The organism is Priestia megaterium, assembly GCF_009497655.1.
Lineage (GTDB): Bacteria > Bacillota > Bacilli > Bacillales > Bacillaceae_H > Priestia > Priestia zanthoxyli.
This window is the reverse complement of the sequence record NZ_CP023317.1, coordinates 1,971,032-2,028,702: the sequence shown is the minus strand read 5'-3', so window position 1 is coordinate 2,028,702 and position 57,671 is coordinate 1,971,032. Positions and strand designations below refer to the sequence as shown.

Sequence of the window (57,671 nt, the reverse complement as noted above, 5' to 3'; positions counted from 1 at the left end):
GTTTGGATGTGCTCTTTCCCAGCTTGGGAACGTGTTTGTGCTAAAGCGAGAATGCACTAAAGCAAACGCTGAAGTAAAGTCTTCATCTTGTAGGTCAAGATAAAAAGCATCCACTTGTTCAGGTGTTAACAACCCTTTGTACACAATTGTTCTGCTTGAAAGACTTGTAAAATAAAAACGGTTTTGACGTGCCTGCGCCCAATTTTCCGCTTGCTTACGAATAACATATAGCTTGCGCTCAAACGCTAAGTCATCTTGAATACTGTCATTTGCCCCAATAAATACTTGTCGTACGTATGGACAGCTTTCTTTTGCAACTTTTCCGATTTTTCCGACATTTACAGGCACAGTTCTCCAACCTAATAACGTTTGTCCCTCTTCTTCAATTAATTTATTAATATAAGCTTCAATTTCTCGACGCTCGTCTTCATTATTTGAGAAAAAGATCATTCCAACTCCATAACGACCGTTTTCTGGCAAGTTCAGTTCAACGCATGTCTTTTTAAAGAACGCGTGTGGAATTTGTACCATTAATCCAGCTCCATCTCCTGTTAGCGGATCACTTCCCTGTCCGCCTCGATGGTCAAGCTGGCAAAGCATGTTTAGTCCTTTTTTAACGATATCATGTGACGCTACGCCTTTCAATTGAGCGTATAGTCCGATTCCACATGCATCGTGCTCAAATTCAGGACGGTAGAGACCTTGAGCTTTTGGCATTTGATTGTATGTCATCTTCTTCTCCCCCGTTCGTTTTCTTTATCTTTTTAAGATCACCTGTTTACATTGTAAGTTTTCAAATCAATATAAACAATATATAATTTAGATAAAACTAATCTAATTTTGATATATATAGATGGAGGGTGCTTATGGAACTGCGTCAATTACGCTATTTTATGGAAGTTGCAAAAAGAGAACACGTATCTGAGGCCGCAGAATATCTGCATGTAGCTCAATCAGCAATCAGCCGTCAAATCGCGAACCTGGAATCTGAGCTAGGTGTTAGTTTATTCAAACGTGAAGGAAGAAATGTCAAGTTAACAGCAATAGGAAAAGTCTTTCTTGAGCATACGGAGACGGCTATGAAAGCTATTGACTATGCGAAAGAACAAATTGATGAATACTTGGATCCCGAAAGAGGAACGATTAAAATCGGATTTCCAACAAGCCTTGCTAGTCATCTTCTTCCTACTATTATATCAGCCTTTAAAGAAGAACACCCAAATGTTGCTTTTCATCTTAGACAAGGTTCGTACAAATTTTTAATTGAATCGGTTAAAAAAAGAGATATCAATATCGCTTTTTTAGGCCCTGTACCTGTAGAAGATCAGAGTATTGAAGGGCATATTCTATTCACTGAAAATCTTTTAGCCCTTGTTCCTTCTCATCACCCGCTCGCTGAACGGGATAACATTCGGCTGCGGGATTTAAGAAATGAAGATTTTGTGCTATTTCCAAAAGGATTCATTTTACATAAAATGGCCTTTGACGCTTGCAAACAAGCAGGATTCATGCCCAATATTTCATCTGAAGGAGAAGATTTAGATGCGATTAAAGGTCTTGTATCCGCAGGAATTGGCGTGACGCTTCTTCCTGAAAGTACAGTGTCTGAAACGACTCCTCGTTTTACGACTAAACTTCCTATTCATACGCCGCAGCTTCAGCGGACAGTCGGAATGATTATTCCTAGAAATCGTGATTTAGCACCTTCTGATAAAATTTTTTATAAGTTTGTCAAAACCTTTTTTGAACGTTTGGAACAGTATAAATAAGAGAGGCCCCCTGCCTCTCCTATTCTTTGCTTTATACACTATTCCTCAGCTGATCAATTGTATAAATAGATCTTCTCTCCCCTAAAGCTAACAGGCATTGACGCTTACCGGACTCTTTCTTATACTGAAGTAACTGACTAAAAAGAAACAAGGTGACTGCTATGGATTTTAAAATTAATTTTTTATCATTTTACGTAATACAAGTAGAAGGAAAAGAAGAACAGGCCTCTAAACAATATAAGCATTTTCAAACGCTTGATACGGAAGAATATGAAGAAAGTTCCATTAAAGATTTTTTAGACGGTGAATTTAAAAAAATTGTAAAGCGCAAAGTAGAGCGACACCCCAAAGCAGAACAAGTGCCTACAAAGCTCGGGTATTTTATAGTTGAACCGGGACACGCTCTCGACTCAAACCCTAATTATAATTTATTTCACCGCACTCGTTTTGCCACAACCAAAGAAGAATTTGAAGAAAACAGCGAACAGTTTATCAATGCATACCTTGATACTGCAGCCGTTCGAGGAGGAGCATTTTTAGTGGTATCTGCTGTTCCAAGAAAATATTTTGATCATGCTTTTGTGTTTATTTTAAAATGTGACTTCGAACCAAAAGTGGCTTCAATTTCAGATGAATCAACCCTTATTCGTCACGTAGAAATGGCGATTACTACTAAAAACATGAAATCCATTCAATACCCATACATGCCTGAAGAAGGCATGGTGGAAGAAAGCGAACTCGTTATCCACCAAGCGTCTCACGCCCGTTATTTTGAAGACTTTTTGAAATTCATTGATTACAACGAGCCCATGCCTGAGATTATGAAAACACAAGTGATGGATATGGTGCGTGAACACGTCAGCGAAACGCTTGAAGCAGAAAGCGTAGAGCTTGAACAGTTTGAATCAGACATGGAACTGTGGGCAACAAGCGAAAAGCGTGAGCTTCAAGAACGTTTGGATACCCATCAAGTCATGGAAGCCGCTGCTCATATCGTCGAGCATACGCCTGATGCCGAGCTAAAAATGAAGCTTGGCGAAACCGAGATTAAAGGACTGTTAGCTGATTTTGGGGAGAATATTCACTTAGCGAAAGTGAACGGACGCTACGTGGCGTTAATTGAAGCGGAATCGATTCTGTTTGAAAAAGGCGCGTCTCCGATTGAGTTTCATAAGCCTGGTGATTTGCACGGGATTATTGAGAAGATTAACAGTAAGAAATGGGAAGAATAAATAAAAGGAAGAGAGCTGTGTATCTGCTCTCTTCCTTTTATTTAACTGAACTAGTAGCTCTATTTATCCACCTTAATTCTCTACTAATTGACTCACCGCAACATTTTGTTCATTTTCCGGCTGACCTAGCGGATAAATTCTTGCCGTATCATTTTCTTCGCTTACATGTTGAATATAAACGGCCGTATCGTTATACGTAACGTTAGCCATAACGGGTGAATCAGCAATTTGTTTTGCTCGCTGCTTGTCCACGTTTCTTCCCCCCTCTATGCTGATATACATATAAGGTTTGCTTAAAGAATGGATGATATTCGCCGTTTATAATCGTTCTAGCGCTTTTTAGCGGTGCGGTAGCCAAGGTAAAAGATGAAAGAAGTATAGATAATAAATGCAGCTCCAGCTAGCAAGATCATTTTGTGATGATGCCAAAGGTCTACGTATGTTTTGATGAAGACCCCTTTTGTAAGTAAAATATATTGATACACAATAAAACCAACCGCCAAAGCAAGAAACAGCACGCGAAACAAACGAATGAAATCAATGTTAGATAAAATGGAAGCAGCTTTTACCCAGGGCGATGTAGGAGGCGGAGCTTTTTTGGTGCTGCGGCTCTTCGGCTTTTGTTTCTTTGCAGGCGGAGCTTTTGATTCTTCTATTTTAGGTGCTGGTTTTTGTTTCCCTTGAGCCATCGGTCACTTTCCCTCTTTCTTAAATAAAGTGTCTAAAAAAGAAGCTTTTCTATTTTGCATATTCAAGAAAGGGTTTGCTATCTCCTTTTTCCTCTTAAAAATACTTTCCTTTTTTAAAATACAGAATGTCTTTAGGTATGTGCCTATAGCATTTTTCTTATCTTCGCATACGTTATATCGTGTTTGATTTGAAGTTACTATTTAAAAGGAGCGGTGCCCTAATGAACCCTTATTATTTCAACCCTGGATATATTCCTCAGCAAGTTGATTACTCAGTTCAACAATACTATCCCCCTTACGTACCACAGCATGAAGAATACGATGAAAGACAGCAGCTTCAAAATCTTGGAGGATTTGAACGAAGAATTCGTGCTCTTGAGAGACAAAATGAGGAGCAAGTCAGAGAAATTACTCGTTTAAATCGAATTGTGGAGCGACATACTGACCGTATAAACAGATTAAATCAGCGCTTACGCAATGTAGAAAGAAGACTTAACATTCCATTTACAGCAAGCCAGGACGGATTTTAAACTTACCTTAAGCATTCCCGTTTCTTTTGAGCGAGAATGCTTTTTACATATCTTCCGTCGTTTTTGATAGCACGAAGGATATTTGATTAAACTTTACATAAAATAAAATTCGACTATAAAAAAGAAAAGGAGAAAATCACATGAAATCCCCTGTTGTTATTTGTCCTAACTGTCATTCTCAAAAAGAGCTCGCTACCGTTTTAACTGCTCAGTCCAATCAAAACGTTATCTATATATGCTCAGCTTGCGGCTATAAGCTGACAAACATTAAAACAAGCAAAGGATAACCAGTATCTCTCCCCTCACTTAGTACCTATACTTAATACGTTCTTCTGTCCACATACAAAAATTAACGTTTACGTAAATGTTATTAATTTTGTATACTGATAGTATTATGGGAAAGGGAGTTGAAGAAGTTGAAGTTTAAAATGAAGGAACGCGGGCAGCTGCATTTGAGTCCGGAAGGAAAACAATTGATTTTAGACTTATACGAATCAAATATGATGGAATCTGTAAATGAAGCTTTGGATGCTGAAACAAGAAGCTTTCACAGCGGAAAAGCCGACGGGATACAGGCTATTCTACTTCTTTTAGGGGTACAGCTAGAAGAAAACTCTTCACAATCATAAATAAATTCCCTATAAAACACATAAAAGCAGACGCACTCTTCTGGTGAATGCGCCTGCTTTTTATGATTCTTCCTGCTCGAATTTTACAATTGCAGCCTTAGCACGATCTCTCAGTGACAGAAGGTCAGACTCTACTTTTAAGATGTTTTTCTTTTTCTGTTCAATCAGCTTGAGCTGCTCTTCTACCGTATGTAACACTTGCTCTAACTTTTCTTTTTGTTGACTTGTTCCTTTCACTTGCCTATAATCCATCTTTTGTATTTCAAGAGTATCACTTAAAGCAAGAAATTCCTGTAATTCTTGAAGTGAAAAACCCATGACTTCTTTGGCATTCGTAATTTTCTTTAAGAATTCTACGTGTTCTTCCGTGTACAGACGAAATCCACCTTCACTTCTTGGAGGTGCTGGCATCAGTCCAATTTGTTCATAATAACGAATCGTACGTTTTGTTAAACCGCTTTGCTTCGCTACATCATCTATTTTTAGTTCACTCATTTTTAAATCCCCTTTAATCAATTAACAATGTCAACTTTTCGTACTTTTTACTATTATACACTAACGCTAGATATCTCAAAACAAATCTGAACAGCTGTGCACTTATTTAAAAATAAATAAGCAATTTCTTCACCCTTTTTTAGAGTAAAAAAATTGCTTATACAGTATATGCTGGGTTCTTTTCTCTAAAACCTTATCATAAATGCCGTTTCTGTTAATTTACGATTTAGCATACAAATTAATAAATTTGTTTTTGAGACTTCTTATTTCTATCGACTAAATGTTTATTAACTTGTATGTAGCCTTCTCTTTCTGTACTAGCCCCGCCTGCGCTGAGTACACCGATAGCCACGCATGCTATCCAACCTAGTTTCATTATAACAGAAAGCGCTTACATAATAAAGTGTTATGCTTTAATTTCTAAAAAGTTATAAATAAAATCAGCAGGTCTTTTTCTAGCCCCTGCTGATTTGTTAAATAGAACGAGCGACGATACACCTTTATGAAATAGTAAATAAGTCGTCTTAATAAGCTACTTTATAAATCAAAAACCGTTCATATGGATTTTTACGATTCAACTCTGGCAGCATTACCTCTTCTTTTAAAATGAAAGAAGGGTGTTTTTCGAGATGATGAAGATAATCCTCTGAGCTATAATACAAAATTAAATCAATCTCGCGCTTATTCTCTTCCCACGAAAGCAAAATATTGTTCACTACTTGGATAAAAATTTGAACTGAAAAAGGATTAAAAAAATAAAAGCAGTTGTCTAGTGGGTGAATCTTATATTCCTGGGCTAAACAACACTGAAAATAAATATGACTTTTTCGGCCCTTGGCTTTTTTTAAATAGCGCCTCTGATTATCTATGGCCTGCTCATAGAAGTGCTCATTCATTTCTATCCCTACAGCGGTGGCATTACATAGGTAGTTCACATAAAAATTCAGCCTTCCTTTCCCACACCCGAAGTCGACAATTCTATCGCTGCTTGTTAGCTCATACTGACTGAAAAGTGCTTCTAATGCACTATAAGGCGTGGGTTCATAACGATGGTAATGAAATGAATCATTAAATCCCTTTTGTTCTCCCGTTGTTTTTATATTTAATAAAGCGTCATAATATTGTTCATTCATGGCCAATCTCCTGTTTATAGTTGTCGAAAAAGAGAAAGAAGGACAGATGTCCTTCTTTCTCTTTTTACTCACTCTACTTTTACGCGCATTTCTGATATTTTAAGACCAATCTCTTCGATTAACTGCACAGCTTCCGCTCGTTTTTGATCATCTAATGTGCTGATTTCTGGTATGTCTATGCTTTTTAAATATCGATAAGAGGCTTTAAGTCGTTCTAGGGTATCTTCTTGGTCAAACTTTTTCATGATTATCTCCTCCAGTTTATGTAGTTACTATATGTATACCACAAACATGTCCGTAATAAATCTAACCTGTTTAATAAATACTAAACGTATCTGATTTATCTAAGAGGAAATGCACTTCTAATAGCTGATATATACTCAAAAAATTCCTGGGTTTTCGAATTTTTACGTTCATTTCTCGTGTTAGTTGAAAAAAAAGCTTCTCTTTGCGCTTTACTTATCTCAATTTGCACACCCATCCGCCTAGCTGTTTTATTGGTTATATTTCTAGGGCTGGTACCGGAAACAGGATCTTGATCTGATAAAATTTCTGTACTAAAGCCTTTAGAAACAAGCGCTTCATGTACTTTGGACCTTAACGCTTTGTCAGCACCGCCGATTTTAGTATGCTTTTCACTTTTGTCGTTGTATCCATGAAAAGATACTGCATAGTCTTCTTTTGATATAATCGTTAACGCATGAGGTTCATCAAAATGAGTGGATGTGATATGAAGATCGGCATTTCCTGATTTCTTTAACCCTTCAAATATATAGTACGAGTATTCGTTGCCCGCTAGGCCAACAGCAAGTTCGGATGTTCCAGTTTCAATACCTCCGCCGTGTATCGCGAGCATAATAATGTTAGAAGGTCTGATTTCAAATTGAATTTTGTAGTCTTGGTTGTATACTTCATAAGAGGCAAGTTCAGAGAAGCTAGCATATTTATCTGGCATCATATATCCTCCTTGTGAATAAGACATAGTAAATAAACTTATTAGTTCTTTCTTTAATGTACCACATCTTTTCTTTCATCACATACTATGTGATTGCAATTACCAATAAATATGGTACGATTAAGTTCGAGTTTCTTGCTCGTTAAAAGTTCACCAGATAGTCAAAATTTTCGTTTTTAAGCATTCCATTTTTATCTTATAATAAAGGATGTACTTATTTTCAGTCGGAAATTCGACATTTTTCTTTGTTTTTTAAAAAAGTTCAAGGAATGTTAACAAATTTTACGAGCAACCTTGATGTAATTACGATATTTTTTTGTTAAAATAGTTTAGTTGATTAATAAAGATTAGGTTTATTCATGTAAGAATAAGCTCAAAAAGGAGAATTGCTGTGAAAAATACCGAAGTTATCACAAAGGAATCACTTCCTATCAATCAGTATTTTTCCCGGGAAGTAATCAGTGCTATTATAAAAACTGGGATTATTAAATCGAACTCACTAGGAATGGTTGCTGGGCTTTGTCTCGCAATTGCTGTTAATGACTTAAGCTTTGTGACACAAATTCCTATCATTATTTTGGCTTTAATTGGGACATCCTTTGTCGTAGGAGGAGCTGGGGCAGTTAATAACTTCTATGACCGTGATATCGATGCAATCATGAAACGTACAAAAGACAGACCGACGGTAACAGGAGCGGTCAACCCTAAATTTGCTCTATGGTTAGGACTGGCTTTATTTGTTATTGGTGTAGGTATTTTATTTTTAGTTTCTAACATGGCCGCCATTATGGGTATTTTAGGATTTTTCTTTTATGTAGTGCCTTATACTATGCTTACAAAACGTACAACCATTTATAATACCGAAGTCGGAAGTATTTCTGGAGCTATGCCTCCAATCATTGGCTGGGCCGCTATTTCACCAGACTTATTTCATCCGGTAGCAATTGGATTGTTTGTATTTATGTTTTTATGGCAGCCTCCTCACTTCTACGCTATTGCGATTAGAAGACTTGAGGAATATAAAGCCGCAGGTGTACCAATGCTTCCTGTAGTAAAAGGTATCCGTCGTTCCAAAGTCCAAACGCTTGTATACCTAGTTATTTTACTAGCGGCATCGTTCTTATTTTTATCGTTTAGTAAAATTATCGCATTTACAATGTTCGGTTTAACACTCGTGTGGATGCTTCTTGGAATTGTTGGATTTAAAAAATTAGAAGATACAAAATGGGCTACTTTAATGTTTGTGTTCTCATTGAACCATCTTACGATTATTTTTGCCCTTATGATTATACTGTCATTTTTTAAATAATAAATGCTCAAAAGCAGGTAGCTATCAGCTACCTGCTTTTATATTAGATACATCTTTTGCTTTAAGCGAAATCATTCCTCCGTATCTCGCCGAAACTGCTCCACCTAACGCGTTGGCAAACATTGTGTACTGCTTACATGACTCCTCACTTTCAGGCAAACCTTTTTCATGAATACACCAGAGAATTCCTGCCATAAATGCATCACCCGCTCCTGTTGTATCTATCGCCTGCACTTTTTTTGCACTCACATGAAGCATTTGATTTGCAGTAACGGCTACTGCGCCCTTTTCTCCTTGAGTGACCCATACGAACGGAATATGATACGCTCTCAGTTTTTCTAGGCTTTCTGCCAGATCTGTTGAATTCATCAAAAATAGGAGCTCATCTTGAGAGATTTTCAAAATATCTGTTTCGTACAAAAACGATGTTACAATATTTCTACATGCTGCTTCACTTTCCCATCTTTTCATTCGAATATTCGGATCAAAAGCTACCAGCATAAGATATTTTTTTGCGAGCCTCACAGCTTCTCTTGTAGTTTCCTGGGAAATCGGATGAAACAAAGTGCCTGATCCAAAATAAAAAATCGCTGCCTTCTCAAATAGAGCTTCCTGCAGCTCATATTTATACACTTGCTCATGAGGGGTAGAATCTATGTAGGAATGAAAGTAACGATCTCCTTCTTTACTTTTATGTACATACACTTCACAAACTTTTTTCGTCACCGAAGTTACACAGCCGCTTTGGTTTACTCCTTCAATTAAAAGCTTCTTTCTTACAAAATCACTTGTTTCATCACTCCCTAACTTGCAGATATAAGATGCTTTTGCTCCTAACTTCTGAACTCCAACTGCTACATTAACGGTTGTGCCTCCTAAAAAAGGGTCAAAGTCAGTGTTAGATTCATTTTTGGCGATAAAATCAATAAATGCCTCACCGTATGAAATAATTCCTTTTTTCACGTTAATCCCCACCTTCTTCCTTCTGTCTCGCAACGCATTTGACGCATACACACGCTTTCCCTCTGCTTTCCAAAGGAATTTGTTTAAACAAATCAGGAGTAAAAACTTTCTGCATGCACCAACACTTTTCTATTTCTCTGCCTTGTACAGAAGCACAGTTATTTTTCTCTTCACAGATAGGACATCTGCTATCATCGCCTGAAAATGCCATAAATTCCTCTCCTTTTTTCTATGCAGTTGTATAAGTTATCTTTATTAGTATACAAGAGGCAGTTAAAATGCGCTTTCTGCTTTTTGATATTTTCGTTTTCAACTTCTTCTATTCTTGATACTATACATATAAAGGAAATAACATATTGAGAAAGGAGCCTTTATGACGATACATTTATTTCACCAAAAACCCCTTGCTACATGGATGCGTGAATATCCTTTATTAACACCTTTAATCAATAAACAGGAAATACTTTGGATAAATCCTTATTTAAAACCTGCTCAAGAAGCACTTTCGTCTCTTTCTTTACATACCAAAGATATAAAAGATGCAAAAGAGCGACTTTCTCGCTTTTCTTCTTTTCTTCAAATCGCTTTTCCGGAGCTAAAAGCATCAAAAGGAATCATTGAATCACCTCTTCAAGAAATTGCATACATGAAAGACTATTTAAATCAACAAATGAATAACGAGCTGCAAGGAAAATTATTGATGAAATGCGATCACGATCTTCCTATATCAGGTTCTATTAAAGCAAGAGGCGGCATTTATGAAGTATTAAAATTTGCTGAAAGTCTTGCTATCAAAGAAGGGCTGCTTACCGAAGAAGACAGCTATGCTCTTCTAGCTGAAGAACGATGTAAAAAGTTATTTTCTTCTTATTCTATTGCAGTAGGATCTACCGGTAATTTAGGTTTAAGCATTGGTATTATAAGCGCCGCTCTCGGCTTTAACGTCACCGTCCATATGTCAGCCGATGCGAAGAAATGGAAAAAAGATTTGCTTCGTTCGAAAGGCGTAACCGTTATTGAATATCAGTCTGACTACGGAAAAGCCGTGGAAGAAGGACGAAAGCAAGCCGAAGCAGACCCCGCCTGTCATTTTATTGACGATGAGCAGTCTAGAGATTTATTTCTTGGTTATTCCGTCGCTGCCTTACGCTTGGAAAAGCAGCTAGCCGAGCTGCAAATTCAAGTAGACGCTGAACATCCTTTATTTGTCTATTTACCTTGCGGAGTAGGGGGAGGTCCTGGCGGTATTACGTTTGGATTAAAAGCAATATACGGTGATCATGTTCACTGCTTTTTTGCTGAACCTACTCACTCTCCTTGCATGCTGCTCGGATTAATGACCGAGCTACATGATGGCATTTCCGTTACCGATATTGGACTTGATAACATAACAGCTGCCGATGGACTAGCTGTAGGAAGGCCATCTAGCTTTGTAGGCGAAACGATAAAATCGCTTATTAGCGGAATTTATACTGTAGAAGATGATCAGCTTTTCCGATTTATTTATGAGCTAGCCAATCGTGAAAATATGTATATAGAACCTTCAGCAGCGGCTGGTTTACAAGGGCCTCTTCACCTGATGGAAAGCGGGTCTTCCTATATACAAGCGCAAGCACTAGAAAACGATATGTCAAAAGCTACTCACCTTGTATGGTCAACTGGAGGCAGTATGGTGCCCGCTGACGTGATGAATAGCTATTACGAGCAAGGAAAAAATTTAATGAATAGATAACGTCAAAAGGCATGAAGAACAATGATGTTCTTCATGCCTTTTTAGAAGAAGTAGCTTGCAGAAAGATAGGATGCCAAATTTCAAATGGAAAATATCCCGATTTATAGCTGCCGCTTGTACCCATAGTTGAAATTTTTATTTTCCTGTATCCTTTTTTCCATAAAAAGGTGCCTGCAAACACCTCAATTTGCTCCACTTTCTTCCTTCTAATAATCGTTGTTTTTCGTGTTAAAAACTGTGAGCGAATAGCGACAAATACCTCGTTCATCATTAAGCCGCCTTGGCGATAGCCCAACCAGTGAATAAGTACATATGCAAGGCATAGCACAGCAATAACCCACACGAACATTGATTTCCAAAAGCTGATGCCAATCCCTGCCGCTACAAATAACAAGAGCGGTAATAGTAATGGGTACCATGCATATTGAATAGCTGTATTTCTTGGACACTTTATATATTCGTAGTGCGGGACATATACGTTCATTAACGATGAAATCTCTTTTTGCTGAATAAACGGGTGTAAATAGACCTTTTCTTTTAAATCAGAGGTTACGACATTTAACGAAACGGAAGACCATCCAAATAAGCGTCGAACCAACCCTTCCTCTATCGTAACAGCCTGTATTTTATGAAAAGGAATCGTAAGGGATTTCTTATTTAATAGTCCGTATTTAATATGTAGATAATGATCGTAGCGTTCCACTGTAAAACCGCCAAATCGTATCACATATAAAACGATAGACAACAAATAAGCAAGCACCACAATTGCAGCGACTAATACAAATAAACCAAGCATCGATTGATGAATCACTTCTTCGTAAGCTGTCTTCACCCAGCGGTTGATATACGTATCAATATACTGATAGAGAAAACCAAGAGCAGCAAATATATAGCCAAAATTCCCGGAAAACGCAGCAGCTAACGCCAGCTGTTTCACCGACACTTTCATCATACGTTCAGGACTTTTTTCTGTTATTTCCGGCTGACTCCCTGACAGCTTTAACGTATCTTTAAGATGGTGCGCTTCTTTTAGTGAAATACCAGATAAATCAATTTCAGCATCCGTACCGCTGCTGGCCGTGTCAATACGAAGCCGGGCTAAGCGAAGAATTCTAAAGACAAACGGCTGATCTAACTGAATCGATTGAATGCGATTTCGTTGAATAAATCGTTTTTCTTTTTTAAAAATCCCTTTATACAGACGCACTTCCGTTTCCGTTACTTCATAACGAAATTCCCTCCAGGTAAAAAAAGCAAATAAAGCGACTACGCCTCCCGCTAATAGCGTTGCCCACCAATATGTAAACAACAGGTGCCGATTGACGATAAATACAAACACAAAAGGCAGGATATTATTTTTTATATGTTCAATAAATGCTATTGCAATATATAGCGGATGCAGCCGCTTACTCATCTTCATCATCTACCTCTGCTAGTCTAGCAATATACTCTCGCAGTGCTTCAGCATCTCTTTGTACGAGTGCAGGAATTTCGACGCTTCCAGCTGCTGTGATGATTTTAACAGATGCCAAGTCAAATTTTCGAAAAATCGGCCCTGTCAACGTTTCAACGTGCTGTACTTTCACAAGGGGAATTTTCGTATGATACCAGATGAAGAGCCCTCTTTGCACATCAATTTGAGTATCTGTTACTTCATATGAATATACATTCATATATACATTTGGAGCTATAATTGTATATATGATAAAGCTCACGACTAATAGTCCAGCTGATATCCATCCAATAATTGACCACCAATCAAAAAAATGAACGAGTAGAAAATAACCCGCTGTTGCCAGAAGCCACAGGCTATGCGTAAAAATGGATTGCCAGCGCATCGCTTTTTTAGCCTCGAGGGGCAATTTGCCCTTTAAATGTTCAAACTCCATAAAAACTCCTTTCTCTACCTTTTTTACTATTTCTATTACTATATTACGTTAAAAAAGGAAAAAAGTTTCATCGTTTACTATTTTCTTATTATTTTTTGATAAAAAACAAACAAGGCTGCCTATTTCGAGGCAGCCTTGTTTGTTATCGATAAACGCCGTCTTTCTCTCCGTGTGCAACAGCCGCTCTTTCAACTGCTTCAGATACTGCTTCGTGTACAGCTAGATTAAGAGGGTGAGGAACTAAATCGCCTGGACGCGTTGAATTTGCAATGGCTTCAGCTGCAGCTACAAGCATCGTATGCGTAATATCACGCACTCCCGCATTTAATACTCCTCTGAAAATACCTGGGAATCCAAGCACATTATTCACTGACCTTCCGTCAGTAGCATAAATAGCTCCTGCTTCAAGAGCATCTTCAGGTTCAATTTCTGGTTTTGGATTAGAAAGTGCTAAAATGATTTGCCCTTTTCGAATCCATTCTTTCTGTATTAAGCCAGGTACACCTGTTGTCGCAATAACAATATCACAGTTCTCCATAAGCTCTTCTAATGAATCCGCTACTTTTCCACCGTAGCTGACCAAGCGCTCATTCGCTTCAGGAGACTTATCAGCTCCTATCACCTGTTTGACACCGTAAGCCATGAACATTCTGCAAGTAGCGATACCAGCAGCTCCTAAACCAATCTGCCCTACTTTTGCTTCTTTCAAATTCACACCTGTGCTGCGACAAGCTGAGATAGCTGCTGCTAGCGTCACAACTGCTGTTCCGTGTTGATCATCATGCATAACTGGAATATCTAGCTCTTCTTTTAAACGTTCTTCAATTTCAAAGCAGTGAGGCGACCCTATATCTTCTAGTAAAATACCGCCAAATCCTGGTGAAATATTTTTAACCGTTTGAATGATTTCTTCCGGCTCATTTACATTCAACAAAATAGGGATAGCGTTTACACTGGCAAGCTGATCAAATAACGCAGCTTTTCCTTCCATAACAGGCATTCCTGCAACTGGACCAATATTCCCTAGTCCTAGTATAGCGGTACCATCCGTTACAATCGCAACCGTGTTTCCAATGCTCGTATAAATTTTAGCTTTGTCGGGCTGTTCTTGAATAGCACGGCAAACGTTTGCTACACCTGGTGTATATACTCTTCTTAAGTCAGCGATCGACTCAATTTTCATTTTGCTTTTCATTTGAATTTTACCGCCTTCATGCGCATGAAGAACTTCATCTGATACTGTATGTAAAGTAATGCCTTCTAAACTGCGAACCGCTTCAAGCAATTCCTCAAGCTGGTCTTCACTTTCTACTTGAACCGTAATACTTCTCATCGTGTAGTTATGTCCTACTTTAACGGTTTCAACCTCGCCAATGTCTCCTCCAACATTTCCAATGGCTGTTGCTACTCTTCCTAAGTTTCCTGGTACAGTCGGTGTTTGTACCATTAATGTGCGTATTAAATTATTCATCATATCCCCATATCCCCCTTGTCCTAATCCTGCAAGTACGTATACTTACTAATGAAGCGTTTAAAACGGTCCAATCTCCCATAAGTTCATATTATCTACTTATCTTACAAGTAGATCTATGCGTACTCTCTTTTTCATCAAAAGAAAAGAAATAGATAACGCTTTCAAACAGATGTTTCGCTTTGATTATAAGCAAAGTTTTTAGAATAATCAAGCGATGACATTGTGAAAATTCATAAATTATTAAGAAGGATTTTGTTGTTCATAAACAGAAAAGACTTATATAGAGAAGAAACAAAGGAGTGAAGAAATTGAAATCAATTTGTGTGTTTGCAGGATCAAGCGCAGGAATAAAAACAGAATATAAAGAGGCCGCCGTCTCGCTAGGACGCTACATGGCCCAAGAAAACTACCGGCTGATTTACGGAGGCTCACGAATGGGCCTGATGGGAGAAGTCGCAAATGAAATGCTTGAACATGGGGGCGAAGTCATTGGTATTATGCCCCGCGGTTTGTTTAGCGGTGAAATTGTTCATACCGCGCTGACAGAACTCATCGAAGTAGAGAGCATGCACGAGCGAAAAGCAACTATGCACGAGTTAGCAGATGCTTATATTGCCCTTCCTGGAGGTTTCGGGACATTTGAAGAGCTGTTTGAAGCTCTTTGCTGGGCTCAAATTGGCATACATAAAAAACCAGTGGGGTTATTAAATGTAAACGGCTACTACAACCCCCTTATGCAAATGGTTCAGCATGCAGTAGATGAAGGATTTTCTACGGATTCTGCTATTCGTCTCATCAATATTTCTGATACTCCCGAACAGCTTATCTCTTCAATGGACACCTATACGTCTCCTTCAGAGGACCAAAAATGGAAGACTGAACGCTAAAAAGCAAGCGCATCATTTGCGCTCGCTTTTCAGGCGTTGTCAAAAGTAATTTCATATTTTTTTACCCCAAAAACAAAAGGGCTATCTATTGGCTTTAAAGACTGATTCTGAACTTTGGAAAATTCCCCTTTTTCTAGTAATTTAGCAAAGGCAATTTTCCCTTCCATTCTTGCTAACGGTGCTCCTAAGCAAAAATGGATGCCAAAACCAAAGCTTACGTGAGGATTCGTTTTACGACGCACGACAAAAGTGTTAGACCGTTCAAACTTAGCTGAATCTCTATTTGCACTTGCTGCCCAGCTAATTACCTGCTGCCCTTTTTTAATTTTACACTCTCCAAGTTCTACATCTTCAGCGGCTATGCGTCCAATCGCTTGAATAGGAGGATAATAGCGGAGCGTTTCTTCCACGAGATTCGGAACTAGGGATATGTCTTGACGAACTTCATTCTGTATGTCTACGTCTTCTGTCATATACCGGACTCCGTTCGTAATTAAGTTTGTTGTTGTTTCATTGCCTGCTACTAGCAATAGAATACAAAACCCTAGTACTTCCTCTTCTGTTAAATGTTCGCCGTCAATTTCTGCTTCTAAAAGCAGCGAAATCAGATCTTCTTGTTTCTTTCTCTGACGCTCAGCGATAATTTCTTTAAAATACCCTTGTAAAAAAAGCACCCCTTCATTACGCTTTTGCATCATTTTCGCAAAAGCTTCGTCTGAATTATTTTCAGCACCGCTCACTAAGTCATCGGAGTACTTTTTAAACAGTGCTCGATCTTGTATAGGTACTCCTAGCAGCTCAGCTATTACAATAATCGGCAGTGGTCCAGCAAAATCTTCTACTATATCAAACTTTTTTTTGCTGCTTACTTCATCTAATAAATAATCTGCAATCTCTTCAATATGACCCTCCAAGTGCTGAATAGCTCTTGGTGTAAAAGCTTTATTCACTAAGTTTCGTAATTTTGTGTGTTTTGGAGGATCCATCATTAAGATACTTTCTTGGCGTTCTTCCATTGCTCGTTTGGATGAAAAAAGCGACGGGTTTTTTAAAATATACTTTACTGTTTCATAATCAAATACATCCCAGCAGTTTCGGCTTTCATCGTAACGAATAGGTGCTTCTTGACGCAGACTGTTATAAATATCAAATGGGTAAAGCTGCTGTTCAACGGATTTAATTTCTTGCATAGGAATTAAGTTAGCATAACGATTTTCTCTTTTCACTGCTTTTGGATTCATCTCGTCTTCCTTCTTTCGTTTAAAAGTGACCTCATTAAGTTTTTTGACCTTCTACAGATGAAAGAATTTTTTTCCATCTTTATATCTTTTGATCAGACTATCACAAGGTTTTTTCACTTTCAACGGACATAATCAGAAAATTTTGTCAATTATACAGAAGACTTATTTTATTTAAGGTCTAAATCAGTGATTCTTTTCCATTTTTTTAGTTCTTTTATCTTGTTTCATAATAATCACATAGATGGTTACACTACAAATAAGTACGCAAGAAAGTAGGGATCTCATGTGATAGATGCCCTTATGTGGGGTGGTGTCTCAGGCTCAGCTGTATTAATTGGAGCTATTATAGCTATTTTTGTACCTTTAAAAAAACAGTTGACTGCTTATATTATGGCTTTTGGCACGGGCGTTTTGTTAGGAGCTGCTGCTTACGAGCTCATTCAAGATTCGGTAAAAGAAGCGGGAATTATTGCTTCTTCTTTAGGCTTCTTAACAGGCGCAGCACTTTTTACTCTTCTTGATATGTCTTTAGCTAAAAAAGGTGCTCACAAAAGAAAACGTTCAAACCACCTTGTCCCAGCTAGCTCAGGACTAGCCATTTTTATTGGTACCATTATGGATGCTATACCTGAATCACTAATGATTGGCGCAAGTTTGATTGAACAGCACCACGTTAGCTGGCTGCTTGTTGTTTCTATTTTTATCAGCAATATACCGGAAGGAATCTCCGGGACAAGCGGACTACTAAAAAGCCAATATAAGCGAAAGAAAATTTTTTCATTATGGCTTTCGGTCTTCTTTATATCAGCTCTTTGCTCTTGGATTGGATATCTATTTCTTCAAGACGCTACCCCAAACATGATGGGCTTTATTGCCTCATTTGCCGGTGGTGGAATTGTGGCCATGGTTGCTTCTACGATGTTGCCGGAAGCTTTTGAAGAAGGTGGTCCTGTTATTGGTTTTATTGCTTCATTAGGGTTATTAACTTCTATTATTTTGGATTATCTGTCTTTTTAATGAATAAATTTATATTTTGTATGAAACAAAAAGTGTAGGTCTTTCGTCTTTACAAGTAGATATAAACAAAAGGAGTTACCATTATGAAAAAAATAGATGCTTCTCTTACACTTTGTATAGTGCTCACTTGCCTATCAGGGTGTGCCTATGCACCTCATAATAATCTGTCTGCTGAAAGAGTCTCTGCTTCTTCTATTCATCATACTTCTTCTTTAAAACGTGATACTTCAATAGAAGAAATAACAAATAAACTTCCAGGACACGTTTATTTAAAAGGTATAACTTTTCAAAATGCGCAAAAACCTTACTACTTAGCAATTAACTACGCTGCAACAGATAATCAGCATGCGTTTGAAAAAAGCTGGACGTCTGTTAAAACTAAACGTACACTTTTACATAACGCAACCATTTTACTTTCTGCCGTACAAAATGTTGACAGCGTTCACTTTACTATTAACACGACTGTTCCTCAGACAATCACGATTACTCGAAAAGAGTTAACCGACTTCTACGGAACAGATCTGCGCAATTATAAGGACGGGACTCAAGCATGGAAAGCAAAATACGAAGGGCAGCAAGAAAAAATCGAGGAATTTTATGATGCACATCCAATTACGGAAATGCAGTAAAAGCGGCCCATTGCCGCTTTTTAAAGTTGTTTTTTCATAAACACCTGCTCAAGTTTGATTCCTTCATCTGTATATAAATCTTGAAAACCAAATGATTTTAACATTTTCACGAGTAAGCTATTTCCTTTTTCAGGTACATTATGTGTATTGTAAGCAATTGGTCCATACATATTAAAAATGGTTGCTAATAAAAAGGCCAGAACGTCCTCTGAATTTGAGATATGTTCCTTAACGCTTCCTTGATAAAAAGTAACGGAATTCACGATGCCTATGGAAGAAAAATTCTTTTGAAATAATAGATAGCCAACTTCTTCGTTTCTTTCATTCAACGCAATAAACGATTCTCCATCACAAATACAGTCAAATTGATTTTTCCACGGAACGTCGTATGTATAAAAGGGTAGGTTCTGAATATCTTTTGCAAGCCTTCGCTTTAACGAATACGCAAGCTGATTCTTCTTTTTAAGTAAAGAAGCGGGAAAACTACCTCTATGCTTTAGAAAGAAAAGCGTATCTACAATTTCATATCCATATTTCTCATAAAGGTGAATGGCTTTTTTATTGACTGTAAATGCTTCCAGACTGGCTTCCACTACTCCTTGCTGCTGATATTTCTCAAGTGTAGCTTTTAGTAAGGCTTCACCAATTCCCATTTTTCGGTAAAGGAATGCTACACTTGTACCTCCATTCCAAGCATGTTTCTTTCCTTTGACTCTTTTTATTCCATTTAACATAATTCCAGCTGGTGTGTCATTATAAAAAGCTACAAAAGAATGCTCGACAGATAAACGATCCACACCAAACCTACAAATGAATTGATCTAGTGACATCTCAACCGGAATGTAATAATCTTCAAAACCCTTATTAAATGCTTCTAGCGCATCAGAAAAAGAACACTGACTTAAAGGCTTAATTATAATCACAGGACATTCCTTCCTTTTTTAAAAAGATAATAAGCTAAAAAACCATTATAAGGAAAAATCATCAATAACATTCTGAATTTTTGTGGTTTTAAAAAGGAAAGGAAGAAACAAACCCTTTATACACCCTGTCTCTTCCTTTCTTTTAACACTCTATTCTATTGTTTTTTAATCTCTACATCCGAAGCTTTCACAAACGCATAGCGGTGATTAAAATAAATTTGATAATATTCATCTTTTCCCACAATCATTTTGTGATCGTTTGGATTTGTTGTAAAAGTGGGTGCATAGTAATAGTCACTCCTTACTTTTTCTACCCCTACGTACACCTGATCCGGAGAGATTGTATACTGAAGTGGGACCATGTCTTTAACCGGGATATCAGAAGGATAGGCTGAAGCTTCCGGGAAAGCTCCTCCGTACACTTGAATGCCTTCTTTTCCTGCTTTTGGCGTTAATAATATGCCCGTACCTTTACTCGTATTTTTATTATGCGGATTGTAAAACCAGGCTTTTTGTCCTCCGTACCAAATCGCTGTCCATTCTCCTTTTGTCTCAGCCACTGCGTACGTTTGGCCCGTTACAGCTTTGCTTCCCCAGTCTAACGTTTGTTTCGTTCCTGGCCCTGAAGCTGCAGGCTCATTCAGTAGCGGTGAATCATTGCTCGGAGCTTGATGCAAATACACAAAGTTGGCCGGCTGCTTTGGTGCATCTGATACCTCTGGCTGATTGTTTTCAAAGACGGGATTAATTGTAACGGCTAGTTTGCTTGTATGCTGGCGCTCGACTGGGCTTCCTACTAAATCCATATAGTGCCCCCAATCCCAAAACGGCCCGGGATCCGAATGCATACCTGATTGAGCCTTAGGAGACAAACCCGGTACCTCGTCATGACCGATAATATGAGCTCGGTCTAATGGAATATGATATTCTTTGGCAAGGTGGCGTACGAGTCTTGCTGAAGAACGGTACATTTCTTCTGTAAACCACGTGGATCCTTCAAGGGCGAACCCTTCATGTTCGATTCCAATACTGTGCGTATTAAAATACCAGTTTCCTGCATGCCATGCTACATCTTTGTTATGGATCATCTGTGCAATGTGGCCATCACTTGAACGTATGACATAGTTTGCAGCTGCTCTATTAGGGTTAGCAAACAAATCAATGGTTCCGTCATAACTTACTTCTGTATCGTGAATAACAATATAGCGAACATCTGATTTTTGACGATTTGCAATATCATAGTTTCCGTAATCTGAAGGACTTTCGCTGAATTTCCCGTAAAAAGCAGGAATATATTCACATTTTAAAGATGCCGGACAATCCGCTTTATTCGTATTGGAATTTTCAGCACGAGGAATCGACATACCTATATGTTGAGGAGAAATTTTAAGATGCTGTCCATCTGATGTTGTACGCTCTGCCCCTTTTTCCAGCGTTTCATATACATCATCGGCAAATACTTGAGCGTTTTCTTTATCTTGAGAAGAACTGTAAGCGGCGACTGCGTCGTACCATTTCTGATCAGTAGACGGTACGTTTCCATTTTTGTCCTTTGCAATAAAAGCTAGTACAGCAGCGCCACCACGAATATTTTGCACAGGGTCATTTTTTAATCTTTCTTTATCTGATTTAAGCAGCTTAGCAGCTAAGGAGAGCGTTTGCTGTTTGTCATATGCTGGCTTTGAAGGCGCAGCTCCATTTCCTTTTCCATCTTCTAAAGAAGGGATGTCTGTTAAATGCATCAGGCCGTATCCCCCGGCTGCGCTGGGTTTTCCATTATGACTTTCCCAGCGCGACTTGTTGTAGGAAATTGCTTTTAAAAGCGAAGCTGGCACACCAAATTCTTTAGATGCTTGTGCAAATGCTAGCTCCAAAGAGTCCGACTGATTCTCTGCAGCCTGAGCGACTAGAGGCGCTTGTAGCATATGAATAGGCGTATAACCTGTACATATCACCCCAGCCGCAAGCATGGCTGCCCCTATCTTGTTTAGTTTAAATCGTTTTTTTAGTTTCAAACGTATTCCTCCCCCGTAAAGTATGTAAATGAGGTAAATAAAGACATAATATGACTTTACCTCGTTCTCAACCATTTCGTCTTCTTTCTTTCTATTCCCTTGAGACAATAGTCTAGAAGATTCGACAGAGTTACTAGGAGGAAAGATGTGGTAGGAGGAAAAAATGATAAAAACCATCCCTCTTCTTTAAAGCTGCGCTTTCAAAAATGGTGAGTACAAAGGCGGTATATTCATCCCTTTGGCTGCCTTTTTAATAAAGCAGCAATATTGTAGATAATGACATTACTTCTATAATTCAACTATTACTAAACCAAATTTCTTAATTTACCAGTTTTTTAACAGACTGTACGTTCGACATTTTAGTAACTTTTCACCATAGTTAACCATGGAAAAGGTTGCTATTATTAAAGACAAGAGAATGTTTACATATGATTGAACGCAGCAAGAACTGCTCTTGAAAGGAGATACCTTATGAGAGGACACAGCATTCCAGCAATTAAGTTGAATGAAGAAGAAAAAGAAAAATTAGAGGAACTTATTGAACACTATAATTTAAAACGAACGTCTCTCATTCGAAAATTTATTATGGATGGAAAAGTTAAGCCGCCTTTAATCGGCAAAGAAGCAGGTGTGGAACTATTAGTTAACCTGCGAAAAATTGAGTCTGAGCTAAGCCGGCTAAGCAATAATATGCATCAAATCGCAAAGTATTTACATAAACCAAAAGATAAGCAAAATCATTCACAGAACCTTGAACAAATCCTGTTAGAAATGATGAAAAAACAAAAACATGTGCAAGAAGATGTAGAAACTATTTCAGAGCAGCTTAGCGATCATTTATACGTTAAATAGAGAAAAAACGCTCTTTTCATTTTAGAAAAGAGCGTTTTTTATAAAGAAGTAGGGATTTAAATACTTTTTTTCATGCCGCACTTTGCGCATGTACGGATAAAAATAAAGTCTTTTACTAAGCTTTTAAATTTCACATGTCCACAGTTATCGCATCTGCCTGCAACTTTATCCGGAAACTCCTCATATACATATACTTTTGTTAAATCAATCGCTTCTTGTTGCTCTTCCATTTCCATCACACCTTTATACATCTTTACGATTCAGCTCTTTATATTCTATCAAAAATAAGTAAAATTACTAGGGTGAAAGCTTCAAAAAAACAAGCAGGTTTCTTCACGATGTTTTTATCCGTTCAGCTTTGTACCACCATTTTTCTCTATCTAAAAATGCTTTTACATTCAATATTTTTTTATCGTGAAGTGTAAAGATGGCTACCGCAGCTCCTTCTTCAGAAAAGGTTACCGCTGTTTCTAACTTTTCTTTCGTCACAAACACTTTTAATGTTTCCATATTCTCTTTTGTTAATTCCGCAGTTGTGATAGTTTCTCCTTCAATGATTGTATCTTTTTTTTCAATAAAATGTTCTCCATCAATTATCCAGGCTGCATGCGTTTCACTATAAACTTGAAAGAGGGTATTCTTTTTTAAATAACCTGTTCTCTCTGACATATTGATATACTTATACGTCTCCTTATCCTCGGTTGTTTTTATCCATAAAGGTTTATATAAAAAAGTAGGCTTTAGAAACCCTTCCTCGTCAGGATCTCCCACAGAATTTGTAGATTTAGGCTCTAAGTTTAAAAACTGCGCAATCCCTTTTGCATATGCCACCCCCATATCTTTTAGAAATTGAGGATTTTTTAAGAGCTTTGCATCGTGTTCTGTATCAATAAACCCAATTTCAGTTAATACAGACGGCATATATGAACGCCTTAACACACTATAATTAGCTAATTTCCTGCCTCGGTTAGAGTGATTGTATTTAGCGAGAACAAATTTCACATGATCGTGAATATCGTTTCGTAACACAATGGTTTGGTTATTTATATTTTTGCTATAAATAAAATCTTCATATCCCGTTTCGCCACCTGAATTTATATGAATAGATAAGTATATATCAGCCCCCCACACATTGGCTTTGTTGACCCGTTCATTTAATGACAAAAACACATCGGTTGTACGCGTTGTGCAAAGAGAAAATCCTTGATAGTGAGTAGAAAGAAAAGAGATGATGTACTGTTGAACAGCTAACACTACGTCTTTTTCATATAACCCGCTGGCTACAGCTCCTAGATCTGCCCCTCCGTGACCTGCATCTAAATAAATTTTTTTCATATAACCTGTCTCCTCCTTATTCCTAGCATATGCATAAATAAGCGAAGACGTTTGTTATACAAAACTACTTTTATGTATAAAGCTTTTTGCTATGGCTCATTTAGAAGTCTTTACAACTGATTTACCATAGCTGGTAACATCAAAATATGTATTTGATCCATCGTCTTCATTGATCACAACATCTAAGTCATGAAAATAACGATGAAGTTCTTTTAACAGTGCTTGATCTTTCGTCTGCTCTAGCTGTCCAGCGAGCTTTTCCATATGCTGAAAGTCTTTCTTTAAAACAGAATCTTTTACTTCAATGGTGCCAATCGTATTTTTAATGGCTGCTGCTTCTTCTTGTACAGCAGGCCAGTCTGGGTGTTCAATGGCACTCCACCCCGTCAAATCATTTAGTACGTCATGATGTTCAGCTATAAAATCTTTTGCCTGCTGATCGCTGCTTTCCAGCTTATCAACTTTTTGTTGATTCACCTTAATGGCACTTGCCTTTATACTTTGCTGTGATAAAAAAGGAATTTTTCCGTTTTGGTACAATATCCATCCTGTCGCTCCTCCTCCGACTAAAAGAACGGATAAAGATATCGAAATGATCATACGCTTCTTCTTACTTTTATGTCTTTTTTCCATTTGACTCCTTTCCGGGTATTCAAAACCCTTTAGGCCTTATGAACTGAAACGAATAACCTACAAAAATAATTTTACCATATTTTTAATATTAAAAATATTAAAAAAAGAGACTCCTTCGAGTCTCTTTTAATCCACTTCAGTTAACTTTCACCTGTGTGTAACGATTTTTAGGAACATTCAATTGCAAGTTACTTCTTAAAGTACTCCCTTCGTATTCTGTACGATACAGGCCTCTTTCTTGCAGTATCGGTACGACGTGTTCAACAAAGTCATCTAAGCCATGCGGAACGCTTGAATGAATAATAAAGCCGTCAGCTCCTTTTTCTTCAAACCACTGTTGCATCAAATTAGCGATATGCTCTGGCGTCCCAATAAATTGTGTTTTAGGTGTAGCAATTCGCAGCGCCACTTCTCGCAGTGTCCACTTATGTTTTTTAGCGTTTTCTTTGATTTTATCAGTTGTACTGCGGAAACTATTACTTCCGATATCCCCTAAATCAGGAAACGCCTCATCTAATGGAAACTGTGAAAAATCAAAATGATCGAAAAAACGTCCTAAATAGTTGAGCGCATGTTCAATTGTTACCAATTGAGCAAGTTCTTCATATTTTCTTTCGGCTTCTTCGGTTGTACTGCCAATGATAGGACCTATTCCCGGGAAAATTAAAAGTTCGTTTTCATTGCGTCCTTGCGCTACGGCTCTTGATTTTACATCTTGGTAAAAAGCTTTCGCTTCTTCTAAATTATCTTGTCCCGTAAACACTGCGTCAGCCGTTTTCGCTGCTAAATCTTTTCCGCTTTCAGAGGAGCCTGCTTGAAACACTACGGGCTGCCCCTGAGCTGAGCGGCCAATGTTTAACGGACCTTCTACAGAAAAAAATTCCCCTTTGTGGTGCAAGCGATGCAGCTTTTTCTCTTCAAAAAATTGTCCGGTTTCTTTATTTCGAATAAATGCATCATCTTCCCAAGAATCCCATAATCCCTTCGTTACCTCTAGAAACTCTTCAGCTATTCTATAACGTTTATCATGAGTGGGGTGCTCTTTTCCATAGTTAAGCGCAGATCCTTCCAATGGAGATGTTACAACATTCCACCCTGCTCGGCCGCTGCTAATATGATCAAGTGAAGCAAATTGTCTAGCCACCGTAAACGGCTCGCTATACGAAGTCGATAGAGTGCCAACTAAACCAATATGAGAAGTGACAGAAGCAAGTGCTGATAGAATAGTGAGAGGTTCAAAACGATTCAAAAAATGCGGAAGCGATTTTTCATTAATATATAACCCATCGGCAATGAACACTAAATCAAATTTTCCTTCTTCCGCTTTTTGAGCCTGCTGCTTGTAAAAACCGAAATTAACGCTGGCATCTGACAAAATTTCAGGGTGTCTCCATGCCCCCATGTTTCCTCCCACTCCATGAATAATAGCCCCTATCTTTAATTGTCTTTGATGTGTCATATTACCATTCTCCTTTTTCATATCCATTCATAAATTCTCGTAATTGATTGGTCAAACCACCTGCTCCAAAGCGAAGGACTCCTTCTTTTTCGGTCTTTCTTTCATTTCCTTCCTGTGCAAATTGCAAAAAAGCAATAACGTGAACTCTTCTAGGGTGAATATTTTCAATTCCTGCGTCATAAAACCATTGATCAATTGTATTGTAAATCCCTTTATTGACTCTGAATTGACTGTGGCACCAATTAAAAAACTGTAGATCAGGAAGATTTAAATACCGCGCTTGCCCTAGCTTGGAAGCTGTATGTTCACTAGATACATAGCCCATATGTTGAAATCTTTGCTTAACTTGCAGCGTATCCGCTTTAATTTGATGCTTTAAAAACTCAATAGAAGGGAACTTTTTCTCTCCTCGCACCCGAAAGATCACGTCGCATTGAACTGTCTCTCCATAAATAACGTCGTTAAAATCCAAAATATGAACCTCAAATGTTTTAGATAGTTCCGATCCAAATGTCGGCTTAACGCCTACATTCATAACTCCTATATGATCAAGTCCCCGCAGATGAACGAGGACACCATACACGCCATTTTTTAATTCCTCATGCTGAGTATCTATATTAGCTGTTGGAAAACCCAAATGTCTTCCTTTCTGCCGTCCAGGTACAACCAGGCCTTTTATAATAAGTTTTTTGCTTGTTTTAGCTTTTAATGCTCCTCTATTCACTACGTTCACCCTTCTTCCCTTAAGTCTAGTTAAAAATAAAAGGTTCTTTGCACAATGCGTGACATTGTGCAAAGAACCTCTAGTGATCTAGTCGGTTTGTTTAATTTGATGATTTTATCATATACTTATTATTCCTATGAGTCAAGTGGGTTTTAAATTAAAATATTAGATTGTTTTTTCATAAACATAAGAGTAAGGCGAATGCGTTGGGTTAATACGCTTGAAAAATTGCTTTGTTCGATCTTCTTTTGGGTTTAAAAATATTTCTTCAGGATGACCTTGTTCGACAATCTTTCCTCCGTCCATAAACACCACGTGATTAGAGACTTCACGGGCAAAACTCATTTCGTGCGTAACAATAATCATCGTAATTCCTTCTTCAGCAATTTTACGAATAACAGACAGTACTTCACCCACCAGTTCAGGGTCCAAAGCAGACGTTGGCTCATCAAATAAAATGACTTCAGGATTTAAAGCAAGCGCTCTAGCGATACCCACTCGCTGCTGTTGACCTCCTGATAACTGACTTGGATACGCATTTGCTTTTTCAGCAAGCCCAACTTTTTCAAGGACGTCTAAACTTCGTTGTTTTGCTTCTTCCTTTGGCAGCTTTTGAACAATAACTAGCCCCTCCATAATATTTTCAATAACGGTTTTGTGTTTAAACAAATTGTATTGCTGAAAAACCATCGTTGTTTTTTGGCGAAGAGTTAAAATATCTTTGCGGTTTGGCTTTTGGCACTGCACCGTAAATTGATCGATCGAAACTTCTCCTTCATCTGCTTTTTCTAAGAAATTAATGCAGCGTAAAAACGTAGTCTTTCCAGAGCCACTCGGCCCTAAAATGGTCACAACGTCCCCTTTTTTAACAACTAAATCAATACCGTCCAATACTGTATGTTGACCAAATGTTTTTTTAATATTTGTTAATGTAATCATACAACCCCTCCTCGATTATAAACCGTTAATTTTCGTTCAAGCAGCGCTGTTATTCCTTCTATTAACATCGTCAGCATCCAATAAATAAGGGCAGCAGCAATATAGGCTTCTAAAAACTTAAGATTATTTGAAGCTACGATATTAGCTGCACCGTTTAACTCTTTTTGTGAGACGATGAATGCGATAGAAGACGTATGCAAAAAGCCAATGAAGATATTGCATAAATTTGGTAAAGATAAAGCAAACGCCTGAGGGAAAACAATTCGTTTCATCGATTGAAAACGATTCATTCCAATGGAATACGCAGCCTCAATTTGTCCTTTTTCTACCGCTAACAAACCAGAGCGAATGATCTCTGACATATAAGCTCCCGCTGTAAAAGACAAAGCGATTAATACAAATACGACAATAGGAATGCTGTTTGCATTGAAGCCCCACCCATAGTAGCTTGATAGTTTATTAATCAATAGCGGGAACCCTAGATAAATAACCATAATATGAAGAATGGCAGGCGTTCCTCGAAAAAATGATACGTATACGTTGGCAATAGGCGTTATTATTTTTACTGAATTAATTCTCACAGCCGCAACAGCAATACCAATAAGCAATCCGCCTAGTAATGGACAGATGGTAATAAGGAGTGTTAAAGGTAATGCCTTCAAAATTTCTACAAATGCTGTCCATATAAACGGTACGTCAATAATCATGTTTACACCTCTTTTAGTAAGCTCGTTTTATACATGAACAGGCTGATCGTGTTTTTGCAGCTTCTGTTCGGATTTCATAAAAAATTTCTCTAATATAATGGCTACAAAATAATAAATAATGGCAAGTGCAATATATACTTCAACTGCATGAGCCGTTGCTGCGATAATGGTATCTCCTCTTCCCATCATATCCATGACACCAATGGTAAAGGCTAAAGACGTATCTTTTAAGGAACCAATCACAAGGTTTCCAAAGTTAGGAAATGCTACAACGAGAGCTTGCGGCAGCACAATTCGAGTGAACGTTTGTTTTCCGGTCATTCCTACACTATACGCTGCTTCAGTTTGCCCTTTATCTACACTATTAATGGCACCGCGCATCATTTCAGAAAAAGACGCCGCCGTGCTCAGTGAATATGTGATAATCACAAATACGAGCGGAGCCATTCTAGAAACGTCAATATGAATCAATTGTAAGAGGGCAGGTACCCCGTAAAAAACTAAAAATAATTGAATTAAAATAGGCGTCCCCCTCATAAAAGAAATATAAACTGCTGCTAATTGACTTAACACCGGTACTTTATAAATACGAGGCAGGGCAATAAACAATCCCAAGGTACTGCCAATCAAAAGTGAAGCAACCAAAATCCAAATTGTAATATGCAAATAAGATAATAATTGAGGAATAGAGGTGAAAATCAGCTCTATATCAAATGCTTTTCCCATCTTTTTCTCTCCTTTGTTTCCCTCTACAGGTAGCGAAAGGACCCAAGTTCAAGGCTTGGGTCACAGTAAGTGATTTAGTTATTTCCAGCTGCTTTTGTATAATCTTCTCCTAGCCATTTTTTGCTTAATTTTGTCAATGTTCCGTCTTCTTTTATTTCTTTTAGCGCTTTATCAACATCTTTTTGTAAACCTGTTTCATTTTTTCGAAGCATAAAATATACTTTTGAATTTGAAATAGCAGGTCCCACAACTTTTTGCTCTGCGTCCGCTTGCTTATTGACAAAGTCAACTGCAAACGGCGTACTAATTGTAGCGTCCGCACGTCCTGTTTTTAGCTGCGTTTTTGTATCATCAGATCCTTGACCTGAATAAACGATATCAATTTTATTTCCATGTTCTTTGTTGTACTTATCGATTAAGTTAGCAGAGTTACTCGTTGCTCCTACAATTACCTTTTTACCGCTCAAATCTTTAATTGATTTAATTGACGTATTTTTTTCATTTACAACTACATGTAGCGGAAAGATATTATAAGGTTCTTTATTAAACAGGAACTTTTGTTTTCTTTCTTCATTCACTTCCATCTGATGGGCGACTAAATCAATTTTGTTGGATTCCAAGCTCAAAAGTAAATTAGAAAAATCCATCGTTTTGAATTCAAACTTATAGTTTGGAAGACGTTTGTCTATTTCTTTAACAAGCTCTACGTCATACCCCGTTAGATTTCCTTTATTGTCAAGAAAGCAAATGTTGGGAAATTGCGTACCCGTTCCTACAATAATTTTTTGCACTTTGTCTTTGCTTGCGTTAGCTGCTGTTTCTTTATTGGGTGTTCCGCAAGCGGCTAATAATAAAAGAAGTGATAAAAAGATAGCTGTCAGCTGTAGTTTTTTCATGTGTTTGGTCCCTCACTATGTCTCAAAATAATTTATTGTTTTAACGAGTTAATAAAATGGATGTTGCAGCTATTTAACGATTGGTGAATAGTCTTCAATCAACTTTTCTATTTGTTCATAATCTTTTTCAATAACTCCTTTAAACTGCCCCTTATCTCCAATTTCAACGACCGGTACATGACGAATACCGTATTTAATTTCAAGTAGATCTCGCAAATAATCTTTTCCTTCTACATCGATACTTTCATATTGATGGCCTTTTTCATGAAAATATGCTTTTAGTTCTTCGCAATGATGACAACCTTTTCGATTCCATAATAAAATTTTTACTGACATGGTTTCTCCTCTTTTCTTTTAAATGATTAATTAGCTTGTTGTAACTCCTTGTGTTTTTCTAACTCATATCTTTCGGGATGTAAGATCTTCCTTAAGAATACGCCTTTTCCTTCTTCTCCTTGATCGACTTCAAAAAAGCGTTCATACCCTTTTCTTTCATACATAGGAATCAGCCATGGGTGTCGATCAGAAGTAGCTAATGTAACAGCAGGAGCCCCCAGTTGATTTCGAATAACCGTTTCTTCAACCCACGTTAAGAGTTTAGAACCTACTCCTTTCTTTTTAAGCAAAGGATCTACCGCAAACCACCATAAGAAAGGCCAGTTCGTTATTTCTTTATACGTTCTTGCTGTAATCGTAGCTACGATTTTTTCATCACTTTCCAGCACGTAGCAGCGGCTGTTTTGAATGTTTTCTTTTACAAGTTGAATCGTTGCCGTCGCAGCAGGAAATTTAATTCCTAGCTTTCGAATCGGCTCATATGCTCGAAGCGTTAAATCCAACAGTTCTTCAGCATCTTCTACGGTAGCTAATCGAAATAATTCACTCATTTTCTTCACCTCATTTTATAAATGTTTGAAGGGATAGATTACCTTTGTAAATCAGCTCATCCACCGCTTCCTTTAAACGACTTTTGGCATTCGCATTGTTAATACCTGTAAAAGAGACGTATTCATGCAGTAGAAAAAGACTGCTGAGCCAGTAAGGTCTACCTAAAAAAGACGCTAAAAGTTTTAAATCATACTTAGCTTTTAGTAAAGAATTCACATTTTCACCAATAAGAATTGGCAGAAGTATTTTTTTATAAAATAAATCTTCTGGCAATATTTTTGTTAGCCGTTCAAAAGATTCTACGTATGTTTCATTTACTCCCGATAACAGAACGACAATGCTTTTAGCTTGGTTCATTTTTGAAATAAATGCCTTTACTTCTTTCTGCGCTTCCTGCTTCAAAGCGTGTACATCATGATACGAGATAGCTTCGGCGTGCACTCCTTTTGAGGTTAAGCAAGCTTCTAGCTCATCTTTCACTGAGGCTATTTGTTGATAATTATGAGAGCTTCCGTTATATAAAATACATACATCGCTCACCTTTTCCCCCTCCTTTTTACAGCAAAAAGGCTCCTAGAGTTTCCTCAGGAGCCTTTGGTAGACCAATCAGCTTTAACTGTTTCTTTGATAAAACCGGAGAATGAAGTGAAGTGTCTTTGAAACATACTCACTCAATTCTTATTTATCCAAGTTGTTTTATCGGCTTTTCTATTTGATGATTCAACTATATAGCCTCAAAATGGCAAAGTCAACTTATTTTTCAAAAAATATTTTTCTTTAAAAAAACTCTTTTCATCTGGAAAGTCCTTTGCTAAAATTAATCCCAATTATTCTTACCTTTTTTATCAACTTTAAGGAGTGTTTTCAGTGAAATTAAGTATTTTAGATCAAAGCCCGCGTTATGAAGGTGAGCGTGCTGAAGATGCATTTCAGCATACCATTCAATTAGCTCAGCTAGCAGAAGAACTTGGCTACCACCGTTTTTGGGTAGCGGAGCATCATGACTCTGAACATGTTGTAGGATCATCACCCGAAGTGTTAATTTCTCACCTGCTCGCCAAAACACATCATATCCGTATCGGCTCAGGCGGTGTTATGCTTCAACACTACAGCCCTTATAAAGTAGCAGAAAATTTTAACGTTTTAGCCTCATTATCTCCAAATCGCATCGATCTTGGAATCGGCAGAGCACCAGGAGGACTACCTCATTCTACTCAAGCCTTGCAACAAAACTCTCAGCCCACTAAGTCCTTAACAGACAAACTGATAGAACTTAAACAATACCTAAACGATACGCTGCCGGAAGATCACCCTCTTTACGGTTTAAAAGCCTATCCAAGGCCCCAAAAAGCAGCAGATATGTTTTTACTGGGAGCAAGTGCTTCAAGCGCAGAGCTAGCGGCATCTCTAAATCTTCCTTATGTATTTGCTCAATTCATTAATGGTGATCAAAAAGTGCTAGAAGAAGCGATTTCCGTCTATAATCAGCACGTTTCATCCCATGCACGCTCGCTTTTCGTTGCCCTTTCCGTCATCGTAGCGGATACCGTAGAAGAAGCAAAAGCATTAGCATCCAGCACAAAAATATTTAAAGTATACTTACAAAATGGGAAATCCGCTACAATAGGCTCCAAAGAAAAAGCGGAAGAATTTGGTCAGCAGTCTAAAGAAAGCTATCGAATTGAAGAAAAAGAAGCAAACGTCATATACGGTACAAAAGAAACCGTTCGTCAAAAGCTCCAAGCTTTGAAACAGGCATTTTCTATTGATGAATTTATTATTCTTACTGCTCTTCAAGATTTTGAACAAAAAAAGCGGTCTTATACGCTCTTAAAAGAAGCTTTCAGTGAAGGAGATGCTCAGAAAACGAATCAAACTCTAGCAGCTTACTAATCAAGAGGCTGAAATAAAAGAATTTTAGTCGAAGTAAAATACGAAGTAATAATCAAAATGATTGATTATTACTTCGTATTTTTTCGTTGTCATGGTAAACGTAGCTTTCATGTGTTTAATTGCTTTTAGCTATTGATTGGGCTGTTTTAGCTATGTCTCAAGTTCTTTGTTTCATCTACTTACGAGGCGTTCAAACAAAGTATACGCATGCTTCTTTTTTTCAAAAAATCATTAAATTGAATCAAACGTTTTTTTATAGTACCATATGAAGATATGAGTCTAGTAGAAGAAGGGAATTTAAAATTATGCCTTACAAAATGATTGTTTTAGATTTGGATGATACACTATTATGCGATGATCACACTATTTCTCCGCGCACAAAAGAAGCATTAATGAAGGCGCAAGAATCGGGAGTAAAAGTTGTACTTGCTTCTGGCCGACCAACTTACGGAATGGTTCACATCGCCAAAGAACTGGAGTTAGAAAAGTACGGAAGCTTTATTTTATCGTTTAACGGGGCGAAAATTATTAATTGCTTAACAAATGAAGAGCTATTTAGCAGCACATTATCTCCGAGAACCGTTGCACGTCTCGACGATATTAGCCGCGAAGAAGGAGTTTTAATTCATACGTACGTTGGAGATGAAATTATAACAGAAGTAGAAAATAAATTTACGGATATTGAAAGTGACATTACAGGTCTGCCGATCCGTGTTGTTTCATCTTTTACTGATGCCGTTACAGAACCTGTTGTAAAAGTACTCATGCTTGCAGAACCGGAAATGCTGGTTCACGTTGAAAAGAAACTTCAAAAGCAGCTTCAAGGAGAGCTAAGCGTAATGCGCTCTAAACCATACTTCCTTGAATTCACAGAAGAAGGTGTCACAAAAGGGACAAGCTTACATTTATTAATTCAGCAGCTTGGCATTACACGCGATGAAGTGATTGCTATTGGCGACAGTTATAATGACCTTGCCATGATTGAATTTGCTGGACTTGGCGTAGCAATGGGAAATGCTCCTGAAGATATTAAAGAAAAAGCCAACCACGTAACAGATACAAACATGAACGACGGTGTGGCAAAAGTTGTGGAAGAATTCATCTTAAAACCTGTTAGTGTTTCATAAGACAAAAAAAGCAGCTCGTACGAACCGAGCTGCTTTTTTGTTTTGATTTTATACTCCTAAAAGTTTCATAAGAAGCGTAGCTAAAATAACAGTGGAAGCGCCTCCAAGTCTTGTTGCTACTTGAGCAAATGGCATAAGTGACATACGGTTGGAAGCTGATAAAATCGCTACGTCTCCCGTACCTCCTAAACCGCTGTGACAGCCGGTTACAATTGCTGCATCCACCGGATGCATTTTCATCATTTTACCTACAAAATAACCGGTTGCTACCATAGCCATAACAACTGCTGCACATACGACTACATAACCTGGTGTCACAATTTTCACTACATCTTCAAGAGGAATATACAAAATTCCTAGGCCTACCATTAACGGCCATGTCAAGCTCGTAGAAATGAATTTGTACATATGGTAAGCACCTTGCTCCATCTTAGCAGGCATTACTTGTAAACATTTGACTAGCGTTGCCGCTACAATCATTAAAACTGGACCTGGAATTCCTAAAAACTTATGTGCTAAGCCTCCAAAAATAAAGAAACTACATGCAATTAAAAGACCTGCGCCCATTAACGAAAAATCTACTGGTTTCTTGATATTTGTATCTTCTGAGATGCCATCTCCGCCTTTTGTCTTCACAAGAACTCCATTACCTGTTAATTCTGGCTTTTTCTCTCCTAGACGTTTCATTAAGCCAGCACATACGATAGCAACGATGTTTCCAATAACAGCAGCTGGAATCATTTGCGACACAAAAGATTCTGCTGAACTACCTAAAATTTGAGAATAAGCAAGTGAAAGCGGTAAAATACCTTCACCAATTCCTCCTCCAATGATTGGTACAACAATATAGAAAAATGTATGTTTTGCTCCGTAACCAAATAACATCCCAACGGCTACGCCTGCAGCTACAGCGGCTAGCGTACCTAACACAAGCGGTACGAACATACGTGTAAAGCCTTGAATTAAAACTTTACGGTTCATGCCCAGAATACTTCCGGCTACTAAACAAGAAATATAAAGGTATAAAAAGTTTGATGTTTTCATCAAAGTTGTTACCGCTTCCATAGACGCGGGATTTAAAACATTATAAAAAACTAATACGGAAGGTACAAGCAGTGATAAAATAGCTGGTCCGCCAATATCTTTTAAAATCGGAATTTTTAATCCTAAATCACCAAGCAGCATTCCCATTACCATAATAATCGCAAATCCGCCAATCATATCTGGAGGAAGTTCGTTGTAAACGGCCGCGCCATATACAATTAATGCAAGTAAAACGTATAGCGGTAGAGGAATAACTCCTACTTTAATATTGTTGATTCGGTTCCAAAAACCCTTATTTTCAGGCTGTGAATCTTGAGTAAACGTTTCCAATTTACGTGCTGTATTCATCTCATAACCCCCTGTGGTTCTAATATAGAGAATCATACACAAGTTTAAAAAAACTATATACGTTATGTAACTTAAGAATTCTTTTTGTAACTAAAAAAAGCACAGCTTCTTTTTTCAGAAGCTGTGCTTTTTCTATCTAAAAATTAAGCATTTACCGTTTCTAAAGCTTTAATTTCTTTGTATGTTGGTTCCCACATTGCTGCTTTTACTGCCGCTTTTACATCTGTTGGAACTTCTTTTGCAACGCCATCTTTAATTGCTGCGTTAGCAACCGCTAAAGCAACGTTATATGATACTTCACGTAATTCTTCTACGCGTGGTAGTAATGAAGCTCCTAGTTTGCTGCTGTCTACCATTTGAGCTACAGCGTGTGCACATGCTGCGAACATGCTGTCTGTAATAACTTCTGCTTTTACCACGATTGATCCAAGACCAAGACCAGGGAAAACAAAAGCATTATTAGATTGACCAATTTCATATTCCACACCATCGTAGTTAACTGGTTCAAACGGACTTCCAGTCGCTACAAGTGCTTTTCCTTCTGTCCAATTTAATAGGTTTTCAGGAGTAGCTTCCGCAAGCGGAGTTGGATTTGACATTGGTAAAATAGCTGGGCGTTCTACATGCTTCGCCATTTCTTTTACGATTTCTTCTGAGAATGCGCCTGCTACACCAGACGTACCAATTAAGATTGTTGGCTTAACTTGTCTGACAACTTCTAAAAGAGAAATTTTGTCTTCTTCACGGTTCCAGTCCTTCACTTCTTCTGCTTTTCGTGCATAAGGCGTTTGGAAACCTAATAAGTCGTCCATGTCATCTGTTAAAAGGCCTCGGAAATCGACTGCCCAGAAGTTTTTGTATGCTTCATCTTCTGTGATCCCGTCTAATACCATTGCATCACGTACTTGATCTGCAATACCGATACCTGCTGTACCTGGTCCAAAGATTAAAACACGGTGGTCACGAAGTGGCATTTTAGACACTTGAACTGCTGAGAAAATAGCGGCAAGCGTTACGGCACCTGTGCCTTGAATATCATCATTAAACGTTAGAATTTCTTTTCCGTACTTGTTAATAATATTACGAGCATTTACATTACCGAAATCTTCCCAGTGTAACAGTGCATTAGGGAATATTTCAAGAGATTTTGAAATAAATTGATCTACGAAATGATCATAGCGCTCACCGCGGATACGTTCATGGCGGTTTCCGATATATAAAGGATCATTTAATAATTTTTCATTGTTTGTTCCTACATCAAGAACAACTGGAAGTACTCTGCTTGGATCGATTCCTGCTGCAGCTGTGTACACGGCTAATTTACCGATAGCAATATTAATACCACCAACGCCCCAGTCACCAATTCCTAAAATACTTTCTGAATCTGTAATAACCATTAAATCAATGTCTTCACTATTTGCATCGATATTTTTAAGAGCTTCTTCAATGCCTTCTACATTATCGATTGACAAGTATACGCCACCCGGACGGCGATATTCGTGGCTGTATTCTTGGATTGCTTGTCCAACTGTTGGTGTATAAACAACCGGAAGCATTTCTTTTAAGTGATCTTGCAATAAACGATAAAATAATACAGCATTACGGTTCTGTAAATCGTTTAAATACACATTCTTACCAAGGTTATCTGCCTGAGCTAAAAACTGCTCATATGCACGTTTTGCCTGCTCATCTAAACTTAAAGTCATTGGAGGAAGTAAACCTTCTAATCCTAACGTTTTACGCTCTTCTTTTGTAAAAGCTACTCCTTTGTTTAACATTGGAGCTCCTAAAATTTCTTTCCCACGTAAAGTCGTTTCAATTGTTTCATTATCTGTAAAAAATACGTTACGCATACGACTATCTTCCTTTCTGTAGACTTGTATGACAAGCATACAAGTTGGTTAGATTTAAGTAATTGATACCTTATATGGATATTACTCATATTATTCAAATGTCCGTTAACTTTTTATGAATAGCTTGCTAATTCATTTGACAATAGTATATTTTATGCCTATCTATTTCTGCTGTCAACTATTTTAGTAGAGCAATTTTTTAGTTACAAAGAGGTAGAAATTTCTGAATTTAATATTTTTTATCAATTTTCTTTTTATATAGGTACTAAGAACCCTCTTTATTCTATTCATCTCTTTTGGAAAGTCAAAATAATCCTTTAATATGGAAAAAATGTTTAATTATAAAAAATTTATTTTGAAATAATTTTAGTTTGCCTATAAAAGAATATTTTTTATTTTTTTGTCTATGCTGATTAGTGAATTACTATGAATATTTTTTCCTTTCTATCTATACATATAAACTACATAGTTCTTTTTTATAATAATGGAGGTTATTATATGTTAAAACCAGATACAGCTATTATTTTTGGATTTCTTATCGAAGAAGCGGCCAGTCGATTAGACGATCAAGAGATTAAAGAAATTGCGGCTAAAGAGCTAGAGAATGGAGAATTGGTGTTTGAAGAAGCCAGTTATTTTTATAAACGCTTTTTTATCCCTGCTTCCTCTGAATTAAGACAAGCTCTTCGCCGAGAGGTCTTATCGCTTCATTTAACATTAAATCAAATTAAAAATGCTTATGGCAACGGATCCATGTCTAAGATTGCTCATATGCATCAAATTATTGCAGAAACTGAAAAATCAACAAACGAACTTAACAGACTTTTAAATCTTGCGTTCTATGAGGGTGAGGACGATCAGACATACGCCTCCTTCATGAATATTTTTTCAAATAAATCATAAAAAAAAACCGCCCTTAAGGACGGTTTTTTTTATTGAACACCTTTCATTAAACGCTGAATTTTTGGCGAAATCATTAGTACAATTACACCTAAAATGACCGACACTCCGCCCAATGCAGCAAAATAAACAACTTGCGAAATGTTTTCATAGTATTGAACAAGCTGAGCATTGATTGCCTGCGCCGCTGCGCTTGTTAAGAACCATAAACTCATTGTCTGAGCAGAAAACGCTGCAGGTGCTAGTTTTGTTGTAGTTGATAGCCCTACTGGTGATAAACAAAGCTCTCCAACTACAACTAAGAAGAAGCTTAATACTAGCCATAGCGGGCTCGCTAACGTTTCGTTTCCATGAATACTAGCCGGGATAACCATGACAAGGAAAGAAAGCCCTGCAAATAAAAGTCCTAATGAAAACTTCTTTGGTGTAGAAGGCTGTCTGTTTCCTAATTTCACCCAAATTGCTGCAAAAACTGGGGCAAATATAATAATAAATAACGGATTTAACGATTGGAACCAGCCAACTGGAATTTTAAAGCCGCCATACGTTAGCTGTGTATGATCTTTTGCATACGTTGCTAAAATTGTTGACCCCTGCTCTTGAATTGCCCAGAACATTACTCCAGAAATAAAAAGAGGGATATAAGCTAATACGCGTGAACGCTCATCAGCTGTTGTCTTGGGACTCTTATACATAACCACAAAGTAAATAATTGGAATAACAATCGCTAAAATACTTACAAATAAAATAACGCCTTCAACTGTTAAAATACCTGCTAAAGAAGTCAGTACAATAAAGATAGCAAGTACAACTACAGCAAGTGCAATAGTACCAAAAACTTTTTTGCGCTCTTCTGGTTTTAAAGGGTTTGGAACTTGTCTACCTGCACGCCCTAGGTTTTTACCTCGTGTAGCCATAAATACGATTAGGCCTAAAAGCATTCCTACTGCCGCGATTCCAAAACCTAAGTGGTAGTTATACTTTTCACCTACTGTTGAAACAACTAGCGGCGCGATAAATGCTCCAGCATTTACACCCATATAGAAGATACTAAATCCAGCATCTCGACGGTTATCAGTCGGGCTATACATATCGCCCACAACGCTTGAAACGTTTGGTTTTAATAAACCTGTTCCAATGATAATCAAGAACATTGAAATAAACAGCGCCGTTACACCTGCTGGCAATGCAAGCACTAGATGTCCGAGCATAATAAATATACCGCCGTAAAACACCGTATTAGACGTACCTAAAATGCGGTCTGCAATCCAACCGCCAATAATTCCAGACATATAAACAAGAGAACCATAAATAGAAAAGATCGCTAAAGCGGTTCCTTGTTCCATTCCTAATCCACCGTTTGCAATTGTATCGTACATGTACAATACAAGTAGCGCACGCATTCCATAGTATGAAAAACGCTCCCAGAATTCTGTAAAGAACAAGGTAAATAAACCTTTAGGATGTCCGAAGAATCCTTTTTGAGGAACTGTTTCATACACTTTTTCTCTCTCTACTGACATATTCCTTAACCTCTCTTTCAACCGTAAACCACCATAGACAAAACTGTCAAAAAATTATGATGATATAAAAAAATAGAAACAAGAAAATTTTATTCTTATAAAATGATTCTGTCAATATCAGAATTTTACAATGAGTGCATAATATACGGTTTTTCATTATAAAATTGCACCTATAAAAAGCTTTAAATCAAGATTTCCTTTCTTAAAATATCTTTTTGAAAATTTTTTTATACAAAACCCTTGATTACAAAGCATCTGATTATCTACTTTTCATACAACCAGATAATATTTTTCTTTTTGGGAAATTTTTCTTTATATTTAAAAAGAAGCTTTATTCTTTTTAAATTATGCTTCCCTCAATCAAAAATATACTTTTTTAAAATAATAAAACCTTCTTTAAAAATGTCTCTTTTGTTATAGTAGATACTCTTTTTTCACCTATGTAATACTTTTAATATAAGTCATCCTCATTTTTTTATGTAAAAAAAGAGATAAAAGGTTTATTTTTCATCTCTTTTTTCACTGTGCCTACAATTTTACGTATTCACCATTTACCATTTGTCCTTTGTGAAGAGGAAACACACCTTCTTCTTTAGTGTATACAATCGTTCCTCTATTAATGGTAGTTAAAATAACGCTATTAAATACCGTTCCTTCATATATACTGTGCTTATGTTTGAAAACCATTCCTTCTTTTGTCACTTTTTCAGTTTGATTAAGATCAACGATAACCAAATCCGCATCGGCTCCTAGCAAAATGCTTCCTTTTTTGGGATATAAGCCGAATCGTTTAGCTGGATTGGTTGATACAAGCTTTGAAATGTGAGAAAGAGAAATCCCTCTAGTGATCGCTCCTTCACTAATCATTGCTTGCAAAGAGTACTGACCGCCTGATATTCCACCCCAAACTTTAAATAAATCATTCTGATGAGCTGTTTTTAACTCAATCGGGCAAGGAGAATGATCCGAAGAAATCATATCTACTTCTTCTGATTGAATACATGCCCATAATTTTTCTTTTTGACTCCTGCTGCGAAGAGGAGGTGCACACTTAGCCGTTACGCCAATTTCTTCAAAGTCTTCCTCTGTAAAAAGTAAATAATGCGGACAAGTTTCCAGCGTAACGTTCATTCCATTCTTCTTTGCTTCCGTAATAAGCTGCACTGCTTCATAGCTGCTAATGTGTACAAAGTGAAGCGGACATCCCGTTTCTTCACCGTACTCAAGCGCTTGCTTTACTGCGTTTACTTCTGCTACAACCGGTCGCGTTTCTAAATAATCTTTAATAGCCGTTTGCTTTTGCTTCTGTTTAGCCTGTTCAAGCTTTTGTATTAAGTCATTTCTTTCAGCATGCAGGGCAAGCACTTTATTTAGTTTTGCAATCTCTTTCATTCCTTCGTATAATGTGAGGTCATCTGAGAAATCAAATTCAGAACCTGCTTCTGACATAAATGCTTTAAAACCTATTACACCCGAATGAGCCATTTTGGCTAATTCTTCTTTATTACCAGGAACCAACCCTCCCCATAGACCGTAATCTACTACTGACTTTTGATCAGCCAGCTTTTTCTTTTCCCACAGCGCTGCTTCTGTTACGGTAGGAGGAACGCCGTTTAAAGGCATATCAAAATATGTAGTGCAGCCTCCTGCGGCCATAGATGCTGAACCGTAGTCAAACCCTTCCCAATGGTCTCGGCTCGGTTCATCAAAATGCACATGAATATCAATCATTCCAGGCAGAACATATTTGCCTTTAGCATCTACGTATTTTTTTGCTGGTATGCTAACACCTTGCGCTATTTCTGCAATCTTTCCTTTTTTAACACCTATGTCCGCTTTTACTATTTCGTCTTCTAATACGACCGAACCATCCCGAATAATTAAATCGTACATATTATCAAACTCCCCTTTACTTACTTCATCTTTTTGTTAAACGAAGTAGTCTGCTATTGTTCTATCATGCACTGTTTCCTTTAAAAAGTCTTTATCATTGTAAAGAACCCTGACACACAGACTGATTATTACGCCAGTTAATATAACTGAATTATCCGATTTTTTCATTCGCCATTTTGTCTAAACTTTTCTTTTTCATTTGGTCACTTTCACTAACTGAAAAGAGATGGAGACATAACTAAATCAACGGACGAACAAATTGGATAAATGAAACCTACCTCCACTCTAACCATAAAAAAATCCGAACGAGTTTGATTCTCCATCAAGAATCAAACTCGTTCGGATCTTCCTTCAACTAATTTTGTCACAGTCTCTTTTAACTCTTTTTTACTTTTTGTGACATTGGCAACCTTACTGTAAATGTACTTCCTTTTTCTTGTTCACTTTCTACATCAATTTTGCCTTTATGTGTTTCTACGATCCATTTAGCGATTGCTAGGCCTAGCCCGTGACCTCCCATTTGACGGGATCGGGATTTATCAGCACGATAAAAGCGGTCGAAGATTCGATCCTTTTCGTCGGGATGAATTCCAACCCCTGTATCACGTACTTTTAATGTACATTCACTCCCGTGCTGAACCACTTGAATGTTTACACTTCCATGAGGAGTCGTATATTTAATCGCATTGTCTAACAAAATGTAAATCAGCTGAGTGAGACGCTCTTGATCTCCAGTTACGACTAATTTTTCAGGCGTATCCAGCTGCAAATCAATATGTTTAGAAATCGCTAGAGTTTCAACCGATTCCATTACCTTTTGTACCGCATCTGTAATATCAAATGGCATCATTGCTTTTTCTACTTTATTAGAGTCTGAGCGTGCAAGCGTAAGTAAATCACTGACGAGACTCGTCATCCGCTTCACTTCAGCTTTCATATTATTAATTAATTTTTTAGAGAAGGGATCTTCTGTTACTTCCTCCTGCATTTCTAAAGCGTTGATAGAAGAAAGCATAACGCTAAGCGGTGTCCTTAGCTCATGGGATGCATCCGCCACAAATTCTTTTTGCTTTTGGAAAGCTGTTTCAATTGGGACCATGGCACGTTTTGACATTAAGCGGCTGATATAAATGGCTACTCCTACAAACAGTACCGTAAGGCTCAGCATAATAATGAGGAGCCACTTTAACAGCTGATAAAGAAACGAAACGTCTTTTCCAATATAAAGCATCCCTAAAAATTGGCCTTTATAAAAAATAGGTTCCCCCGCCATCATTAAATCAATATCTATTTTGCCTTCCCCGTTTTGCCCTTTTACTCCTTCGATGTGCTCAAAACTAGGACGCGGGGCTTTTATTCGTTCTTTTCGCACTTCGTTTTCAATAGGGATCCATCCATCAATTAAATCTAACAAGTTAGAGCGAAGACGCTCACTCGCTTCGTTGCCCATAATAAGGTCCCCTTCAGGACTGATGACATAATAAAAAAACTGGTCTTCACCGGCTACGACAATGTTTTTATACTCTTCTTTCGACTGTTGATTCGAACTGTTTACCGCTTGTTTAATTAAGATGCTTTGGACAATTCGAGACTCTTGTTTTAACATGCTATTTAAGTTTTGCTGCTGACTATTGGATACAACCACATACACCAATGCATAAACAATAAATACGAATAAAAGCAGAAACAGCATTAGCAATGCGCTGTATCGGAATGTTAAACGATTTTGCGTCTGGCTGAATAAATCTTGCTTTACTTTTTGTTTTACTTTCTGTTTAGCCCTCGTAAGAAGTTTAGCTTTCAATTTTGTAGCCTACTCCGCGAATGCTTTGAATAAGATCTTGTTTGTTAAATTTCTCTAGTTTTTTTCGCAAAAGTTTAACCGTCGCATCAATCGTTTTAATCGAAACATCTGATTCATATCCCCATACCCTGTCTAAAATAATATCCCGGGAAAGAACTTGTCCTTTGTTTTTTACTAAAAAATCTAGCAGTTGAAATTCACGAGGACTTAATTGAATAAACTCCTCGTCAAACTGCACGGTTTGACTTGCTCTTTTTAATATCATGCTGGCAATCTCTACTTCTTCTTCTAAAATTGGTGCATAATTACGACGAGCCAAAGCGCGAAGCCTTGCAAGCAGCTCGTCAATTTCAAATGGCTTAATAACGTAATCATCCGCTCCCGCATCTAAGCCTTGTATACGATCTTGAACCGCATCTTTTGCTGTTAACATAAGAATGGCCCCGGCGTATCCTTCTTTTCTTAGACGTTTACATACATCGATTCCGTCTCCATTGGGCATCATCCAGTCAAGAATTAACACATCATAATGTGCTTCAGATGCATAGTCATATGCATCATTCCCTTCCGTCACCCATTCGACGTTATAGCCTCCTTTTTTCTTCAGCATATAACTAACTAATTCACCTAGCTGCAAATCATCTTCTGCTAGCAGTACGTTCATTCTGCGTAACTCCTTCCTTCGTTTGATACATTTCCCTGCATCCTTTTGTTTACTTTATTATACAAAAAGAATCAGCAGAAACAAGCTGCCTCTACTGATCTCTTTTCATTTTAATTTTCCCTACCTGTATTAAGAACGAGAGCAAACTGCTGTTCAGCCGTTCGCGTCTTTTGTACTTTTATGAATGACTAACGATTTGATTTGAATATGAAGGATTTGATCCATTAACAGTTTCTGTGACCTTTACAACACGCCGGCATATTTCAGCTCGTACACCTCTGTGCTTCAATTGTTCGACGATTTTTTCTAATTTGCTATAAGACGCTGTTTGTTTCATATCCATCCCCTCATTTCGTTAAGGTATTATTTATGAATCAAGTTTGTTTGTAATATCATACTTTTTCTTTAGCTTTTGTAACCATGTTGGATACTCTGTTTGGTATTTTTGATCAAGCAGCGTTTGCTTGATTTTTGCTTTGCTGTTTTCATATGTTGCTTTTTGCGCTTCTTTTTTGCCTGTTACTTTAATAATATGGTAACCGTATTCTGTTTTAACAGGATCACTTACTTCATTTACCTTCATTGAAAATGCTTTGTTGGCAAAAGCTTCGACCATATCGCCTTTTTTGAAGTATCCAAGGTTTCCGCCATCTGATTTAGAAGCTGTATCCGTTGAATATTCTTTTGCTAGCTTTGCAAAATCTTCTCCTTTATCAAGCTTTGCCTTTACTTCTTTTGCTGTTTTTTCGTCTGCTACTAAGATATGACTAGCTTTTACCTGTGCTTCTGTAGCTAGTGAATCTTTATTTTGATTAAAGTACGATTTTATTTCACTATCTTTAATATTAATAGTCGACTCGACCATTTTTTTTGCTTCAATATTCGTCTTTAAATCTTTTTTCAGCTCTGACAATTTTACACCGCTAGATGCTAATGCTTGATTTAGTGCATCTTCTCCACCGTACTGACTTTTAAGGTTTTCTAATTCAGCATTAATTTCTTTATCGGTTACTTTAATATTTTGTTTAGCTGCTTCTTTTGAAATGACTTTTTGTTCGATTAGTGAATCAAGGACGCTTGATCCTCCTTGAGCAAGAAGAGCATCATACAGCTGATCTTTTGTGATTTTTTCATCACCAACGGTAGCAACTACCTTTGATTTATTCATTGCTACGGCACCAATAGCTACTGCAGCAATAATGACAACGGCTGCGATAATCATAATTATTTTGTTTTTAGACATCATTAAACTCCTTTTCCATTTCTCATTACTTACCTAAACTTAAACTTTTGCGCGTTGGTAACGGTTTAAGCTCAATTAAAGGCCTTGCAATCGTAGATACGTATTTACTCGACAACAGCCACGCCACTCCACAAGCTCCAATCAAAAGAATGCTGTATCCTTGTACACTTTCTATCCAGTCTCCAAAAGAAGATAAGCGAATATATTTAATCAGAAATCCATGTAGCAAATACACATAAAAGGTTTGAGCACCTCGAGATGTAAAAGACATCGTCTGTGTAGGGGTCAAAGCTAAAAAGGAAACCGTCATTGCTAAGCTGATGCTATAAAATAGTGTACGAATGATCATTCCCTCTACTTGATTTACACCTAAGGAGGCATAAGATTTTGAACCAAATAGCCACTCCTTCTCAAAATCCGGTGCTACGTACTGGATCCACAGAGCAATAATGAGCAATGTGCCTCCAGCTATTTTCTTACAAGAAACAGACGTCAACTTTTTAAAATGTTCTTTTTTCATATAAAACCCTGCTAAGAAGAAGGGGAAGAATACAAATGTTCTAGAAAGACTTAACGTTGTTTCTAGCGGTTCACATAAGCCAATCATAATTCCTAAAACTGCCGCGACAGCTAAAGGATATTTGATCTTTGTAAAAATGAACAGCATCGCATTCCAACAAAATAAACTTAGTAAAAACCACAGTGACCAAGCTGGCTGAAATACTGAAACTTCAAATGACGATTCATCATACAGTTTATAATCATATACCGCATAGATAAGTTGAAAGATAATATAAGGAAGTAATACTTTCTTCGCCATCTTCCACATATATCCTTTCTTTCGGTATCCTTTTGCAAAATATCCGCTTATTAAAATAAACGCTGGCATATGAAAAGTATAAATAAATATGTAGAGTGTTCGTAACCACTGTTCATCATTAATGAAGGGAGTTAACAAATGGCCAAACACTACCAGTACAATTAAGATAAATTTCACGTTATCAAAATACGCATCCCGCTTAGCCATTTGACTTCCTCCTTTCTTTTACGTTCTATGGATTTGTACGACGTGCTGCTGCGAATATCTTTTCTTTACATCCCTTACTATACATAGTGAAAATGAAAAAACAGTGAAAACTTTTCTTTTTTCTATTTTTAAATAAGGCGCCGCTAAATAAGTTTGACAAATGGCGCCTCTTTCTCTACTATATAGATACGCACCCTATCCAATTCAATTTCGCTTGTTGCGGGACACTTAACCAGTACGGATGGATAGGGTGTTTTTGTATGCAAAAAAAAGCAGAAGACCTAGGTCTTCTGCTTTTTATTTTGCTATAGGCTGACTGTCACCTTTTCCGTTTTCTTTTTTACTTTTTAAATAATAAAACAGATAACAAAAAAGGACAAATGGGATACCGCAGTATAATGCGATACGCTGACTCTTATCAAAAGCAAGTCCTACACAAGCAGCAAAGCATAAAACGAATGCTAAGATAGGAACGAGAGGATATAAAGGAGCTTTGTAAACAAGCTTTGATACATCATTTCCTTCTTTAATATAGCGTCTTCTGAACATAAAATGAGAAGCTGCAATAGCCATCCATACAGCTACCACCGCAAATCCAGAAATAGAAACTAATACTAAGTAAACAGTAGTTGGTGCAACCACGCTTGACAGCAAGGACAGACAAGCCACTCCCATGCTGATAAGCAACGAATTAAATGGAACTCCTTTAGACGTTACTTTCCCTAACCAGCTGCTAACCATTTTTTGATCGGATAATGACCAGAGCATTCTCGAGCATGCATATAAGCCTGCATTAGCGTTTGATAGTAAAGCTGTTAAAATAACCAAGTTCATAATATCTGCTGCATAAGGAATACCTATTTGATCAAACACCGTCACAAAAGGACTTTCTAACACTCCTGCTTGTTTCCATGAGATCAACCCAGATAGTACAAACATGGCGCCGATAAAGAAGAAGAATGTACGCCAAATGATATTTTTAATGGCTCGAGGTATGTTCTTTTCTGGATCTTCGGTTTCTCCCGCCGTAATACCAATTAATTCTGTTCCTGAAAAAGCAAAACTTACGGAAACCATCGTAATTAATACAGGCATAAGTCCATTTGGAAATAAACCGCCCTCTCCTGTAAAATGAGAAAGCATCGGCGCTTTTTCATGACCGCTAAGGGGAATGAATCCAAACATCGCTGCTGCGCCTAAAATAATAAATACAATAATCGTTAATACTTTAATACTTGAAAACCAAAATTCTGTTTCGCCGAAAAAACGTACAGATGTTGCATTTAAACCAAATAATAAAAGAGCAAACAGCGCGCTCCATATCCAAACCGAAACGTCAGGAAACCATCTTTGCATAAGCAGCCCAGACGCTGTAAACTCCGAACCGACAGATACTACCCAAGTCAGCCAGTAGAGCCAGCCCACCGCAAAACCAGTTCCCGGCCCTATAAACTTTGTAGCGTATACTTGAAATGATCCTGACACAGGCATTGCTACGCTTAGCTCCCCTAGACATATCATGACTAAATACATAATTAATCCACCGATTAAATAAGCAAGGAGCGTTCCCCCAGGACCTGCTGCATTAATTGTATAGCCAGAATTAAGAAACAACCCCGTACCGATAACACCGCCAAGGGAAATCATAAATAAATGACGGCTTTTCATTTTTCTTTGTAACTGATTCATAGATGTTGTATTCTCACCCATTATGTACCTCCTTTTTTTATAGTAAACCCATCCAAAAACTTGGTTTTTTTACATATTCTCTATAGTCTCTTCTCTTCAGGAATAGGCTCTATTTCTTCGATATGTACGAATTTTGTATATTGTATACAATATACACTTCTTAAATCTTTTTACGATTATATCATTTTTCAGATTTTTTACAACAATGAATAGTAAAAAATATTTCAATAATTCTATTTTTTATATTCTAACTAAGATTAAATGAAGTGATATGATATGATTATTTTTACACCCGTACGTTCTTTCATGCTATTTTTATACTCTTTCGTCACCATGACATGAAGAGAAGGAACGGCTGATGCGATATTTATTTTAGGGGGAAACAATGAACAAGGGGCCTATGATTTATCATTCATTAAAGGATCATGTATATAACTACATAGCAAGTCAAATTCAAGACGGTACACTGCTGCCTAACGACAAAATAAATGAAGCCAGTATTTGTTCTCAGCTGAATGTCAGCCGAACGCCTGTAAGAGAAGCGCTTATTAAATTAGCTTCAGACAACCTATTAGAATACAGACCGCGCAGAGGGTTTACTGTAAAGGAAATTGATACACACAAAAAACTAGAAGTATTTGAAATCGTCGGTGCTTTAGATGGTCTGGCAGCTGCCTTGTCGATTGATCACTTAACTGAAGAAGATTTTACGAAGATGGATGAGCTTATTAAAAAAATCGATGTTTCGATTGAATCAGAAAATTATCAGGATTATCAAAAATATCAAACGTATTTTCATCGAGTATATTTGAACCGATGCGATAATGTGACCTTAAAAGAACAGCTTATGTCTTTACAAGACGGATTCATCAGACAAACGTACTTTAGCGATGACACCAAAGAGCTATACGCCATTTTACGCGTAATGAATGAACATCACCGCCATATTCTAAAACTTCTGCAGCAGAAAAAAAAGGCCGATGTTCAGCTTTACCTTCAAAATGTTCACTGGAAAATCGAATACCCAGAAATGATTTGATCAAAAAGAACTCGAGACATGACTAAATCAATTCGATCAACAGCTAGAAGAAACGAAATACATGAAACCTACGTTTATCATACCAATGAAAAAATCCGAACGAAGTTGATTCTTCATTAAGAATCTCAATTCATCGTTCGGATTTTTCTTCAACTAAAACTCTTTTGTCCCAGCCTCTTTTATTTTGCTATAGCAGAACGCTGTTTTTCTTCTTTTACGTACCAAATGAATTTCCCTGTATATCCGTAAACAATCGCCAAAATAATAGAGACAAAACTGAGCCACATAAACGGCAGATAAGCGAATGTAGAGATCCCAAGCGTTGTAGCTAGAAATACACCGTTATCCGTCCACGGAACCATTCCAGAAGTTAAGGTTCCCCCTACTTCTGAGTTACGGGCAAGCACTAGACGCTGTATTCTTAACTTATCGTAACTTTTCTCCATAATTTTCGGTGTTAAAATTAATGAAACATACATCGCACAACCAAATATATTTCCTAATAATCCAACGAAAATAGTAGAAGCCGTAACGTTTCCTGAATTGACAAGAATTTTTTCAAATTTAGATAGCAGGACTTCTAAGACGCCGAGCTCATCTAATAACCCGCCAAATCCTAGTCCAAAAATAATGACAATAATAGAACCGACCATGCTTAAAATTCCGCCACGATTTAATAGCTCACTTAAAAATGTGTTGTCGGTATTAATTTTAAATCCTTCATAAGCCGTATTAAATGCGCTCGCCACATCCATATGTTGAAAGACAACTGCCCATATAATTCCTAATAATGAACCAACCGCAATTGCTGGAAGAGAAGGTTTCTTTAATGCTAAAAGGACAATGACAGCCAAAGCCGGAATCAGCATCCACCCGCTGATGTGAAATGTATCCAACAGCGAAGATTTTAATTCTTCTACCCGTCCAGCATCAAAATCTTTTCCCCCATACATAAACCCTGTTACCGTAAATAATACTGCCGTAATGAGATAAGCAGGAATATCCAATACTAACATTGCTTTTACGTGATCGATAACGTTCACTCGGGCCATTGACGCAGATAAAATGGTACTATCAGAAAGAGGAGAAAGCTTGTCTCCAAAATAAGCTCCTGAAATCACGGCTCCAGCTACTAAAGGAAGCGGCATACCTAAGCCTTGTCCGATTCCCATCATCGCGATTCCGGCTGTACCAACCGTTCCCCAAGATGTTCCTGTTGAAATCGAGGTAATAGAGCAAATGATAAGTGTAGCAAGTAAAAAGAATGTTGGATTAATAAACTCTAATCCAAAATAAATAAGAGAAGGAACAACTCCTCCGGCAATCCATGTTCCAATTAACGTACCGACGGCTAATAAAATTAAAATAGCTTCTAAGCCGTTTGATATTCCTCTTGTAATGGCCCCTTGCAGCTGATTATACGTATACCCAAGTCGTACTCCTAGCGCCATAACAATAAACCATGAAATAAATAAAGCGAGCTGAATAGGTAAATCAAAAACAGTTGCAAACGAAATAACAACAGCTAAAAATAAAGCAAGCACAATCATTATTTCCCACATAGATGGTAAACGGGTTGTGTTCAAACTAGCTCCTCCTAAACTGGTATGTAGATTCTGGAATGTGGTATCGTTTAAGAGCAAAACGTCCTTATTTTTTAATTGTTCCTCTTACTGCTCCAACGTATGTATTTCTATGAGTACTTAAACAATAAACTGCATCTTTTTAAGAACATAAAATAAGGATACTCGCGTAAACAATAAGCCATCTTTCTTTTATCCAGTGGTCATAATACCATAAGAGTGTGCTTTCTTACAAGACTCGTTATAAAGCGCTTTCTGTTTGTTTATACATTTTAATATATAAATATATTTTCATTTATTTTATTCAACGAAAAGAGGAAAGTAACATGAAAGAATATGCAACGTTTGCAGGAGGATGCTTTTGGTGCATGGTCGCTCCTTTTGATCAGCTTACAGGAATCATTAGTATCCGCTCGGGCTACGCTAGAGATGAACAAATCGCTTCTGAAGCTAAACAGGAAAGCGAGTACGTAGAGGCCGTGCAAATTGTATGGGATCCTTCTCAAATTACGTTTGAAGAGCTGCTTAACCTGTATTGGCAGCAAATTGACCCTACGGATTCCGCCGGACAGTTTTCAGACCGCGGACCATCGTATCGAGCCATTATTTTTTATCATAACGAAAAGCAAAAAGAAGTGGCTCTCGATTCTAAAAGAAAGCTCGCCCAAAGCGGACGTTTTAAGAACCCTATCGTCACACCTATTTTACCTTTTTCTTCTTTTTACGAAGCAGAAGAACAGCAGCAGGATTATTATCGAAAAAATGCATTTCACTATAAATTATACAAAGAAGGCTCGGGGCGAACTGATTTTCTGACGCAGCATTGGCCCAAGGACCGCTCTTACCTTAAAAAGTTCCTAACGCCTATGCAATATTTTGTTACGCAGGAAAACGGAACCGAACCCCCTTTTACAAATTTATATTGGAATAACAAAAAAAAAGGAATTTACGTTGACCTTCTAACTGGAGAAGCACTGTTCAAAACGTCAGATCAGCTTCCTTCTCATACAGGCTGGCCCATTTTTAAGCGTCCTATCTTATACGGAAACATAAAAAAAGTGCCGGCTCAGCATTCAACAGCGCTAAAAAGCAAAGAAGGAGATAACTATCTTGGTTTACTTTTAACAGAAGAAAACAGCGAATACTATCAAGTAAATTCTGCGGCTCTTCGCTTTATTCCAAAAGAGAAGCTTAAAGAAGAAGGCTATGAAGATTTTTTAATTTTATTTTGATGCCTATACTTTCTTAAACGGGTAAAAATAAGCAGTTACTTTCTTTGCGTAGTGTACAGTTAAATTATGATAGTCCGCCGGACGCAAAAAAGGCTGAGTGATAGAATCATCTCTTATTTCACACTCTCCTTTTTGCAGCTCCCAAGGATCATGATAAAGGTCTCCTCTGTAGACATTTCCTTGGTGAGTGGTAAATAAGCAATAGCGCTCTGTAAGCCAATGAGCTAATTCTCCTTTTCTACTGCGATAGGACGGAGAAGTACCTCTATATGTAAGCTTTACTCGCTCTTTTTTTGAGTCTCTGTGCGTTCGAACTGACTGAAAAGAAATATAGTTCTGAGTTTTGTTGAATGTCATAGCAGCGTGGTAATAAGGCAAGTGAAAAAACTGACGAGCAATCCATACTCCTAGTGGATTGCTTGCGTCTAAACTAAAAAAATAAACGCCTTTTTCCCCTTTATATGTAACATAGGTACGCACATTTAGCTCATATAGCCGTGAAAAGATGGGCACGGCGGGCGTTCCTTTGAATCGAATGTCTGTCATCGTAAAAGGCACAAGCGCAATCCACGCTTGACCATTATAGGTGTCAGGCTCTAACTGACTCGGCAATAAAGAAGCCAAAAATGCCGGATCTACAGGCCAATGAATAAACAGTAAATCTTTCCACGTTTGTTTCATTATCCAATTATTTTTCACTTCTTGGTCCCTCCTTTTTCTAGATGTTCTTTTCCATTAATTCAGCGGCTGCCGATTTGCCTGACAAATATGCGCTCTCTAACCGTGAGTGATTCGTCTCGTCTTCCCTTCTTAAAAAAGCATCTCCTGCCACCAGTAGCGACGGCATAATTTTAGCAAAGGGCTGATGAAGAACTTGTTCAACCTCTGCATAGCGCCATTTCTTTATCTGGATGCTTTTAATATGATTTGCACCTATCCATTCTTTTATTTCATTTTTTATCATCGGCAGCAACTCACGTTCATGTTCATCAAAATGTTTTTCTGACCAGTCTTTATTCATATATATGCTAAGAACGGGCGTCTTTGATATTCCTTTTTGCTCATGATTAACAATTCTTTGGATTGTGCTAGATGGATTTGTGATTTGACCATGATCACTATACAGCATCTCTGTGTAAAGCTCCACGATAGCAACCAAGCAGGGACTAAATTTAAGTGTTTTAAGAATAGATTGGTCCGCTTGCAGCTTACTATTATTAAATACCTCAATAACCTGAGGAGACGGAGGTGTAAGAATGATATCAGTCGCTTCAAAAATCTCATTTTCTTCTGTATACAGCTGGTACCTTCCGTTTTGAAAGTCAATGGTTTGAACTTTTCGATTCAAGTATACGCGTAGATCTTTTGCTAAATATTTAGCTAATGCATTCATGCCATTTATACTTTGATAACGAGGGTGATGCTCACCAAACCACTTCTTAACCTTTCTATCAGCTATCCATTTATTTACGGCTTGCTGAAATTCATCGGATCTCACTGTAAAAAATTGAGCTCCGTGATCTGCTTTTCCATCCCCTACTCTTCGTGTAGCCATTCGTCCCCCTACACTTTTGCCCTTATCAAGAAGAAAGACCTCTATTCCTGCTTTTTGTAATTCAGCCGCAGCTGTAAGGCCGGTCATTCCTGCACCTACTATTCCTACTCGTTTCATTTTTTCCTCCTTATTTAACTCATTTACTTACAGTATAAAAAAAGCGGAATAATTGAGCTAATTTAAACTGTCTTTTTCATTTACCTTCGCTCCTGCTTGTCTCAAAAAAATAGTCTACGATTCTTTTCATCTTAATATACTTGTTGTATACAAATATATCTTTACCTGCTAGCACGTCTATAGATAGGAGGACCGTCACATGATGCTCTATGATATTAAGCACAAAGTATATTACGAAGTATTTAATACAGCTCGCCCTAAAATGAAGGACGCTCACCAAGGACGAAGCTGGGGATATGTTTATAAAAATCTCAATGGACAACCTACAAAGTTCTGGATTGACTTTACACACGGTCGTTTTATGTACTTTCAAGTTGAAGACAAGTGGTATCGCGTGCAATATTTGCAGTCCAATGATAAGAAAAAAACAGCGGATGTCTTTAAAGGCGCTCTCATTGATTTGATTTTAGATGGAATGGATCTCAAACTAGTACGAGGAAACTTTGAGAAGAGAAGACTCTTAGCTTTATAACACATAGAAAAACAGCCGTAAAAGCAGTCCTGCTTTTACGGCTGTTTAATTGTACGAGGAGTAATCAATATTTCAACCCTTCTATTTTTCGCTTGCCCCTCTGCTGTATTGTTAGATGTCACGGGTTTGAACTCTCCAAACCCTTTTGCACTGAACATGCTTGGATTAAGCTTATCGTTTTTTAAGATAGCTTTCATAAAGTTAACGGCTCTCATCACGCTTAACTCCCAGTTGGATTCAAAACCAGCGTTCCGAATAGGTACGTTATCGGTGTGACCGCTAATAATAATATTACGAGGAGGATCAATCACCAAAAGCTCTGAAATATCATTTGCGATTTTTGTATCTTCACTCCGAACTTGTGCTCTTCCCGAATCAAACAATACATTGTCTCGAATGGAAATTAAGAGACCTTCATCTGTTAGCGAAGTCTGCAATTGATTTGTTAAGTTTTTCTTTTGAATATACGCATTAATTTTAGATTGAATTTGCTGAAGCTCTTCTTGATCAGCTTCTCGAATGGTTTGCTCCTTTTGTTCGCTCGTTAACGATTGTGAAGAAGCAGGAGACTGATTGGGAGCTGTCTCTACTTCATTTGTTTTTTCCGTACTTTTAGCTGCAGGAGTATTTGAAGGCTGAACCGCTTCTTCAGATTCCTGCAGAGATTGAAATTCCATCACGCCCGTTCCTCCAACGAACGCTTCATTAAATGCGCGGGAAAGGTTTTTAAATTTTTGCGCATCCACTGAGCTCATTGCAAACAATACAATGAATAAAGCAAGTAAAAGTGTAAGCAAATCTGAGTAAGGAAGCAGCCAGCTTTCGTCAACATGGTCCTCTTCATGCTTTCGTTTTCTGCGTCTACTCATTTATGCCCACTTCGCTTTCTTGAAGAAGCTTTTTACGTTCCGCTGTTGGCAAATAGGAAGCCAGCTTTTGCTCAATTACTTTCGGTGTTTCTCCTTCTAGAAGTGAAAGCACTCCTTCGATCATCATATACTTTACCTTTACTTCATGTTTCGATTTACGCTTCAGTTTATTTGCAAACGGATGCCATAGTACATACCCAGTAAAAATACCAAGAAGCGTAGCAACAAACGCCGCGCTGATCGCATGTCCTAGCGTATCCGTATCTTCCATGTTCCCAAGCGCAGCAATTAACCCTATAACAGCTCCAAGTACACCCAGAGTTGGAGCATATGTACCTGCTAAAGCGAAAATACTTGCACCCGTTTGATGTCTCTCTTCCATAGCATCAATTTCTTCAGACAACACGTCTCGTATATAATCCGCACTTTGACCATCAATAGCTAAATTCAAACCATTTTTTAAGAAAGGGTCATCTACATCAATAATTTGGGCTTCAAGTGATAGTAACCCTTCTTTTCGAACAACTTGTCCCCATTCTGAAAACATGGATACTAAATCAACGGGCTGCAGCATTTTTTGTTCTTTAAACAGGACACCAAACAGTTTTGGGACTCTTTTGATTTCATTTGAAGGAAATGCAATCACTACTGCTCCGACGGTTCCGACAATAATAATTAAAATAGCAGCCGGATTTCCTAACACAGATGGATTAACCCCTTTGAAAAACATGCCTACAATAAGAGAGGCTATTCCTAAAATCAGTCCAATAAAAGATGTTTTATCCATATGTAATTCTCCTATCCTTAACTTCCTGTTCTTTCTTTTTGTGTATTTTATCCTCATCTTTTATTTCGACTATTTCATAGAATTTTTAAGCTTTTTATGAATCATATTTACAATTACATCTTTTCTCTATTATAAAAACACTTTTTTCAACTTTTCATACAGAATATCTGAAGGTCCAGCTATAATCGCTACAATTTGATTTTCCACATAAATAGCAGCCGTCATCTTATTATCAATATCAGCTAAAATTGCAAACCCGACGTTAATATTCAACTTTACTCACCTCTGTAACGTTGTTGTTTATTCAACATATAAAAAGAACAGTCTTACCATTTATTTTTCCGTGTTTTATTGACATTTGTAAATTTTATATTAAGATTATGTAAATGAGTTGACAAAATGGAGGTGATATTATGCTACTAGAAAAATACTGTAAAGACACTGATTTAATGATTATCCAGTTTACAATCGAACTAACAAAAGATATTCACGCTAAAATCTCCGCACGTACTTTATTTTATGAAGAACAGGTGATACGTTATGCTGAAAAAAGAATACGTTCTTTCTTACATCCTCTTTCCCTTAAACATACGCTGAAATTTGTCTATCAATCTGAAATACTACAAACCATTCTATTCAAATTAAAACCAACTTTTGAACAGCAGCACGTACTGCGCTGTATTTCATCTTAAAAAGGAGTTCCCTTTAGCGGAAACTCCTTTTTGATTTGATTCTACGATATAGACGATATGCTTTTCTGATAACGTTTAAAAGCGGATACGGCAAGCGGATATGGTATTTATCAATAAACGGATAAAAGGTGTAATAAGCTTTTACAAGGTCTGTCCATTTTTTATCAATACCCTCCTTATAAAAGTCAGAAATATCCACCACATATCCTCTTCCATCTTTCATCATGACATTTTTGCCATGCACATCATACGGGTTTAACCCCTGGCTTCTTGCATAGTCCAAAGCTTTGTTCACATCTTTTATGACTTGTTCTGGAATCTTTATTCCCCGCTGTACAGCATCATACAAAGTAACACCTGTAAGTCTTTTTAAAATCAAGTACGTCTTTCCCTCATGAAAAAGTTGAGAATAAGCTGGGTGAACGCCCAGCTTTCTATACACTTGCGCTTCTTTTTTTACACCATAAACGTCTCTTCCGTATACTTTTACGACAAATTCAGGATAATTCTCGTGCGTAAACACACCGGCATAGTTTCCTTTACCAATAAGTACCCACTCTTTTGTTTTGTTCGTAACTTCAACTGGATCATAGTCACTTTCACTTTGAATCTTAACTTGCGTTAGTAATGATGTTTCAACTAGCGACACTAACTGTTTAATTGTTTTATCCATAGTCCCCTCTAAAAATCCTTCAGTAATCTCTATCAAATATTATCCTATGATAAATCTCAATGCAGGATGTGTCAATAAATTGACAGCCTGATATAAAGAGGGAAAGGATTCCCGTTCATTCAAGACTGCGTGTGAACTTTGTGAACATTCACATCCAGTTCTTCTTTCATATTCAGCATAACGCCCGCCATCGGAGCAATAGGCTCGGGCTTAGTCAGTTGAAATAAAAAGCGCTTTGTCATTTCTGACAGAAAAATAGTTACTATTTCAGTGATATAGTCCATGCCTCTTTCCGCTTGATGCTCAATCCCAAGCGGCATATACATATAGCTTGGGACATCAATGGATCCTCCTTTTTCAAAACGGTCAGGTAAAAATTCACTTGGCTCTAAAAAATAATCTTCATGGCGATGCATCATATAAGGGCTAATTAACATAATCTCCCCTTTTTTAATGCTGTAACCATCTATTTGTATATCTTCACGTGCTTGACGCCCAAATAGCCAAAGAGGCGGATACAGCCTCATGCTTTCAGCAATTATTTTGCGCATATAGGTCAAATTTTTGGTTGAAAGTGATTCACCGCTAGCATAGGCTTGAATTTCTTTATGCAGCTGAAGGTGCTCCCTAATATTTTGAGACAGTAAATGAATAGACCAGCTGCATACGTGCGTAATCATTTCATACATCGAAAGGAATATAGAATTTAGCTGTTCGTATATTTCTCTTTCATCGATGTCTTCCCCGTGAGAATTTAATACACACTGCAGTAAGTCATTTCCTTCGGTTTTGTTTTGAACACGCATTTGAACGCGTTCAAAAAGGAGTTGTTCTAGCTGCTCATCTGAGTCAGGCTGGTGCAAGGGTAGACGAATATAAATTTTGCCTAACTTTTCTTTTTTTCTCATAAGCGC

At 37.5% G+C, this 57,671-nt stretch carries 63 protein-coding genes (2 of these 63 running past the window's edge); 18 read left to right on the top strand and 45 right to left on the bottom strand.

Annotated features, from left to right (window positions below; translation table 11 throughout):
* Window positions 1–732: the beginning of a glutamate synthase large subunit gene (gltB, locus tag CEQ83_RS10180; protein ID WP_033578830.1), read on the bottom strand. The gene continues 3,822 nt to the left of window position 1, outside the view; the window shows 732 of its 4,554 coding nt (coding positions 1–732); it begins with the start codon at window positions 730–732; its stop codon lies off the left edge, out of view.
* 134 nt (window positions 733–866) lie between these two features.
* On the opposite strand from gltB, the gene CEQ83_RS10175 reads away from it, so the two are divergent.
* Both CEQ83_RS10175 and CEQ83_RS10170 read left to right on the top strand, forming a co-directional pair.
* Entirely contained in the window at window positions 867–1,769 is a 903-nt protein-coding gene (locus CEQ83_RS10175) for a glutamate biosynthesis transcriptional regulator GltC (protein WP_013056801.1), read from the top strand.
* A gap of 161 nt (window positions 1,770–1,930) precedes the next feature.
* Window positions 1,931–3,001: a DUF3900 domain-containing protein gene (locus CEQ83_RS10170; protein ID WP_028413563.1), complete on the top strand. Its 1,071-nt coding sequence runs from the start codon at window positions 1,931–1,933 to the stop codon at window positions 2,999–3,001.
* A 72-nt stretch (window positions 3,002–3,073) separates the two neighbouring features.
* Here the strand turns inward: CEQ83_RS10170 and CEQ83_RS10165 are convergent, their stop codons facing one another.
* Both CEQ83_RS10165 and CEQ83_RS10160 read right to left on the bottom strand, forming a co-directional pair.
* Window positions 3,074–3,253: a small acid-soluble spore protein H gene (locus CEQ83_RS10165; protein WP_028413564.1), complete on the bottom strand. Its 180-nt coding sequence runs from the start codon at window positions 3,251–3,253 to the stop codon at window positions 3,074–3,076.
* 77 nt (window positions 3,254–3,330) lie between these two features.
* Window positions 3,331–3,690: a hypothetical protein gene (locus CEQ83_RS10160; protein WP_028413565.1), complete on the bottom strand. Its 360-nt coding sequence runs from the start codon at window positions 3,688–3,690 to the stop codon at window positions 3,331–3,333.
* Between the two features lie 221 nt (window positions 3,691–3,911).
* Here CEQ83_RS10160 and CEQ83_RS10155 point away from each other — a divergent pair, with 221 nt between their 5' ends.
* From CEQ83_RS10155 to CEQ83_RS10145, 3 genes are all read left to right on the top strand, one after another.
* Window positions 3,912–4,220 carry a hypothetical protein gene (locus tag CEQ83_RS10155; protein ID WP_028413566.1) on the top strand — a complete coding sequence of 103 codons (309 nt, stop codon included), beginning with the start codon at window positions 3,912–3,914 and terminating at the stop codon, window positions 4,218–4,220.
* 140 nt (window positions 4,221–4,360) lie between these two features.
* A complete protein-coding gene (locus CEQ83_RS10150) occupies window positions 4,361–4,507 on the top strand; it encodes a hypothetical protein (RefSeq protein WP_098626789.1) in 147 nt (48 codons plus the stop codon).
* A 129-nt stretch (window positions 4,508–4,636) separates the two neighbouring features.
* Window positions 4,637–4,849 (top strand): hypothetical protein, encoded by a 213-nt coding sequence (locus tag CEQ83_RS10145; protein ID WP_028413567.1) that lies wholly within the window; start codon window positions 4,637–4,639, stop codon window positions 4,847–4,849.
* 60 nt (window positions 4,850–4,909) lie between these two features.
* Here the strand turns inward: CEQ83_RS10145 and CEQ83_RS10140 are convergent, their stop codons facing one another.
* From CEQ83_RS10140 to CEQ83_RS10130, 4 genes are all read right to left on the bottom strand, one after another.
* Window positions 4,910–5,344, bottom strand: coding sequence for a MerR family transcriptional regulator (locus CEQ83_RS10140; RefSeq protein ID WP_033578828.1), 435 nt, complete (start codon window positions 5,342–5,344; stop codon window positions 4,910–4,912).
* Window positions 5,345–5,868: 524 nt separating this feature from the next.
* Entirely contained in the window at window positions 5,869–6,477 is a 609-nt protein-coding gene (locus CEQ83_RS10135) for a methyltransferase (RefSeq protein WP_028413569.1), read from the bottom strand.
* A gap of 68 nt (window positions 6,478–6,545) precedes the next feature.
* Window positions 6,546–6,722 carry a hypothetical protein gene (locus CEQ83_RS27040; RefSeq protein WP_165573411.1) on the bottom strand — a complete coding sequence of 59 codons (177 nt, stop codon included), beginning with the start codon at window positions 6,720–6,722 and terminating at the stop codon, window positions 6,546–6,548.
* A gap of 95 nt (window positions 6,723–6,817) precedes the next feature.
* On the bottom strand, window positions 6,818–7,432 hold the full coding sequence (locus CEQ83_RS10130) for a poly-gamma-glutamate hydrolase family protein (RefSeq protein WP_228123050.1): 615 nt from the start codon (window positions 7,430–7,432) through the stop codon (window positions 6,818–6,820).
* A gap of 391 nt (window positions 7,433–7,823) precedes the next feature.
* On the opposite strand from CEQ83_RS10130, the gene cyoE reads away from it, so the two are divergent.
* Window positions 7,824–8,741 carry a heme o synthase gene (gene cyoE / locus CEQ83_RS10125; RefSeq protein ID WP_013056789.1) on the top strand — a complete coding sequence of 306 codons (918 nt, stop codon included), beginning with the start codon at window positions 7,824–7,826 and terminating at the stop codon, window positions 8,739–8,741.
* Between the two features lie 24 nt (window positions 8,742–8,765).
* On the opposite strand, the gene CEQ83_RS10120 is transcribed toward cyoE, so the two are convergent.
* Both CEQ83_RS10120 and CEQ83_RS10115 read right to left on the bottom strand, forming a co-directional pair.
* Window positions 8,766–9,704: a carbohydrate kinase family protein gene (locus CEQ83_RS10120; protein WP_028413571.1), complete on the bottom strand. Its 939-nt coding sequence runs from the start codon at window positions 9,702–9,704 to the stop codon at window positions 8,766–8,768.
* A 1-nt stretch (window position 9,705) separates the two neighbouring features.
* Window positions 9,706–9,915 (bottom strand): cysteine-rich CWC family protein, encoded by a 210-nt coding sequence (locus CEQ83_RS10115; RefSeq protein ID WP_028413572.1) that lies wholly within the window; start codon window positions 9,913–9,915, stop codon window positions 9,706–9,708.
* A gap of 162 nt (window positions 9,916–10,077) precedes the next feature.
* On the opposite strand from CEQ83_RS10115, the gene CEQ83_RS10110 reads away from it, so the two are divergent.
* Window positions 10,078–11,436, top strand: coding sequence for a D-serine ammonia-lyase (locus tag CEQ83_RS10110; protein ID WP_051418572.1), 1,359 nt, complete (start codon window positions 10,078–10,080; stop codon window positions 11,434–11,436).
* Window positions 11,437–11,467: 31 nt separating this feature from the next.
* Here the strand turns inward: CEQ83_RS10110 and CEQ83_RS10105 are convergent, their stop codons facing one another.
* From CEQ83_RS10105 to CEQ83_RS10095, 3 genes are all read right to left on the bottom strand, one after another.
* Entirely contained in the window at window positions 11,468–12,850 is a 1,383-nt protein-coding gene (locus CEQ83_RS10105) for a PH domain-containing protein (protein ID WP_223546552.1), read from the bottom strand.
* On the bottom strand, window positions 12,843–13,325 hold the full coding sequence (locus tag CEQ83_RS10100; RefSeq protein WP_013056785.1) for a PH domain-containing protein: 483 nt from the start codon (window positions 13,323–13,325) through the stop codon (window positions 12,843–12,845). The genes CEQ83_RS10105 and CEQ83_RS10100 overlap by 8 nt, the downstream gene beginning before the upstream one ends.
* Before the next feature lie 142 nt (window positions 13,326–13,467).
* Window positions 13,468–14,799 carry an NAD-dependent malic enzyme gene (locus CEQ83_RS10095; RefSeq protein WP_034265658.1) on the bottom strand — a complete coding sequence of 444 codons (1,332 nt, stop codon included), beginning with the start codon at window positions 14,797–14,799 and terminating at the stop codon, window positions 13,468–13,470.
* 308 nt (window positions 14,800–15,107) lie between these two features.
* Between CEQ83_RS10095 and CEQ83_RS10090 the strand changes: the two genes are divergently transcribed.
* A complete protein-coding gene (locus CEQ83_RS10090) occupies window positions 15,108–15,686 on the top strand; it encodes an LOG family protein (RefSeq protein ID WP_028413576.1) in 579 nt (192 codons plus the stop codon).
* Between the two features lie 29 nt (window positions 15,687–15,715).
* Here the strand turns inward: CEQ83_RS10090 and CEQ83_RS10085 are convergent, their stop codons facing one another.
* Window positions 15,716–16,927, bottom strand: a complete 1,212-nt coding sequence (locus CEQ83_RS10085; RefSeq protein WP_028413577.1) for a cytochrome P450 — start codon at window positions 16,925–16,927, stop codon at window positions 15,716–15,718.
* A 285-nt stretch (window positions 16,928–17,212) separates the two neighbouring features.
* Here CEQ83_RS10085 and CEQ83_RS10080 point away from each other — a divergent pair, with 285 nt between their 5' ends.
* Window positions 17,213–17,944, top strand: coding sequence for a ZIP family metal transporter (locus CEQ83_RS10080; protein WP_028413578.1), 732 nt, complete (start codon window positions 17,213–17,215; stop codon window positions 17,942–17,944).
* Between the two features lie 83 nt (window positions 17,945–18,027).
* Window positions 18,028–18,573, top strand: a complete 546-nt coding sequence (locus CEQ83_RS10075; protein ID WP_028413579.1) for a DUF4825 domain-containing protein — start codon at window positions 18,028–18,030, stop codon at window positions 18,571–18,573.
* A gap of 20 nt (window positions 18,574–18,593) precedes the next feature.
* On the opposite strand, the gene CEQ83_RS10070 is transcribed toward CEQ83_RS10075, so the two are convergent.
* Window positions 18,594–19,496 carry a GNAT family N-acetyltransferase gene (locus tag CEQ83_RS10070; RefSeq protein ID WP_028413580.1) on the bottom strand — a complete coding sequence of 301 codons (903 nt, stop codon included), beginning with the start codon at window positions 19,494–19,496 and terminating at the stop codon, window positions 18,594–18,596.
* Window positions 19,497–19,651: 155 nt separating this feature from the next.
* Window positions 19,652–21,511: an N-acetylmuramoyl-L-alanine amidase gene (locus CEQ83_RS10065; protein WP_098112541.1), complete on the bottom strand. Its 1,860-nt coding sequence runs from the start codon at window positions 21,509–21,511 to the stop codon at window positions 19,652–19,654.
* Window positions 21,512–21,982: 471 nt separating this feature from the next.
* On the opposite strand from CEQ83_RS10065, the gene CEQ83_RS10060 reads away from it, so the two are divergent.
* On the top strand, window positions 21,983–22,363 hold the full coding sequence (locus tag CEQ83_RS10060) for a plasmid mobilization protein (protein ID WP_028413582.1): 381 nt from the start codon (window positions 21,983–21,985) through the stop codon (window positions 22,361–22,363).
* A gap of 56 nt (window positions 22,364–22,419) precedes the next feature.
* Here CEQ83_RS10060 and CEQ83_RS10055 read toward each other — a convergent pair whose 3' ends face one another.
* From CEQ83_RS10055 to CEQ83_RS10000, 12 genes are all read right to left on the bottom strand, one after another.
* Complete coding sequence (locus tag CEQ83_RS10055) at window positions 22,420–22,599, bottom strand: DUF8096 family protein (RefSeq protein ID WP_025752091.1); 180 nt, start codon at window positions 22,597–22,599, stop codon at window positions 22,420–22,422.
* 97 nt (window positions 22,600–22,696) lie between these two features.
* Window positions 22,697–23,698 carry an N-acetylmuramoyl-L-alanine amidase family protein gene (locus CEQ83_RS10050; protein WP_028413583.1) on the bottom strand — a complete coding sequence of 334 codons (1,002 nt, stop codon included), beginning with the start codon at window positions 23,696–23,698 and terminating at the stop codon, window positions 22,697–22,699.
* A 96-nt stretch (window positions 23,699–23,794) separates the two neighbouring features.
* Entirely contained in the window at window positions 23,795–24,298 is a 504-nt protein-coding gene (locus CEQ83_RS10045) for a hypothetical protein (protein ID WP_228123049.1), read from the bottom strand.
* 169 nt (window positions 24,299–24,467) lie between these two features.
* A complete protein-coding gene (locus CEQ83_RS10040; RefSeq protein ID WP_028413585.1) occupies window positions 24,468–25,790 on the bottom strand; it encodes an LLM class flavin-dependent oxidoreductase in 1,323 nt (440 codons plus the stop codon).
* Window position 25,791: 1 nt separating this feature from the next.
* The gene (locus CEQ83_RS10035) at window positions 25,792–26,514 is read right to left on the bottom strand and encodes a riboflavin kinase (protein ID WP_098999880.1); all 723 of its coding nucleotides are present in this window, start codon (window positions 26,512–26,514) and stop codon (window positions 25,792–25,794) included.
* A 165-nt stretch (window positions 26,515–26,679) separates the two neighbouring features.
* Window positions 26,680–27,453 (bottom strand): amino acid ABC transporter ATP-binding protein, encoded by a 774-nt coding sequence (locus CEQ83_RS10030; protein WP_028413587.1) that lies wholly within the window; start codon window positions 27,451–27,453, stop codon window positions 26,680–26,682.
* Entirely contained in the window at window positions 27,450–28,160 is a 711-nt protein-coding gene (locus CEQ83_RS10025; protein WP_028413588.1) for an amino acid ABC transporter permease, read from the bottom strand. The genes CEQ83_RS10030 and CEQ83_RS10025 overlap by 4 nt, the downstream gene beginning before the upstream one ends.
* Window positions 28,161–28,187: 27 nt before the next feature.
* Window positions 28,188–28,886, bottom strand: a complete 699-nt coding sequence (locus CEQ83_RS10020; protein ID WP_028413589.1) for an amino acid ABC transporter permease — start codon at window positions 28,884–28,886, stop codon at window positions 28,188–28,190.
* A gap of 74 nt (window positions 28,887–28,960) precedes the next feature.
* Window positions 28,961–29,782 (bottom strand): amino acid ABC transporter substrate-binding protein, encoded by an 822-nt coding sequence (locus CEQ83_RS10015; RefSeq protein ID WP_033578803.1) that lies wholly within the window; start codon window positions 29,780–29,782, stop codon window positions 28,961–28,963.
* Between the two features lie 69 nt (window positions 29,783–29,851).
* Window positions 29,852–30,118: a glutaredoxin family protein gene (locus CEQ83_RS10010; RefSeq protein WP_028413591.1), complete on the bottom strand. Its 267-nt coding sequence runs from the start codon at window positions 30,116–30,118 to the stop codon at window positions 29,852–29,854.
* A gap of 26 nt (window positions 30,119–30,144) precedes the next feature.
* Window positions 30,145–30,669 carry a GNAT family N-acetyltransferase gene (locus CEQ83_RS10005; protein ID WP_155017218.1) on the bottom strand — a complete coding sequence of 175 codons (525 nt, stop codon included), beginning with the start codon at window positions 30,667–30,669 and terminating at the stop codon, window positions 30,145–30,147.
* A gap of 10 nt (window positions 30,670–30,679) precedes the next feature.
* The gene (locus tag CEQ83_RS10000) at window positions 30,680–31,210 is read right to left on the bottom strand and encodes a hypothetical protein (RefSeq protein ID WP_154988933.1); all 531 of its coding nucleotides are present in this window, start codon (window positions 31,208–31,210) and stop codon (window positions 30,680–30,682) included.
* Between the two features lie 327 nt (window positions 31,211–31,537).
* On the opposite strand from CEQ83_RS10000, the gene CEQ83_RS09995 reads away from it, so the two are divergent.
* Window positions 31,538–32,563, top strand: coding sequence for an LLM class flavin-dependent oxidoreductase (locus CEQ83_RS09995; protein WP_098112538.1), 1,026 nt, complete (start codon window positions 31,538–31,540; stop codon window positions 32,561–32,563).
* A gap of 305 nt (window positions 32,564–32,868) precedes the next feature.
* Entirely contained in the window at window positions 32,869–33,690 is an 822-nt protein-coding gene (locus tag CEQ83_RS09990) for a Cof-type HAD-IIB family hydrolase (RefSeq protein ID WP_013082899.1), read from the top strand.
* Between the two features lie 48 nt (window positions 33,691–33,738).
* On the opposite strand, the gene CEQ83_RS09985 is transcribed toward CEQ83_RS09990, so the two are convergent.
* Window positions 33,739–35,082, bottom strand: coding sequence for a 2-hydroxycarboxylate transporter family protein (locus tag CEQ83_RS09985; protein WP_028413595.1), 1,344 nt, complete (start codon window positions 35,080–35,082; stop codon window positions 33,739–33,741).
* Between the two features lie 143 nt (window positions 35,083–35,225).
* Entirely contained in the window at window positions 35,226–36,935 is a 1,710-nt protein-coding gene (locus tag CEQ83_RS09980) for an NAD-dependent malic enzyme (protein ID WP_028413596.1), read from the bottom strand.
* A 498-nt stretch (window positions 36,936–37,433) separates the two neighbouring features.
* Between CEQ83_RS09980 and CEQ83_RS09975 the strand changes: the two genes are divergently transcribed.
* On the top strand, window positions 37,434–37,838 hold the full coding sequence (locus CEQ83_RS09975; protein ID WP_028413597.1) for a hypothetical protein: 405 nt from the start codon (window positions 37,434–37,436) through the stop codon (window positions 37,836–37,838).
* A gap of 29 nt (window positions 37,839–37,867) precedes the next feature.
* Here the strand turns inward: CEQ83_RS09975 and CEQ83_RS09970 are convergent, their stop codons facing one another.
* From CEQ83_RS09970 to CEQ83_RS09935, 8 genes are all read right to left on the bottom strand, one after another.
* Window positions 37,868–39,358: a peptide MFS transporter gene (locus CEQ83_RS09970; RefSeq protein ID WP_028413598.1), complete on the bottom strand. Its 1,491-nt coding sequence runs from the start codon at window positions 39,356–39,358 to the stop codon at window positions 37,868–37,870.
* 528 nt (window positions 39,359–39,886) lie between these two features.
* Window positions 39,887–41,251, bottom strand: a complete 1,365-nt coding sequence (locus CEQ83_RS09965) for an allantoinase (RefSeq protein ID WP_098112537.1) — start codon at window positions 41,249–41,251, stop codon at window positions 39,887–39,889.
* Window positions 41,252–41,627: 376 nt separating this feature from the next.
* A complete protein-coding gene (locus tag CEQ83_RS09960) occupies window positions 41,628–43,055 on the bottom strand; it encodes a sensor histidine kinase (RefSeq protein WP_028413600.1) in 1,428 nt (475 codons plus the stop codon).
* Complete coding sequence (locus CEQ83_RS09955) at window positions 43,045–43,719, bottom strand: response regulator transcription factor (protein ID WP_028413601.1); 675 nt, start codon at window positions 43,717–43,719, stop codon at window positions 43,045–43,047. Before CEQ83_RS09955 ends, CEQ83_RS09960 begins: the two co-directional genes overlap by 11 nt.
* Before the next feature lie 178 nt (window positions 43,720–43,897).
* Window positions 43,898–44,056 (bottom strand): hypothetical protein, encoded by a 159-nt coding sequence (locus CEQ83_RS09950; protein ID WP_155017217.1) that lies wholly within the window; start codon window positions 44,054–44,056, stop codon window positions 43,898–43,900.
* A 30-nt stretch (window positions 44,057–44,086) separates the two neighbouring features.
* On the bottom strand, window positions 44,087–44,962 hold the full coding sequence (locus CEQ83_RS09945; RefSeq protein ID WP_028413602.1) for a peptidylprolyl isomerase: 876 nt from the start codon (window positions 44,960–44,962) through the stop codon (window positions 44,087–44,089).
* 25 nt (window positions 44,963–44,987) lie between these two features.
* Complete coding sequence (locus CEQ83_RS09940) at window positions 44,988–45,989, bottom strand: acyltransferase family protein (protein WP_028413603.1); 1,002 nt, start codon at window positions 45,987–45,989, stop codon at window positions 44,988–44,990.
* Window positions 45,990–46,286: 297 nt separating this feature from the next.
* Window positions 46,287–47,699: an amino acid permease gene (locus CEQ83_RS09935; protein ID WP_028413604.1), complete on the bottom strand. Its 1,413-nt coding sequence runs from the start codon at window positions 47,697–47,699 to the stop codon at window positions 46,287–46,289.
* A gap of 364 nt (window positions 47,700–48,063) precedes the next feature.
* Here CEQ83_RS09935 and CEQ83_RS09930 point away from each other — a divergent pair, with 364 nt between their 5' ends.
* A complete protein-coding gene (locus tag CEQ83_RS09930; RefSeq protein ID WP_034327794.1) occupies window positions 48,064–48,717 on the top strand; it encodes a GntR family transcriptional regulator in 654 nt (217 codons plus the stop codon).
* A gap of 179 nt (window positions 48,718–48,896) precedes the next feature.
* Here CEQ83_RS09930 and nhaC read toward each other — a convergent pair whose 3' ends face one another.
* Window positions 48,897–50,303, bottom strand: a complete 1,407-nt coding sequence (nhaC, locus tag CEQ83_RS09925; RefSeq protein WP_028413606.1) for a Na+/H+ antiporter NhaC — start codon at window positions 50,301–50,303, stop codon at window positions 48,897–48,899.
* A gap of 323 nt (window positions 50,304–50,626) precedes the next feature.
* Here nhaC and msrA point away from each other — a divergent pair, with 323 nt between their 5' ends.
* Window positions 50,627–51,532 carry a peptide-methionine (S)-S-oxide reductase MsrA gene (gene msrA / locus CEQ83_RS09920; RefSeq protein WP_033578792.1) on the top strand — a complete coding sequence of 302 codons (906 nt, stop codon included), beginning with the start codon at window positions 50,627–50,629 and terminating at the stop codon, window positions 51,530–51,532.
* 3 nt (window positions 51,533–51,535) lie between these two features.
* On the opposite strand, the gene CEQ83_RS09915 is transcribed toward msrA, so the two are convergent.
* Complete coding sequence (locus CEQ83_RS09915) at window positions 51,536–52,231, bottom strand: YqjF family protein (RefSeq protein ID WP_028413608.1); 696 nt, start codon at window positions 52,229–52,231, stop codon at window positions 51,536–51,538.
* 19 nt (window positions 52,232–52,250) lie between these two features.
* The gene (locus CEQ83_RS09910; RefSeq protein ID WP_028413609.1) at window positions 52,251–53,204 is read right to left on the bottom strand and encodes an NAD(P)/FAD-dependent oxidoreductase; all 954 of its coding nucleotides are present in this window, start codon (window positions 53,202–53,204) and stop codon (window positions 52,251–52,253) included.
* 199 nt (window positions 53,205–53,403) lie between these two features.
* On the opposite strand from CEQ83_RS09910, the gene CEQ83_RS09905 reads away from it, so the two are divergent.
* Entirely contained in the window at window positions 53,404–53,736 is a 333-nt protein-coding gene (locus CEQ83_RS09905) for a hypothetical protein (protein WP_013056747.1), read from the top strand.
* A 35-nt stretch (window positions 53,737–53,771) separates the two neighbouring features.
* Here CEQ83_RS09905 and motB read toward each other — a convergent pair whose 3' ends face one another.
* From motB to CEQ83_RS27035, 3 genes are all read right to left on the bottom strand, one after another.
* Window positions 53,772–54,605: a flagellar motor protein MotB gene (gene motB, locus CEQ83_RS09900; RefSeq protein ID WP_028413610.1), complete on the bottom strand. Its 834-nt coding sequence runs from the start codon at window positions 54,603–54,605 to the stop codon at window positions 53,772–53,774.
* The gene (gene motA / locus CEQ83_RS09895) at window positions 54,598–55,392 is read right to left on the bottom strand and encodes a flagellar motor stator protein MotA (protein WP_013056745.1); all 795 of its coding nucleotides are present in this window, start codon (window positions 55,390–55,392) and stop codon (window positions 54,598–54,600) included. The genes motB and motA overlap by 8 nt, the downstream gene beginning before the upstream one ends.
* A gap of 129 nt (window positions 55,393–55,521) precedes the next feature.
* Window positions 55,522–55,665 (bottom strand): hypothetical protein, encoded by a 144-nt coding sequence (locus CEQ83_RS27035; protein WP_014460421.1) that lies wholly within the window; start codon window positions 55,663–55,665, stop codon window positions 55,522–55,524.
* A gap of 140 nt (window positions 55,666–55,805) precedes the next feature.
* On the opposite strand from CEQ83_RS27035, the gene CEQ83_RS09890 reads away from it, so the two are divergent.
* Complete coding sequence (locus CEQ83_RS09890) at window positions 55,806–56,084, top strand: hypothetical protein (protein WP_014460422.1); 279 nt, start codon at window positions 55,806–55,808, stop codon at window positions 56,082–56,084.
* A 13-nt stretch (window positions 56,085–56,097) separates the two neighbouring features.
* Here CEQ83_RS09890 and CEQ83_RS09885 read toward each other — a convergent pair whose 3' ends face one another.
* Together CEQ83_RS09885 and CEQ83_RS09880 are read right to left on the bottom strand one after the other, a co-directional pair.
* Window positions 56,098–56,757, bottom strand: coding sequence for a serine/threonine-protein kinase (locus CEQ83_RS09885; protein WP_028413611.1), 660 nt, complete (start codon window positions 56,755–56,757; stop codon window positions 56,098–56,100).
* Window positions 56,758–56,876: 119 nt separating this feature from the next.
* Window positions 56,877–57,671, bottom strand: partial view of a cytochrome P450 gene (locus CEQ83_RS09880; RefSeq protein ID WP_080963438.1) — the 3' portion only. It continues 492 nt past the right edge of the window; the window shows 795 of its 1,287 coding nt (coding positions 493–1,287); the start codon falls outside the window, past its right edge; its stop codon occupies window positions 56,877–56,879.

Bases quoted from the DNA above. Each gene is read 5' to 3' on its own strand.
- CEQ83_RS10095 (WP_034265658.1), bottom strand. From the start codon at position 14,799: ATGATGAATAATTTAATACGCACATTAATGGTACAAACACCGACTGTA.
- CEQ83_RS10005 (WP_155017218.1), bottom strand. From the start codon at position 30,669: ATGAGTGAATTATTTCGATTAGCTACCGTAGAAGATGCTGAAGAACTG.
- CEQ83_RS09945 (WP_028413602.1), bottom strand. From the start codon at position 44,962: ATGTCTAAAAACAAAATAATTATGATTATCGCAGCCGTTGTCATTATT.
- CEQ83_RS10100 (WP_013056785.1), bottom strand. From the start codon at position 13,325: ATGGAGTTTGAACATTTAAAGGGCAAATTGCCCCTCGAGGCTAAAAAA.
- CEQ83_RS10135 (WP_028413569.1), bottom strand. From the start codon at position 6,477: ATGAATGAACAATATTATGACGCTTTATTAAATATAAAAACAACGGGA.
- CEQ83_RS10060 (WP_028413582.1), top strand. From the start codon at position 21,983: ATGAGAGGACACAGCATTCCAGCAATTAAGTTGAATGAAGAAGAAAAA.
- CEQ83_RS09975 (WP_028413597.1), top strand. From the start codon at position 37,434: ATGTTAAAACCAGATACAGCTATTATTTTTGGATTTCTTATCGAAGAA.
- CEQ83_RS10175 (WP_013056801.1), top strand. From the start codon at position 867: ATGGAACTGCGTCAATTACGCTATTTTATGGAAGTTGCAAAAAGAGAA.
- CEQ83_RS09940 (WP_028413603.1), bottom strand. From the start codon at position 45,989: ATGGCTAAGCGGGATGCGTATTTTGATAACGTGAAATTTATCTTAATT.
- CEQ83_RS27040 (WP_165573411.1), bottom strand. From the start codon at position 6,722: ATGAAAAAGTTTGACCAAGAAGATACCCTAGAACGACTTAAAGCCTCT.
- CEQ83_RS10045 (WP_228123049.1), bottom strand. From the start codon at position 24,298: ATGATCATTTCGATATCTTTATCCGTTCTTTTAGTCGGAGGAGGAGCG.
- CEQ83_RS09930 (WP_034327794.1), top strand. From the start codon at position 48,064: ATGAACAAGGGGCCTATGATTTATCATTCATTAAAGGATCATGTATAT.
- CEQ83_RS10160 (WP_028413565.1), bottom strand. From the start codon at position 3,690: ATGGCTCAAGGGAAACAAAAACCAGCACCTAAAATAGAAGAATCAAAA.
- CEQ83_RS09905 (WP_013056747.1), top strand. From the start codon at position 53,404: ATGATGCTCTATGATATTAAGCACAAAGTATATTACGAAGTATTTAAT.
- CEQ83_RS09935 (WP_028413604.1), bottom strand. From the start codon at position 47,699: ATGGGTGAGAATACAACATCTATGAATCAGTTACAAAGAAAAATGAAA.
- msrA (WP_033578792.1), top strand. From the start codon at position 50,627: ATGAAAGAATATGCAACGTTTGCAGGAGGATGCTTTTGGTGCATGGTC.
- CEQ83_RS10030 (WP_028413587.1), bottom strand. From the start codon at position 27,453: ATGATTACATTAACAAATATTAAAAAAACATTTGGTCAACATACAGTA.
- CEQ83_RS09990 (WP_013082899.1), top strand. From the start codon at position 32,869: ATGCCTTACAAAATGATTGTTTTAGATTTGGATGATACACTATTATGC.
- CEQ83_RS09985 (WP_028413595.1), bottom strand. From the start codon at position 35,082: ATGAATACAGCACGTAAATTGGAAACGTTTACTCAAGATTCACAGCCT.
- CEQ83_RS10010 (WP_028413591.1), bottom strand. From the start codon at position 30,118: ATGTCAGTAAAAATTTTATTATGGAATCGAAAAGGTTGTCATCATTGC.
- CEQ83_RS10040 (WP_028413585.1), bottom strand. From the start codon at position 25,790: ATGACACATCAAAGACAATTAAAGATAGGGGCTATTATTCATGGAGTG.
- motB (WP_028413610.1), bottom strand. From the start codon at position 54,605: ATGAGTAGACGCAGAAAACGAAAGCATGAAGAGGACCATGTTGACGAA.
- CEQ83_RS10055 (WP_025752091.1), bottom strand. From the start codon at position 22,599: ATGGAAATGGAAGAGCAACAAGAAGCGATTGATTTAACAAAAGTATAT.
- CEQ83_RS10155 (WP_028413566.1), top strand. From the start codon at position 3,912: ATGAACCCTTATTATTTCAACCCTGGATATATTCCTCAGCAAGTTGAT.
- CEQ83_RS10140 (WP_033578828.1), bottom strand. From the start codon at position 5,344: ATGAGTGAACTAAAAATAGATGATGTAGCGAAGCAAAGCGGTTTAACA.
- CEQ83_RS09885 (WP_028413611.1), bottom strand. From the start codon at position 56,757: ATGGATAAAACAATTAAACAGTTAGTGTCGCTAGTTGAAACATCATTA.
- CEQ83_RS09890 (WP_014460422.1), top strand. From the start codon at position 55,806: ATGCTACTAGAAAAATACTGTAAAGACACTGATTTAATGATTATCCAG.
- CEQ83_RS10015 (WP_033578803.1), bottom strand. From the start codon at position 29,782: ATGAAAAAACTACAGCTGACAGCTATCTTTTTATCACTTCTTTTATTA.
- CEQ83_RS09910 (WP_028413609.1), bottom strand. From the start codon at position 53,204: ATGAAACGAGTAGGAATAGTAGGTGCAGGAATGACCGGCCTTACAGCT.
- motA (WP_013056745.1), bottom strand. From the start codon at position 55,392: ATGGATAAAACATCTTTTATTGGACTGATTTTAGGAATAGCCTCTCTT.
- CEQ83_RS09955 (WP_028413601.1), bottom strand. From the start codon at position 43,719: ATGAACGTACTGCTAGCAGAAGATGATTTGCAGCTAGGTGAATTAGTT.
- CEQ83_RS10150 (WP_098626789.1), top strand. From the start codon at position 4,361: ATGAAATCCCCTGTTGTTATTTGTCCTAACTGTCATTCTCAAAAAGAG.
- CEQ83_RS10170 (WP_028413563.1), top strand. From the start codon at position 1,931: ATGGATTTTAAAATTAATTTTTTATCATTTTACGTAATACAAGTAGAA.
- CEQ83_RS09950 (WP_155017217.1), bottom strand. From the start codon at position 44,056: ATGAAACAAACAGCGTCTTATAGCAAATTAGAAAAAATCGTCGAACAA.
- CEQ83_RS10130 (WP_228123050.1), bottom strand. From the start codon at position 7,432: ATGCCAGATAAATATGCTAGCTTCTCTGAACTTGCCTCTTATGAAGTA.
- CEQ83_RS10110 (WP_051418572.1), top strand. From the start codon at position 10,078: ATGACGATACATTTATTTCACCAAAAACCCCTTGCTACATGGATGCGT.
- CEQ83_RS10105 (WP_223546552.1), bottom strand. From the start codon at position 12,850: ATGAGTAAGCGGCTGCATCCGCTATATATTGCAATAGCATTTATTGAA.
- CEQ83_RS10085 (WP_028413577.1), bottom strand. From the start codon at position 16,927: ATGAATCCAAAAGCAGTGAAAAGAGAAAATCGTTATGCTAACTTAATT.
- CEQ83_RS09965 (WP_098112537.1), bottom strand. From the start codon at position 41,251: ATGTACGATTTAATTATTCGGGATGGTTCGGTCGTATTAGAAGACGAA.
- CEQ83_RS09980 (WP_028413596.1), bottom strand. From the start codon at position 36,935: ATGCGTAACGTATTTTTTACAGATAATGAAACAATTGAAACGACTTTA.
- CEQ83_RS10025 (WP_028413588.1), bottom strand. From the start codon at position 28,160: ATGATTATTGACGTACCGTTTATATGGACAGCATTTGTAGAAATTTTG.
- CEQ83_RS10050 (WP_028413583.1), bottom strand. From the start codon at position 23,698: ATGAAAAAAATTTATTTAGATGCAGGTCACGGAGGGGCAGATCTAGGA.
- CEQ83_RS10075 (WP_028413579.1), top strand. From the start codon at position 18,028: ATGAAAAAAATAGATGCTTCTCTTACACTTTGTATAGTGCTCACTTGC.
- CEQ83_RS10020 (WP_028413589.1), bottom strand. From the start codon at position 28,886: ATGGGAAAAGCATTTGATATAGAGCTGATTTTCACCTCTATTCCTCAA.
- CEQ83_RS10115 (WP_028413572.1), bottom strand. From the start codon at position 9,915: ATGGCATTTTCAGGCGATGATAGCAGATGTCCTATCTGTGAAGAGAAA.
- CEQ83_RS09970 (WP_028413598.1), bottom strand. From the start codon at position 39,358: ATGTCAGTAGAGAGAGAAAAAGTGTATGAAACAGTTCCTCAAAAAGGA.